Source organism: Paenibacillus sp. PastF-3 (assembly GCF_029893135.1).
Classification (GTDB): Bacteria; Bacillota; Bacilli; order Paenibacillales; family Paenibacillaceae; genus Paenibacillus_AQ; species Paenibacillus_AQ nitricinens.
This window is the reverse complement of the sequence record NZ_JARXWM010000015.1, coordinates 115,343-162,663: the sequence shown is the minus strand read 5'-3', so window position 1 is coordinate 162,663 and position 47,321 is coordinate 115,343. Positions and strand designations below refer to the sequence as shown.

Annotated in this window: 45 protein-coding genes and 2 other annotated features (1 of these 47 cut by a window edge); of the genes, 1 reads left to right on the top strand and 44 read right to left on the bottom strand. The window is 46.1% G+C overall.

Features of this window, described 5'->3' with window-relative positions:
- From M2444_RS25290 to M2444_RS25150, 29 genes are all read right to left on the bottom strand, one after another.
- Positions 1-1,181, bottom strand: a 1,181-nt coding sequence (locus M2444_RS25290; protein ID WP_280788317.1) for a LysM peptidoglycan-binding domain-containing protein, incomplete at its 3' end; no start/stop codon positions are given.
- Between the two features lie 324 nt (positions 1,182-1,505).
- A complete protein-coding gene (ilvE, locus tag M2444_RS25285; protein WP_280788316.1) occupies positions 1,506-2,387 on the bottom strand; it encodes a branched-chain-amino-acid transaminase in 882 nt (293 codons plus the stop codon).
- Between the two features lie 4 nt (positions 2,388-2,391).
- Positions 2,392-3,279, bottom strand: a complete 888-nt coding sequence (gene pheA / locus M2444_RS25280; protein ID WP_094873197.1) for a prephenate dehydratase — start codon at positions 3,277-3,279, stop codon at positions 2,392-2,394.
- A complete protein-coding gene (gene thrB / locus M2444_RS25275) occupies positions 3,276-4,256 on the bottom strand; it encodes a homoserine kinase (protein ID WP_094878820.1) in 981 nt (326 codons plus the stop codon). Before thrB ends, pheA begins: the two co-directional genes overlap by 4 nt.
- Before the next feature lie 59 nt (positions 4,257-4,315).
- Entirely contained in the window at positions 4,316-5,602 is a 1,287-nt protein-coding gene (locus M2444_RS25270) for a homoserine dehydrogenase (RefSeq protein ID WP_094873201.1), read from the bottom strand.
- Positions 5,603-5,638: 36 nt separating this feature from the next.
- Positions 5,639-6,076, bottom strand: a complete 438-nt coding sequence (locus M2444_RS25265; protein WP_060621882.1) for an ACT domain-containing protein — start codon at positions 6,074-6,076, stop codon at positions 5,639-5,641.
- 158 nt (positions 6,077-6,234) lie between these two features.
- Entirely contained in the window at positions 6,235-7,050 is an 816-nt protein-coding gene (locus M2444_RS25260; protein WP_280788315.1) for a hypothetical protein, read from the bottom strand.
- A 37-nt stretch (positions 7,051-7,087) separates the two neighbouring features.
- Complete coding sequence (locus M2444_RS25255) at positions 7,088-7,867, bottom strand: hypothetical protein (RefSeq protein ID WP_280788314.1); 780 nt, start codon at positions 7,865-7,867, stop codon at positions 7,088-7,090.
- Positions 7,868-7,921: 54 nt separating this feature from the next.
- Complete coding sequence (locus M2444_RS25250) at positions 7,922-8,692, bottom strand: hypothetical protein (protein WP_280788313.1); 771 nt, start codon at positions 8,690-8,692, stop codon at positions 7,922-7,924.
- A 14-nt stretch (positions 8,693-8,706) separates the two neighbouring features.
- Positions 8,707-9,453 (bottom strand): hypothetical protein, encoded by a 747-nt coding sequence (locus M2444_RS25245; protein ID WP_280788312.1) that lies wholly within the window; start codon positions 9,451-9,453, stop codon positions 8,707-8,709.
- An 11-nt stretch (positions 9,454-9,464) separates the two neighbouring features.
- On the bottom strand, positions 9,465-10,784 hold the full coding sequence (locus M2444_RS25240; protein ID WP_280788311.1) for an SPFH domain-containing protein: 1,320 nt from the start codon (positions 10,782-10,784) through the stop codon (positions 9,465-9,467).
- 310 nt (positions 10,785-11,094) lie between these two features.
- The gene (gene obgE, locus M2444_RS25235) at positions 11,095-12,405 is read right to left on the bottom strand and encodes a GTPase ObgE (protein ID WP_094878108.1); all 1,311 of its coding nucleotides are present in this window, start codon (positions 12,403-12,405) and stop codon (positions 11,095-11,097) included.
- Between the two features lie 15 nt (positions 12,406-12,420).
- Positions 12,421-13,161, bottom strand: a complete 741-nt coding sequence (locus M2444_RS25230; protein ID WP_094878109.1) for a Spo0B domain-containing protein — start codon at positions 13,159-13,161, stop codon at positions 12,421-12,423.
- Positions 13,162-13,443: 282 nt separating this feature from the next.
- The gene (gene rpmA / locus M2444_RS25225; RefSeq protein WP_042130564.1) at positions 13,444-13,755 is read right to left on the bottom strand and encodes a 50S ribosomal protein L27; all 312 of its coding nucleotides are present in this window, start codon (positions 13,753-13,755) and stop codon (positions 13,444-13,446) included.
- A 17-nt stretch (positions 13,756-13,772) separates the two neighbouring features.
- A complete protein-coding gene (locus tag M2444_RS25220) occupies positions 13,773-14,108 on the bottom strand; it encodes a ribosomal-processing cysteine protease Prp (protein ID WP_042130565.1) in 336 nt (111 codons plus the stop codon).
- A 13-nt stretch (positions 14,109-14,121) separates the two neighbouring features.
- Positions 14,122-14,433 (bottom strand): 50S ribosomal protein L21, encoded by a 312-nt coding sequence (rplU, locus tag M2444_RS25215; protein WP_042130566.1) that lies wholly within the window; start codon positions 14,431-14,433, stop codon positions 14,122-14,124.
- Positions 14,434-14,447: 14 nt separating this feature from the next.
- Positions 14,448-14,533 (bottom strand) — a sequence feature (ribosomal protein L21 leader region).
- Positions 14,466-14,615: a hypothetical protein gene (locus M2444_RS25210; protein WP_280788310.1), complete on the bottom strand. Its 150-nt coding sequence runs from the start codon at positions 14,613-14,615 to the stop codon at positions 14,466-14,468. (Overlaps the previous feature by 68 nt.)
- On the bottom strand, positions 14,596-15,837 hold the full coding sequence (locus tag M2444_RS25205) for an Rne/Rng family ribonuclease (protein WP_280788320.1): 1,242 nt from the start codon (positions 15,835-15,837) through the stop codon (positions 14,596-14,598). The genes M2444_RS25210 and M2444_RS25205 overlap by 20 nt, the downstream gene beginning before the upstream one ends.
- Positions 15,838-15,891: 54 nt before the next feature.
- Entirely contained in the window at positions 15,892-16,734 is an 843-nt protein-coding gene (locus M2444_RS25200; RefSeq protein ID WP_094878110.1) for a site-2 protease family protein, read from the bottom strand.
- Complete coding sequence (locus tag M2444_RS25195; RefSeq protein ID WP_280788309.1) at positions 16,727-17,590, bottom strand: M23 family metallopeptidase; 864 nt, start codon at positions 17,588-17,590, stop codon at positions 16,727-16,729. The genes M2444_RS25200 and M2444_RS25195 overlap by 8 nt, the downstream gene beginning before the upstream one ends.
- A 176-nt stretch (positions 17,591-17,766) precedes the next feature.
- On the bottom strand, positions 17,767-18,561 hold the full coding sequence (gene minD, locus M2444_RS25190; RefSeq protein WP_042130573.1) for a septum site-determining protein MinD: 795 nt from the start codon (positions 18,559-18,561) through the stop codon (positions 17,767-17,769).
- Positions 18,562-18,566: 5 nt separating this feature from the next.
- Positions 18,567-19,226: a septum site-determining protein MinC gene (gene minC, locus M2444_RS25185; RefSeq protein ID WP_280788308.1), complete on the bottom strand. Its 660-nt coding sequence runs from the start codon at positions 19,224-19,226 to the stop codon at positions 18,567-18,569.
- A gap of 80 nt (positions 19,227-19,306) precedes the next feature.
- A complete protein-coding gene (mreD, locus tag M2444_RS25180; RefSeq protein ID WP_280788307.1) occupies positions 19,307-19,837 on the bottom strand; it encodes a rod shape-determining protein MreD in 531 nt (176 codons plus the stop codon).
- The gene (gene mreC, locus M2444_RS25175; RefSeq protein ID WP_094878113.1) at positions 19,837-20,715 is read right to left on the bottom strand and encodes a rod shape-determining protein MreC; all 879 of its coding nucleotides are present in this window, start codon (positions 20,713-20,715) and stop codon (positions 19,837-19,839) included. Before mreC ends, mreD begins: the two co-directional genes overlap by 1 nt.
- Before the next feature lie 62 nt (positions 20,716-20,777).
- Positions 20,778-21,812, bottom strand: a complete 1,035-nt coding sequence (locus M2444_RS25170; RefSeq protein ID WP_042130579.1) for a rod shape-determining protein — start codon at positions 21,810-21,812, stop codon at positions 20,778-20,780.
- Positions 21,813-21,851: 39 nt separating this feature from the next.
- Positions 21,852-22,541, bottom strand: coding sequence for a RadC family protein (gene radC / locus M2444_RS25165; protein WP_042191176.1), 690 nt, complete (start codon positions 22,539-22,541; stop codon positions 21,852-21,854).
- Between the two features lie 24 nt (positions 22,542-22,565).
- Positions 22,566-23,162: a Maf family protein gene (locus M2444_RS25160; protein ID WP_094873218.1), complete on the bottom strand. Its 597-nt coding sequence runs from the start codon at positions 23,160-23,162 to the stop codon at positions 22,566-22,568.
- A gap of 34 nt (positions 23,163-23,196) precedes the next feature.
- Positions 23,197-23,442, bottom strand: a complete 246-nt coding sequence (locus M2444_RS25155; protein ID WP_042191180.1) for a DUF4321 domain-containing protein — start codon at positions 23,440-23,442, stop codon at positions 23,197-23,199.
- A 208-nt stretch (positions 23,443-23,650) separates the two neighbouring features.
- Positions 23,651-24,886 (bottom strand): SPOR domain-containing protein, encoded by a 1,236-nt coding sequence (locus M2444_RS25150; RefSeq protein ID WP_280788306.1) that lies wholly within the window; start codon positions 24,884-24,886, stop codon positions 23,651-23,653.
- Between the two features lie 216 nt (positions 24,887-25,102).
- Here M2444_RS25150 and M2444_RS25145 point away from each other — a divergent pair, with 216 nt between their 5' ends.
- Entirely contained in the window at positions 25,103-26,089 is a 987-nt protein-coding gene (locus M2444_RS25145; RefSeq protein WP_094878115.1) for a diaminopimelate dehydrogenase, read from the top strand.
- A 93-nt stretch (positions 26,090-26,182) separates the two neighbouring features.
- Here the strand turns inward: M2444_RS25145 and M2444_RS25140 are convergent, their stop codons facing one another.
- From M2444_RS25140 to hemA, 15 genes are all read right to left on the bottom strand, one after another.
- Positions 26,183-27,367, bottom strand: coding sequence for a glycosyltransferase (locus M2444_RS25140; RefSeq protein WP_094878116.1), 1,185 nt, complete (start codon positions 27,365-27,367; stop codon positions 26,183-26,185).
- A 339-nt stretch (positions 27,368-27,706) separates the two neighbouring features.
- Positions 27,707-28,864, bottom strand: coding sequence for a GGDEF domain-containing protein (locus tag M2444_RS25135; RefSeq protein ID WP_094878117.1), 1,158 nt, complete (start codon positions 28,862-28,864; stop codon positions 27,707-27,709).
- A gap of 36 nt (positions 28,865-28,900) precedes the next feature.
- Entirely contained in the window at positions 28,901-30,067 is a 1,167-nt protein-coding gene (locus tag M2444_RS25130; protein WP_280788305.1) for a GGDEF domain-containing protein, read from the bottom strand.
- Positions 30,068-30,299: 232 nt separating this feature from the next.
- Positions 30,300-31,679, bottom strand: a complete 1,380-nt coding sequence (gene murC / locus M2444_RS25125; RefSeq protein ID WP_094873226.1) for a UDP-N-acetylmuramate--L-alanine ligase — start codon at positions 31,677-31,679, stop codon at positions 30,300-30,302.
- 6 nt (positions 31,680-31,685) lie between these two features.
- Positions 31,686-33,062 carry a bifunctional folylpolyglutamate synthase/dihydrofolate synthase gene (locus tag M2444_RS25120; RefSeq protein WP_094873228.1) on the bottom strand — a complete coding sequence of 459 codons (1,377 nt, stop codon included), beginning with the start codon at positions 33,060-33,062 and terminating at the stop codon, positions 31,686-31,688.
- A 5-nt stretch (positions 33,063-33,067) separates the two neighbouring features.
- Positions 33,068-35,767: a valine--tRNA ligase gene (locus tag M2444_RS25115; protein WP_094873229.1), complete on the bottom strand. Its 2,700-nt coding sequence runs from the start codon at positions 35,765-35,767 to the stop codon at positions 33,068-33,070.
- Positions 35,768-35,829: 62 nt separating this feature from the next.
- Positions 35,830-36,113: a binding site (T-box leader), on the bottom strand.
- Positions 36,114-36,455: 342 nt separating this feature from the next.
- Complete coding sequence (locus M2444_RS25110) at positions 36,456-37,823, bottom strand: LysM peptidoglycan-binding domain-containing protein (protein ID WP_280788304.1); 1,368 nt, start codon at positions 37,821-37,823, stop codon at positions 36,456-36,458.
- 358 nt (positions 37,824-38,181) lie between these two features.
- Entirely contained in the window at positions 38,182-39,117 is a 936-nt protein-coding gene (locus M2444_RS25105; protein WP_280788303.1) for an RluA family pseudouridine synthase, read from the bottom strand.
- Entirely contained in the window at positions 39,114-40,415 is a 1,302-nt protein-coding gene (hemL, locus tag M2444_RS25100) for a glutamate-1-semialdehyde 2,1-aminomutase (protein ID WP_280788302.1), read from the bottom strand. The genes M2444_RS25105 and hemL overlap by 4 nt, the downstream gene beginning before the upstream one ends.
- A 78-nt stretch (positions 40,416-40,493) precedes the next feature.
- Positions 40,494-41,492, bottom strand: coding sequence for a porphobilinogen synthase (hemB, locus tag M2444_RS25095; RefSeq protein ID WP_280788301.1), 999 nt, complete (start codon positions 41,490-41,492; stop codon positions 40,494-40,496).
- Positions 41,493-42,072: 580 nt separating this feature from the next.
- On the bottom strand, positions 42,073-43,626 hold the full coding sequence (gene cobA / locus M2444_RS25090) for a uroporphyrinogen-III C-methyltransferase (RefSeq protein ID WP_094873237.1): 1,554 nt from the start codon (positions 43,624-43,626) through the stop codon (positions 42,073-42,075).
- A 5-nt stretch (positions 43,627-43,631) separates the two neighbouring features.
- Positions 43,632-44,585, bottom strand: coding sequence for a hydroxymethylbilane synthase (gene hemC / locus M2444_RS25085; RefSeq protein WP_280788300.1), 954 nt, complete (start codon positions 44,583-44,585; stop codon positions 43,632-43,634).
- 601 nt (positions 44,586-45,186) lie between these two features.
- Positions 45,187-45,834, bottom strand: a complete 648-nt coding sequence (locus M2444_RS25080; protein ID WP_280788299.1) for a precorrin-2 dehydrogenase/sirohydrochlorin ferrochelatase family protein — start codon at positions 45,832-45,834, stop codon at positions 45,187-45,189.
- Between the two features lie 5 nt (positions 45,835-45,839).
- On the bottom strand, positions 45,840-46,667 hold the full coding sequence (gene ccsA, locus M2444_RS25075) for a cytochrome c biogenesis protein CcsA (protein ID WP_076286483.1): 828 nt from the start codon (positions 46,665-46,667) through the stop codon (positions 45,840-45,842).
- Between the two features lie 5 nt (positions 46,668-46,672).
- On the bottom strand, positions 46,673-47,321 hold the final stretch of the coding sequence (hemA, locus tag M2444_RS25070; protein WP_280788298.1) for a glutamyl-tRNA reductase. It continues 749 nt past the right edge of the window; 649 of the gene's 1,398 nt are visible here — the last part of the coding sequence; its start codon lies off the right edge, out of view; the stop codon is at positions 46,673-46,675.

Below are 47,321 nucleotides of genomic sequence, written 5' to 3'. Positions count from 1 at the left end.
TCTGGACTCATCATATTAGGTGCAGCGTTCGGATTCCATTGTTCTGGACTCATCATATTAGGTGCAGCGTTCGGATTCCATTGTTCTGGACTCATCATATTAGGTGCAGCGTTCGGATTCCATTGTTCTGGACTCATCATATTAGGTGCAGCGTTCGGATTCCATTGTTCTGGACTCATGTTAGGTGAATACATATTTTCTGAATAGTTGTATGGAGACATGCACTCAGGTCCATATGACGCCGGTTGAACATAACTTGGTGCCCAATTCATATTCATATTAGGGCTATTTTGATAGGAATCATAGAGATAAGGATTTCCTCCTAGGCCTGGATATCCCATATTGTCACAAGAATCTGCCTTTTCCTCTTGGTAAGCCAATGGCTTCATCTCAGCTTTTGCTGCCTCATGATGAGCTACAGGCTCTTGATTTGGAACTGTAATCTGAACGAATAAGCTCTGCATTTCAATTTCTTGCACAGGAGCAACTTCCATCTGCATATTCGGCGCAGGATTTGGTGCAGCATTTTGAGTATTAATAGGGGCGATGTTCATTGATGGGTGTGGTGCAGAATTATACAAAGGTGAGACATTGGGCGATGATTTAGGTGCAGGTTTAGTTTCCGCTTTAGCTTCGGGTTTATTTTCTGCTTTTGCCTCAGGCTTATTTTCTGCTTTTGCTTCCGGTTTAGTTTCTGGTTTGACCTCTGGTTTAGTTTCCGGTTTTGGTGCAGGAACTACTTCAGCAACTGGCTGTTCTTTTGGACCCGTATATTCCTTCCCGCCAACTTGTGTTTTCTCAGAAGCATTAGAAGGCATGTAGCCTGGCTGTACGGGTGAAGCGTTTGATGTTTTTTTAGGAATGTTGACTACTTCTCCTAACATCAATACATTCGGATTCTTTAGCTGGGGGTTTGCTTCAACCATATCCTTTAAGGGGATTCCCCACGCCTTAGATAATTTCCATAAGGTATCTCCTTGTTTGACTGTATGCTTGTAGTAAACTTCACTGTTATCCGGTACGGATACAGGAGCCGTAGGTATTTTTACTTTTTCACCAAGTGCCAGCACATTCGGATTACTGATCTGTGGATTAGCTTCAATAATTTTTTGTAACGGCACTCCGTACTTTTGCGATAATGCATACAGACTATCGCCTTGTTTGACAATGTGTATTTTCACGTAGCATTAACCTCCTAAAAGTTTTGTGGAGTATTGCTTTCTTACAGCTACACAGCAAAACTGGCTTTGAAAGCAAACACCCTTTGGATGGAACATTGCTCTCTTACAAAGTTATATGCGGTACAGCCGCCTCCTTCGTTACTACATCTTATGCAGCCCATGGGCGAATGACATCCCTGAAATAAAAAAAATCCTTTCATGAGACATGAAAAGATTTACCAGAGACCTCCGGCCATCTTCTTCATATGCATGAAAGGATATCTAATGCCTATTCAATACTCATTACACGACTAGCACGTAAAGAGCACATTGTACGATTAACTGTTATTCCCAAACCTTGTAGCCATCTTTGTCAACAACGTTGCGGAACTCTTCAAGTAATTTCAAAGTGATTGGACCCGCTTGTCCTTCGCCAATGATTCGGCCGTCAATTTCACGCGCAGCAATAACTTCAGCAGCAGTACCTGTGAAGAATACCTCGTCCGCTATGTAAACATCATGCATAGTGAACGGTTCTTCTTTTAGCTTAATACCCAATTTCTCACATAACTCGATGATCGCCAGACGTGTGATTCCTTCAAGCGCTCCCAAATAGCAAGGAGGAGTGAAGACCACACCATGTTTGATAATGAAAATATTATCGCCAGATCCCTCAGTAACATATCCTTGGGCATTCATCATAATCGCTTCATCGGCTTCTGCCAGATTGGATTGAATTTTCACTAGAATATTATTGAGATAGTTAAGCGATTTAATCTTCGGATTCAGTGCATCCGGAATATTACGACGTTGGGATACAGAAACAGCACGAAGCCCGTTGATGTACGCTTCTTCTGGGTAAATAGCCAGTTGTTCAACGATAATGATTACGCTGGCTTTAGGACAACGACGTGGGTCAAGACCCAAGTTACCAGGACCACGGGATACGATCAGTCGAATATAGCCGTTACGCATGTCGTTAAGGCGAATCGTTTCAGCCATAGCTTCCAGCATCTCGTCATAAGTGAGCGGAATGTCCAGCATGATCGACTTCGCCGAATCATATAGTCTGTCCAAATGCTCTTTACATTTAAAAATATTACCGTTGTAGATACGAATACCTTCGAATATGCCGTCTCCATACAAAAAACCGTGATCAAAAACGGATACCTTTGCATTTTCCTTAGTTACGTGTTGTCCATCCAGATAGATCCATTGTTCAGCCATGAATTTACTGCACCTCCGCTTTCTCTTCCTCATAGGTGTATGTGGGATACGAGCCCAGAATCCGAACCTGACAGCCTAAAGCGCTAATCTCTTCAATCGCTCCTGGCAGCAGGACTGATTCTATCGGTTCCAGCACATCAATATAAAAATAATAAGTACCCAACTTCTTTTTCGTTGGTCGTGATTCAATACGCGATAAATTCAGCTTCCGCCAAGAAAAGGCAGCGAGGACCTGATGTAAAGCACCTGGAAAATCCTCCGGCAACGTTACAAGGACACTCGTCTTTACCCCATTGCTGCTCCGTGGAAGATCTGCCTTCTGCGGGCCAACAAGAACAAATCGTGTGTAGTTGTTATTGTGATCTGTAACTTTCCGATCTACAATCTCTAGCCCATGAGTAGCAGCGCCAAGAGCCGTACCTATTGCAGCCCAGCCCTTGCCAGGATTGTTCTTAACGATTTCGACAGCTTCCGAGGTACTTCCGACCGACTCCAGTTCAGCCCAAGGTGCATGCTTCCGAACAAATTGCATGCATTGTGCCATGGCAACCGGATGCGAAAGGATTTTTTTCATTCTAGTGAAATCCTTATTCCCGTCAGCATCTCTGAATTCCAGCGGGTGACCGATGAGATTCTGTATCGAAGGAAAGATCCATTCAGCCTGCATAGGCAGATCGACCTCATTAATGAGCCAATCAATATGTAGACTAACTGAGCCTTCAATCGTGTTCTCAATCGGGATAACGCTGTAGTCAGTGGCGCCACCAGCCGTTGAGAGAAAGACATCGGAAATTAACTTGTGATGCACAATATTCACAGGTTCACCTTTAAACAAATGCAGCAGCGCTTCGTGAGATACCGAGCCCTGCGGCAATACCGCTATTGATTTCATAACCGTACTTCTCCTTTTATCATATCCAAAAATGAAACGTTTTGCATCTCGTTTCTTTCAAGAAGCTTTGATGTAACACCTGAAGTACAAGGCATAAGCCAGCAAGTCTGAGCAGAGATGCCGTGTTCTTGCATCGTATTTATCAGGAAATCCTCAAGCTCTTGCTTACGAGTCTCATGGCGATCAACTAAACACAGCAGGGTAGGACCGGCACCGCTAAGTGCGATTCCTAAAGCACCGTGGTTAGGCGCTTCCGCGAGCAGCTTCTCCATGCCTGGAATAAGTGCTGCTCGATAGGGCTGATGCAGACGATCCTGCATCGCTCTGCTGATCAGGTCAAGCCGACCTGATGCAAAGGAGGCTGTCATTAAAGAGGTTCTGCTGATGTTGTACACAGCATCACTAACTGAGATTTCTGTTGGAAGCACTCCCCGTGCTTTTGTGGTTTCCAGCTCGAATTCAGGAATAACCACTAGAACCTCTAGATCTTGTGGAGGTTCTAGGCGAACGTAATCCGCATGATCACCGTCCCACACTGCGGTAATGATGCCACCAAACAAGGAAGCCCCCACATTGTCGGGATGCTTCTCAAGCTGGGTAGCCATATCAAACAGCTTGGCATCATCCAGTGGAGAACCGATCATCGTATTAGCAGCGACCATACCCCCAATGATGGCTGAAGCACTGCTGCCGAGCCCACGTGTAAGCGGAATCTCAGAGTACATCGATATAGATATTTCAGGCACCGTAACGCCTGCCTCTGCAAATACCATTTGAGCGACCTTATAGAGTAAATTACTCTTATCCTGAGCCACTCCCTTCATCTCATCACCATAAAGATGAAAAACAGTCTCCTCGGCTTCCTCCATCTCAATCCAGGCATACAGCGGCAAAGCCATGCCGAGAGTATCGAAGCCCGGACCAAGATTAGCTGTACTAGCAGGTACTTTAACCCTTGCTACTCCATAAGTACTCATAACAGGTGCAATCTCCTTACTCATTGTTTAAATATAAAAAGTATACCCTAGCTACAGTTCTAGCCTTCTACACGATAATGGCTCTTGATCCGGTGGATGACTTTCAGTTCCTTAAAGTGACGCAGCACTTTGTTCATACTCGCTTTACTCGCATTATGAGTAACAATAATAATTTCCGCGTCAGGATTATTTGGATTGGCTTGCTGAACTACCGAATCCAGACTCACATCGTACTCGGCAAACACTTGAGTAATCTTGGCCAATACGCCTGCTTTATCGTCAACGTGCAAAAGAAGGAAGTTCTTATAAAAAATATCCTCATCACTCTTAAGCTTTTTCTGCTTATAAGGTACGATCTGCTTCAATCCATTGACACCCAGCTTAAGGTTCTTGATAACAGCTACCAAATCAGCGACGACCGAGGTTGCAGTTGGCATAGCGCCCGCTCCCGCACCGTAGAACATAGTCTCTCCGACAGCTTCACCATAAACATACACTGCGTTGAACACACCATTAACGGAAGCCAATGGATGACTTGCCCGAATCAAGGTTGGCTGAACACTGATACTGAATGCTTCATCCTGACGTTCAGCGATGCCTACCAGCTTAATTTCGTAACCAAGACGCTTTGCAAAAGCGATATCGGCTTTACTCACTTCTGAAATCCCGCTCACACTGACATCATGAAGCTCTACGTTAGTGCGGAAACCTAAGGTTCCGAGAATCGCCATTTTGCGGGCAGCATCCAGCCCTTCAACATCGGAAGTTGGATCAGACTCTGCATAACCCAGATCCTGCGCTTCTTTTAACACATCACTATAGGATGCGCCTTCTTGACTCATTTTGGTTAGTATGTAATTAGTTGTTCCATTCACAATCCCTATAATCTTCATGATCTTATCGGAAGAAAAGCCTTCGATAAGCGTCCGAATAATCGGAATACCACCAGCAACACTAGCCTCATAAAAGACATCACATTGCTTTTCTTGTGCCTTAGCCAGAATCTCTGAACCATGCAGCGCCATCAAATCTTTGTTCGCAGTGACGATATGCTTACCGTGGTCCAAAGCTTCAAGAATATATTCCTTTGTTCCATCGATACCGCCCATCACTTCAACGATTACATCAATCTCAGGGTCACGAATAACCTCCCATGGATCCGTTGTTATTTTGGCAGGATCAACTTCAATATCACGTGGCTTATTGGAATTATTCACCGCTATACGCTCAATGAGTATTGGAGAGCCAACTTGACTGCTTAAATCCTCCTGATTTCCTTCCACGATACGAACTACACCTGTACCAACTGTTCCCAGACCCAGCAATCCTACTTTAACCGGCTTCATCTGTATCCTCCTAAAAGTTTTACGTATATAACTTCTCTATCCCTGTCCAACGATTAGGGCGCGCTTCACTCCCGGAATATCCTTCAGACTATCCAGCATCTCTCCGAGCTCCTCATTCAAATGTGAGATTTCCACGGAGATCACCACATTCGCTCGTCCTTGTAGCGGAATACTCTGATGAATCGTCAGCACGTTAGCCCCATGCCCCGCCACAGATCCCAGAACCTTGGAGAGCATCCCGGATTCATGTTCTAAATCCATAGAGATCGTAACAATTCGCTCACGTTCTAACTGATGGATCAGGTGAATGCCATCCTTGTATTTATAAAAAGCACTTCGGCTTAATCCTACCTGTTCTACACCTTCATGTACGGTCTTCGCATCCCCAGCTTCAAGTAATTGCTTCACCTGCATAGTCTTAAGTACGGCATCAGGTAATATGTCCTCCCGGACCAAATAATAGCGTTCTTTCACGAACGTCCTCACCTCAAAGACTTTTGTGTTTTCTTAGTGGACATTATATCGGAAAAGACTTATAAAATGCAATAACTTTATATGTATACTCTGAGGCCAGGCGGTTCGGTGCAGCAAAAGCCCCGGATTCCCCGGGGCAGCAGGCAATCGTATGTGCGCTAACTGTATGGAATCGTCGTCCCGCAATAATCACAGATCTTGTCCTGACCCGGCAGCACCCTATTCTTGGCACCACAGCTTGGGCAGCCTATGGACTTGGGCAGCTGTCGTGGGGATTTATCTTTGCTCCTAAGCGATGTTTGCTCCCAAGTTGTCTGCTGTTCAGAGGTACTTCTGCTCTGTGATTCTAGGGTGGACTGTGGCAGTGCTTGATCAGGATGCCCAAGATTCGACGGTTGATTATCTAGAAGCTTGACGCGTCCTTCATAATAAACAATATCCGGAGCAAGCATCCCCCAGTCTATTAAATATCGCAGGTCTCTACGTACATCCGCTTCACTTTCCTTAACTGTATCAGCTATATTTCCAATATGTCTTACATTATCCACGTTAATTAGCTTAAGGTAACTTTTACAGAGAAACTCAAATCGCCCATATACTAAGGTAGACTGCGAAGAGAAGTTACGGGCTGGAAGCACAAAGATCACATAAAGCATAACCAAGATAATCAATAATATGAACCACTTAAAATCACCTTTATACGTCATCAAAGCAAACAGGAGAGCAAGCTCCATAAAAGCTCCCATGAACACATGATACAGCAGCTTAAAATTAATTGATTTTCGCTCATTTTTGTAATGTGTAGTTGCAAATCGGATCATCGTCAATAGGAATCCAAGCGGTGCAAACAAATAAGCAATCCATATAATCAAACGATCAAATATCGTCCTATCGCGCTTGACTCGGTAGTGATGGTCATTCTCTGGTACTCGGACTAGCGGTGGACCCTCCGATTGTATTTTCAATTTGCTCATCTAAGTTGATCCCCCATTTCATGCAAGGCTGTCTGCATCAGCTGTACGCAATCGTTGTCCCGCAATATTCACATTCTTTGGACTGACCCGCAAGGACCTTGTTCTGCGCACCACACCCTTGGCAGAGAATATACTTTGTTGACTGTGGTTTAGGCTCTGATTGTGCCCTGTTCGGCTGCTGCTCTGTAATGTTCGAGCTGTTCACATCCCTTGAAGATCTTGTCTGTTCAGAATGAGTAAGCTTCGGCGGCAATTTCACAAACGGATTGGCTATTCGGCCTTCGTAATAAACGATATCTGGATCAAGCAGTCCCTGGTCTATTAAATATTCTAAATGCTTACGAACATCTGCTTCACTATAGCCACGAATATCAGACAGACTGCCGATATGCCTAATCCCATCCACAAGAATCAATGCGATGTAGTCATTGCAAAGATTGGTGAACCCTTCTTTCTTATTTTTGGCTTTAACTGAAAACTTGATGGCGGGAATCCTAAATAGTGCGTAGATCATTACTAATCTGATCAAGAGCGCAACATAGTCAATTTCGCCCATCATTTTAGCTACTACGAAATAAATACCCAGCGCTATAAAGGCGCCCATACAGGCATGATATAGCAGGTTATAATTACTTGCTTTGCGTTGAATCTTGGAATGTGTAGATAATGACCGAATGATCGCCAGGATCAACCCAAGTGGTGCAAGTACATAGGCGAGCACAATAATCGTATTGTCAAATGTTGTCCGCTCATATTCATGCTTATATATCGGTTTGCCTGTTGTTGGTGGCTGCCTTCGTATATCCAATTTACTCATCTTCTATCTCCCCTAGTTAAGTTATATCTACAATGCTCAGGGAGAACCTTGGCATTAACTGTACGATATCATTGTTCCACAATAATCACAGCTCTTTGACTGACTAGGCTGAACCGTGTTCTGTGCCCCGCAGCCCGGACAACGGATGGACTTAGGCAGCAGCGGTGAGGACTGCGGCTGAGAATGAATCTGCTGACCCGAAGCTTGGGCTCCGAAGCCTGATGCCCTTCCAGAATGTACAAGATTAGGTGCTGCCATGGACGGATCTGGCGTCTGGCGCCCCTCGGAAAGTACAATATCAATATCCAGTAATCCTTTATTCTTGAGATACTGGACATCTCTCCGTACATCGCTTTCGCTTTGACCTATCCGTTCAGATATACTGCCGACATATCGGATATTTTTATTCAGAATCAGCTCTATATAAGAAGTATTAAGCTTAGAAAGCGTATGTTTAGCTTTTGCTGTCACATTCGCAAGAATAAGTGCCGGAATCAAAAATATGACTGCAAGGAAAATCTGGATCGTTAACAATTCGGAAGTTCCAGTGTTTCCACTCATGGTATCCACAAACATTGCAATAGAGAGCTCAACAAATCCTCCGATAAATACATGCATGATCAGATTTAGATTGGTTGGTCTCCGATGATTTTTATAATGAGTTAGCATCAAACGTAACAATGCAAGAACGAGTCCAATGGGTGTGAATAGATAAGCTGCCGCAAGAATGAGATAATCAAACCCAGTCCGATCTAACTTAATTAGAGGAACCGCTGTACTCCCCGCTGGGCTCGGTGACGGCTCTTGTATGTTCAATCTGTTCATGTAGTTATTTCCTCCTATTTAAGGGCTGCTAATTCCCGATTCCGCCGTTCAAGTGTAGCCTTAATGCTGTCGGCCATTTCGTTGATTTCAGCTTGCCAGTTCTCATGTGGCTCATTTGTCATAAGCAGAAGCTTCACATGATCATGCAACAGGGCGATCTGCTGATTCATGATGTCCTCAGTAGCATACAAAGATGGATCTGATATAGGATCACTGAACTTGAATTGATCTCGTAAATTATTGAGCACTTTTATAAGCTGTTCAGTTTCGGGATTCTTCCAGCTGCTTGCCAGCGCACTGATCTCGTTTATTTCACTCTGATGCTGCCGAAAAGCTTGCATAGACCTCTGCCTTTGCTGTTCTTCACTTCCGGCATTCCATCCATAAATCCCGATCACAGCCAGCGTGATTCCACCCATTAAAAGAATCAGCAGTTGAACGGCAGCATACCACAGAGGAGACAGCTCCAGTAGCCAATCGAAGACAATAGCCGATGCGAATACTCCAGCCGCATAAATCCCCGTGATGAATGCACCGCTGAGAAGAACGGGTGAGGTCCGCTGCACACTACCTGCAGTACGGAGCCAAAAAATACAATAGCCATACACCACACTCTCCGCAAGCAGAACAGCAACTAGCGAAGTCAAGAATCGAAACAGTGATTCAGAGAAGCCTAACCCTATAAAGGAGAATACCGTTAGTATTATAGCAGCCACATAAATAATGGTGATGATACGAATATAGCTTTTGCCCTTGTTCATAACGTCCTCCTTCAGCCTGCTTTTGCTCCACACTCTGCACAAAATTTTTGTCCAGGATTCAGCTCATGCCCACAACCTCCGCATTTAATAACCAAGCTATCTCCACAGTGAGGGCAGAATTTCACCCCTGGCGATACCATTTCTCCACATTTACCACAGGCTTTAGGCATTTCTTTTCCACAAGAGACACAGGAAGATGCACCCTCAGGATTATCTGCTCCGCAGGTTGGACAAGCACGATAAGGATTGCCACAACCAGGACAGAACTTGGCTCCTGCTTTCAATTCATGTCCACATTCCAAACAATTGATCTTGTTTCCGGACGATGCGCTTTGCTGAATGCTCTCCAGAGCATGCCCACAGCCACTGCAGAACCTTCCTTCAACAGAATTCATAACCCCACACTTCGAACAGGAGCGCTCTTGGCGCACAACTGTATTCCCTGAATCAAAACTCATCCCTCGGGTCATACGATTCACCATATCCATAGCCGGTCCAGCGAACCCCATACCAAGTCCAAGCCCCATCCCGGTGTTCATCATGCCTACTCCAAGATTACCAGGATTACCTGCTGCTTTTTCCATCGTGTTAAAGCCACGCTCCTGCTGATAGTTGAAGCCGATAATATCCATTTCTGCTTTTTTAGCTAAAGCTTCCTTTAGTCGAATCGTTGCCGGATCATCATCAGGAATATTAATGGAATCAATATAGAAATTATTCAGCTCAAGTCCATTATCCAGAAAAGTTGATGCTAGCCGCCCCTGGATATGCTTTGAGATCTCTGCAACATAGGCATTAATCTCCAATATACTGATTTGCTTATGTACAAGGTAGGATGAGATCAGTTCATTTATATTCGACATAAGCAAGCCGCGGAAATAATTCACGAGCGTATCGTGATCAAACTGAGGAAGCGTTCCAACAAGCTGCAACAAAAATTTGCGCGGATTATCCACCTTTACACCAAACTGTCCGAAGGAACGAACAGAAATCATTATTTTGTATTTAGGATCCTGGAGTTGTAAAGGTGCGCTGGTTCCCCATTTAACATTCATCGAATTGGTCTTGTTCACATACCATACTTCTGCTGTGAACGGCGACTTCCCACCGAAAGGAAGGTTGACGATATTAGATAAAATAGGAATATTGGCGGTGCTCAGGGTGTGCCGCCCTGCCGTAAAGGAATCAAGCGCTTGTCCGCCCTTGAATAGGATCGCTTCCTGAGATTCATTAACGATTAGCTGAGTCCACGTCCCAAGCTCTTGGTTAGGATATTTCCATGCGAAAATCCCCGGAGGACCGTCGTACTTCACCACTTCTATAATTGCCATCTGCTATTCCCTCTTTCATCATCTATGATATATGAATAACGTATGCGTTCCCGGATGGGAAATTGTGTATTTCGATATTTATTGTATACGATATATATCGTGTTTTGGGTTCTTTTCATGAAAAAAATATACTCAATATGGAAACAAGTATAAGCGTCTTTGACGTCCTTATAAGGACGATAAGCGTTTAAGCGAGAAATATAAAACATATAGTATGGTGTGACTTATACTTTCTTATATTTAAAAAAAAGCGCGACTTGTGTCTTCCTTTACAGGAGAACACAAGTCGCGCTTTGTAATCAGCTAAATATTAATAGTAACTACTATTCTCTACGAACTCGAATTCGAACTCACCAATACGGACAATAGTCCCCTCTACAGCTCCACGTTTACGAAGCTCTGCATCTACACCCATATGTCGCAAAGTCCGGGCGAGCTTTAGAATCGCATCATGTGTGCTAAGCTGCATACGTTTCAACATTTTCTCGATACGAGGGCTGTTGACCACATATGTTTCATTATCACGTGTAATGGTGAATGTGTTATCATCTTCCGCTTCTAGCTTATAAACCTTACGTTCAGTTGTTCCTGATACTTCTTCAACGATCGGTGCCACTGGAATACTATCAAGAATATCCGTTGCACGATATAACAGTTCCTGAACACCCTGACGGGTAAGCGAGGAGATTGGCATAATCTCAAGATCCGGACGCAGCTCAGCTACGCGTTCTCGGAAAGAGATGAGATTCTCCTCTGACTCTGGCATATCCATTTTATTCGCAGCCACGATCTGAGGTCGATCAATTAGAGCCGCATTATATTGCTTCAGCTCGTCATTAATGAGAACCCAATCCTCGAAGGGATCACGCCCCTCTGAACCAGACATATCCACTACGTGAATAATGATCCGTGTACGTTCCACGTGACGTAGGAATTCATGACCAAGCCCTATGCCCTCACTAGCTCCCTCAATTAATCCTGGCAGATCTGCCATTACAAAGCTTCGTCCATCCCCAACATCCACTACACCTAAGTTCGGTGTAATCGTTGTGAAATGGTATGCACCAATCTTTGGTTGAGCTGCGGATACGACCGACAGTAGCGTAGATTTGCCCACACTCGGGAAGCCTACAAGTCCAACATCAGCCATAACCTTAAGTTCCATAACAATATACCGCTCTTGACCCTCTTCGCCGTTCTCTGCTAGCTCTGGAGCCTTATTAGCCGCTGTTGCAAAACGAGCATTCCCACGACCCCCACGACCCCCACGGGCAACAACAACTTGCTGACCATGACGAGTCAAATCGGCGATGATCTCTTGAGTATCATCGTCAATTAACATGGTTCCGGGTGGAATTCGCACGATCATATGATCAGCGTTCGCCCCGTGCTGACTTCTGTTACGTCCTTTAATTCCTTTGTCTGCTTTAAAATGGCGCTGATAACGGAAATCCATCAGCGTACGCAAGCCCTCATCTACGCGGAAGATAACGTCGCCACCACGGCCACCGTCACCACCTGCTGGGCCACCATCCGGTACATACTTTTCCCGACGAAACGCAACGATACCATCCCCGCCGTCTCCGCCCTTAACATAAATCTTAGCTTTATCTACGAACATTAATGTTCACCTTCCTCACATCTCAAGCGGCAAACGCAGCTCTACATAAGCCTTGCTGGGCTTAAACTGCTCCGCTTTCATGATTTTCCCTTGTACTATATTATAAATTTGCCCTTTGAGCTGCTCGGGATTGCCATGCTCTCCCTCACCTTCGAAGGAGATAAGAATGTCTCCTCCATCCTGAATAAAGCCAAGACGCAGCTTGCGCGTTTCACCCTGAGGAGCCAGTCCGTTATATTGATAAGCTCGTACGGTCTGCATGATCACTGAAGTCAGCTCATCTCCTGCTTCCCGGTTTAGCTTCTCCTCCAGTTGCAATCCTTCCTCCACTTGAACTTCCAGTTCCAGACTAGTCCGGTAAGTTCGGAAAGATTGGATATAGAAGACCAATGAAGGAATGCCCAGCTTAGCGATACGACTATCAAGCGCTATGCGTTCCTTTATTCTTTCCACACACTCCACGGATTTATCAGGCTTTCCAAGCTGAATATATCCGTAAAGAATCTGCAAATCATTCATCCAATCATGACGATGATGATTCAGTGTCCGAATCGCCGCCTGTTGCAGAGTGTTCTCTTGTATACGCAGTTCCCGTTCCCAATGACGCTGATTCCAAATCAAACTGAAAGCAACCGTTGCTGCTACCCAAATCCCAAGCAACAGGCACGTCAAAAGGGAGGTATGCCAATACACGAGTCCTAAAGGAAGCAATACGGATAACATGACTGCCCAGATTGCACTTTTCCAGGATTTCATTCTTTCTCCCCGTCCCTCAGTTCGCAAAATTCATGACTTCGTTTAGATTATTACCCTCATCAATTACCAGTTCCTAGTATAACACAGCAGTTCCCTGTAGTTCACCAGAGATAACCGTGAGATTTCACATATGTCTAAGGATGTTTATGTTTTCTTAAAACTCTGAAGGTATACATTTCTAAAGTGCTCAAAGAGGTATCCATAAACGCTTCTGAATATTCTACAAAAAAGCCTCCGGCACTCATGCCGGAGGCTTCTACATGCAAATATGGTTCCGTAAGCTTACGCTTCCAGTGCCGCTGCTACCGGAGCGACATCAACTGGGTATACGCTCACTTTTTTGCGATCGCGGCCCCAACGTTCGAACTTCACTACGCCATCCACCAATGCGAACAACGTATCATCTTTACCGATGCCTACGTTAGTGCCTGGGTGAATTTTTGTTCCGCGTTGACGAACCAAGATGTTACCGCCGGTTACTGCTTGACCGTCAGCACGTTTCACGCCAAGACGTTTGGAATGGGAATCCCGTCCGTTTTTTGTGGAACCTACACCTTTTTTCGATGCGAACAATTGAAGATTCAATTTCAACATGTTGTCAACCTCCTTCTTTAAATATTCACTTGCTCTATTTGAAGATACTTTCCGTATGATTCTGCGATATCATTTAGCATCACGACCATGGATTCAAGCAGCAATTGCACCTTCGCGGAAGTATCGAAATCATCAATGGAACTTAATGTTCCACTTAGGAATCCGTTCTTCATGGACGTATCCATGGAGATTCCGGTCAAAGTCTCAATCGAATTGACGGTTCCAACCGTTACGGCCGAAACTCCGGCACATACGATATCTTCGCCACGCTTGGCATAACCCGCGTGCCCTTTTACCTCAAAGCCAACGATAGTTCCTAGATCCGAAGATCGTGTAATCCGTACGTTAATCATTCCACGCACCTTCTTACGCTTGAATCTTCTCGATAGTTACTTTCGTGTACGGTTGACGATGGCCTTGTTTCTTGTGGTAGTTCTTCTTAGGTTTGTATTTGTAAACTACAACCTTAGCGCCTTTACCATGTTTCTCGACTTTAGCTGTTACAGACGCGCCGCTTACGAGCGGAGTTCCTGCAGTCAGACCACCTTCGTTAGAAACAGCCAATACACGGTCAAAAGTTACACTTGCGCCGTCTTCAGCTTCCAACTTCTCAATGAACAAAACATCGCCCTCTTGGACTTTGTATTGTTTACCGCCAGTTTCGATAATTGCATACATTTTACTTGCACCTCCTCATGTCTCAGACTCGCCTAGTCTAGGTGGCAGATTCCCGTGGGAACTGCACTTATGTACCCGATCGGAGCGGTTACAGCATGTGCAGGACCGAATGAATCAAACACATACTTGAAGATATTATCATACTTCTCGCCCATCGTCAACTCATTCCATCCATTCTCCAACTTTCCCAGTCCCTCCGCAGCACTGACAAAGGATAGGTGCGAAGCTGGCTGAATCATGTCTTGCCTTCTTCCGGGTCATCTCGAGGAGTCCAAGTCTTGTCCAACCGAGAATATGGGTTTTGGTTCGATCCTTGCAGATCACCTTCTCCAGCCGCTCGGTAACCATTTTACGGTGTATTTCTTCTTCCATATCAATAAAATCAACGATAATAATTCCACCCGTATCTCGTAAACGGATCAGACGACCTATTTCCTCTGCTGCAAGCAAATTCGTATTCGTCACCGTCTCTTCAAGCGATGCTCCTCCAATATATTGCGCGGTGTTTACGTCAATAACGGTGAGTGCCTCCGTCTCATCCCAGATCATTGTCGCTCCGCCCTCCAGCGTAATCTTGCGGCTGAAGCTCTTGTGCAGCTGTTCCTGCACCCCATAAGCTGTAAAAATGGACTCCGGTGCATTATATAAACTCACAGGCTTGTACCCATCAGGTGCCATGTCATCCAGAAATGCCTTGGCTTCCTTAACTGCAACTGGAGAATCTATAATCAACTGATCACGCTGTGGATTAAAAGCATCTCTTATAAAGCGCTGAACAATACTAAGATCACGATGCAATAGAGCTGGGGCTTCTGCAGTTTGTGCCCGACGTGTAATGTTATCCCATTGCGCACGTAAAAATGAAAGATCACCTTCCACTGCTTCATGCGGCTCATCCTGAGAGACGGTCCGCATAATAACCCCCTCTTCTTTCATTCTCAGACGTTCACCAATTCCTTTGAGCCGGCTACGTTCTGCATCGCGGCTTATTTTTTTGGATACCCCAACATAATCGGCAAAAGGCATGTACACCATCCAGCGACCGGGCAATGTATAATGGGTCGTTACACGCGCACCTTTGCCTCCACTAGGCTCTTTTCTTACTTGTACAACAATATCCTGACCCGGCTGCAAAAGCGTCTCTATAGAAGGCTTCACATCCGGCTGTCTATCCAAATGAGGGTGCAATACATCATCAACATATAAAAAAGCATTCTTCTTCTGTCCAATGTCAACAAAAGCAGCCTGCATACCTGGAAGTACGTTAATCACACGGCCTTTATAATAAGTTCCGACCAGCCCTTGCTGCTGATCGCGTTCAGCCGCGTACTCCACAAGCCTTCCGTTCTCCAGAAGAGCCATTCGGGTAATGTGCTGCGTGCAGTGAACGATCATCTGTTTCATGGCTTCACCTCTGGTTTCGTTCATTCATCCCTTCTCACGTTCTGCATAATTACACTACATTCCGAAGTAGGTAGATATTAAGCGCTGTTCCGGCACAACAGCAACAACATTTCCTTCGCCGTTTAATACATAGATAAAATGATATTGATTACGTTTAAATAGACGCAATATAGCATCTAAAGGTTTCGCAGATAAGGCAACAATTGGACGAGCCACACTTCCTGTCCGCAAATGATACTCATAAACTGCCTCCCTATTCATCAAAAATGCAACGAATCGGTACGGTAAATTCCGATGATCCGTGAGATTTGAATACAGTAAAAAAGCACCGATCATAACCATATTCAGCCTCAAGCCTCCGCCCGTTCCAAGAGGCAGTAGCGCATAAACAATCACAAAAATGCTTGCAGCAACGCTCACTCGCCCGCACCATAGCAAAGTATAATAATAAGGAAGAAATAAACTAACTGTAGCCTGAAGTACTTTGCCTCCGTCAAGTGGCAGAACAGGCAAAAGATTAAAGAGCGCAATAATGGCATTGGCATTTATGAAATAGATTAAAAATTCCTGATTACCATAACCTGCTTGCTGAAGCCCAAGAGCCATAACAATCATGATTCCATTTTGCAGCGGACCGGCAAGTGCAATGCCAATCTCACGACTAGCGGTGAGCCGCCCATGATCCTCAATCACCGCAACTCCGCCAAACGGAAGAAGCTGAACCGATTTAACTGTAACGCCAACTAAAAGGGCAGCCACCACATGTCCTATTTCATGAATGAGGACGATCGTAAATAAAGTAATGAGCTCCAGAAATTGTCCTGTGAGTACAGAAAACAACATAATGATTACGAATAATGGATGTAGTGACAGATCGATCCCTAAGATCCTAATCAAACGATACCACTTCTGTAGGATCAATATAAGTCTTGTCTTTCATCACTGCAAAAAATAGCGTTGGAGTTGAGGAGCCCTCTTTCTCCAGCATCCACCCAAGTTCATCTCCATTCTGAATCCAGTCATCAATCTCCAGTTTAGTGCCATTTAAATGTCCGTATTCTGCTGTTATTCCTCCAGAATGTTGAACCGCAATCCGTATGCCACCATTCAATTCTTTGGAGATAGAAAGAACACGTCCCATGTCTATACTCTTCACCGTCACATTTGAGGTTGAATCGAGTTGAGGCATAATTTCTACACCTTTTAGCGTGGAAGCAAATGGCTCCACAATGCTTCCAGCTACCGGAGCACTAAGCTCATGTTGGGCTGCTGCCTTTTGAGCAGGTTCGTCTTTGTCACCAAATATCGGTATGAACGCCGGTGCACCATTAAAATTGTCCTCATACCAGACCCGCACTGCTGTGAAATCCATATCATTACTCAAGTTATCACTAATAAAGGCTTGGACTTTATAGGACCATGGCTGGTGAACTGCAAAAACTCCCCACACCGCTCCAAACACAAGCACACTGGCTATAACCCTTCGAATAAAACCGGAAGAAAATTTAGAACCTCCTCCTCCTGGTTCCTCCCAGCCCCCACGTCTCTCTTTCCACATCACTTCTGGATCAGGCTCTATAGATGATTGCTCCTCATTCCGCTTAAATCCCGTACCCCACTCCTTGAAGCTCGTACTCTTTTCAGGCATAACGAGTAACGGAGGCACCTCCGCGGTTTCTATATCCGGGATTTCCTCCAGCAAACTACGAATACGCTCCTTGCGGCGATTCTTGATATCTGATTTGAGATCCATATTTATCCCTCCGGACGGGCTTGTTTTACTTCCATTTTATGAAGCACGGAAGTCTCTTTAGAACAAGCCCACCCAGGGTAGAGCACTTAATTGCCAATAAAAAATAAATCCCACCCATAGATTTCTCTAGTGGTGGGATCGTTAATGCTTCTATAGTAAGATTGCTTGGTGCAAAATTAAGCCATACCGAAAAATTTCTTAAATTTCTTAAATGCTCCCGGTTTCCGATCAAGCTGCATTAGCGGCACAGCATCACCTAAAATTCGACGTGCAATATTGCGGTAGGCAATAGCTGCTGACGAATCGGGATTCATAACTGTAGGCTCTCCACTATTTGCGGCTTTAATGACCAGTTCATCATCTGGAACAATTCCGATAAGATCAATATTCAGCACCTGTAAAATATCCTCAATATCAAGCATATCCCCAGACTTTACAAGACCTGGGCGAATACGATTTACCACCAGCTTTGGCGATTCCACATGCGACTGTTCAAGCAGTCCGATAATACGATCGGCATCCCGCACAGCAGCATGCTCTGGTGTGGTAACCACGATCGCTTTATCCGCACCGGCTATCGCATTGCGGAAGCCATGTTCAATCCCTGCTGGACAATCAATCAAAATATATTCATATTCCTTCTTCAGTTCCAGAATAATATCTTTTACTTGTTCAGGAGTGACGGACGTTTTATCCTTCGTTTGAGCTGCGGGCAACATATACAACTCATCAAAGCGTTTGTCTTTAACGAGTGCTTGATTTAGGCGACAACGCCCCTCCGCTACATCCACAAGATCATAAATAATACGATTCTCAAGCCCCATTACTACATCCAGATTACGCAGTCCAATGTCGGTATCGACGAGACATACTTTTTTACCCTGCAGTGCAAGTGCGGTTCCAATATTGGCTGTTGTGGTTGTTTTGCCAACTCCGCCTTTGCCCGAGGTTACGACTATCGCTTCTCCCATGGAGGCTACACCCCTTTAAACACATTTAAATCCTGACGTACTTTGACTAAATTATGAATTTTATCGATTTGCATAGCTCCGTTCGTTAAATATGCAAACTCCATACTGCTTTCTCGGGTTTCCCACTCATCGGGAGGACGACTGATAATATCAGCAATTCGCAGTTGTGTTGGAGACATTAATGAAGCAGCGATAATTGCCTCTTCATTTCCATCTACTCCAGCATGCGCCATACCTCTAAGTGATCCTAGAATATAGATATCGCCTGAACAGGTTATGGTTCCTCCTGGGTTCACATCCCCCAGATATAAAAGATTTCCATCATGGTGCAGCACCTGGCCGGAACGAAGAATCCCGCTCATTAGAAACAACGCGTCATTATCCTCACTGCCGGGCACTGGAAGCGCCTCTATGGAACGAATCAGTAGATTTCCCTGTCCCTTCAGAATCTCCAGCACAGCTTCCTTATCTTCCTCAGTTACGGCACGATTGCCCAGCTTAATATCTACATGGACAATCGGTCCAGTCAAAATATTTTGATGGCTGTGCTCCAGCTTATAGCGAAGCTCGCTCAGAAGATCTTCGAAGGGACACTTGTCGTCTAGCAGGAATATCAGGCCATCCTTGATGCCCTTAATCCTTACATGCTTGGGTTTTACTGTCATATGCCTGGCCCCCTATCCTCATTCATTCGTGCCGGGCCCCTTAAATTCCTGCTTTATAAAGAAAGAAAATAGAAGCTTCTTTATGCCGCTTCTTCCGTACTCTTCTCTTTCTTGATTAGCTCAAGCTGGCGTCGTAACGGTATGTAGAGGATCAGAGCAATAGCAAAATGAAAGAGCATCGTTGGCAGCATATGATTCAAAATCGCCCAGCTATAGGGCTCCTGATTTAGATTGAATACACTATAAATACCAAATAACACACTATCCTCTAGCAAGCTTCCGAGCAGAATCACAGTCATCATAAGAGGCAGTGGAGCACGCGGAATCTGAAACAGAAGGCCGATTAAATAAGCCGACAGACCCATCGCAAAAGAATGTGCTCCTAAAATTCTGCCATAGAAAACGACATCATGTAAAATTCCGAAAGTTAGACCCAATATAAGTGCTGTATGACGATGATGATATACAGCCACGAACAATAGAATAACGAACACGAGATTCGGTATAATTCGCATCTGCCAAACATCTGGAATCAGCCAAGGCAGAATGGTTCCCTCCAGAATAAACAAGAGGAACAGTAACAGAACAAGAACAGATCTGCGCATATTCACTATTCAGCACGCTCCTCCGTATACACAACAATCAGATGCTTCCAATCCATAAACTCTGCAGAAGGCGTAACAACAGCTGTAGAGGTCAGTCCATATTCTCCCACTTCAATACTGTCAACAGTACCGATAGTCAGACCACGTGGGTATAACCCACCGATACCGGAGGAAACAACAACGTCACCTTTTGCAATGGGGTCTCCTGGAGGGATCTTAGTCATCAGTAATTTACTTGTTTTCTGATCGTAGCTCTCAATCATACCAAAGCTCTTCCCCTCTTTACCCACAGCTGTTGCTGCTATCGGAGGTTGGGAGTTGGGATCATTCGTATCCATCATGGTCATCAGTTTCACAGTAGAAGTGAAATTGCTAACTTGACTGATAACACCTACCAGACCATCGGTTGAAATAACAGACATATTAGGTCTGACACCATCTTTGGAGCCTAAATCAATTACAATGGTGCTGTTGCTGGGTTCTGTAGTCTGGCTAATTACTTGCGCAATATGATATTCATATTTATACAAATTCTTCTGTTCTTGAGTGAATTCCCATTTTCGTTCCAAGTCTTCATTCTGTGCTTTAATGAAATTATACTGGGCTTTATCACGTGCATATTGGGCGGCTAGAATCTTCAGCTGCTCATTTTCCTTAGAAAGATCTTTCAGATTTCCGATATCTTCAAACAAGCCCGCTACATATCCAGCGGGCTTGTAGAACATTTTTTGCACGAAACCAGTCGTATCTCTAAGAAAATTCTCCGGCCAGGACAAAGAACTCCTTGTTGCCAAGCTGAAGCCCATCACCACAATGAACAGCACCAGTGTAATTAACAGAATAAACAGACGTTTATTGCTCATAAGTTTAAACAGTTTCAACACCCTCTAACAACAGTATTTCTCCCATAACAGGGGTTGACTTACACGAGTGACCATACATAGGCTTATCTCTTAGAGCGAAGACTGGAACTGCTGCGGCTCTTGAACAAATGGATATTCTCAAGCGCCTTTCCTGTTCCAATAGCTACACAATCCAGAGGATTCTCAGCGACAATAACTGGCATTCCAGTCTCGCGTGCGAGCAGTTTGTCCAAGTTACGAAGCAAGGCGCCGCCACCAGTCAAGACAATCCCGCGATCCATAATATCTGCCGCAAGCTCCGGTGGACATTTTTCCAAAGTGACTTTAACAGCTTCAATAATAGAATTCACGGTGTCAGACAATGCCTCACAGATCTCATCAGAAGTAATGGTAAGCGTCTTTGGAAGACCTGTTACGAGATCGCGCCCGCGAATTTCCATAGTCTCAGCTTTCTCAAGTGGCAATGCAGAACCTACATCCATTTTAAGCTGTTCCGAAGTACGTTCACCAATCATCAGATTGTACTGACGTTTGATGTACTGAATGATGGACTCATCCGCTTCATCACCCGCAACACGTACGGAACGACTAGTAACAATACCGCCGAGTGAAATTACAGCAACTTCAGTGGTACCTCCGCCGATATCAACAACCATACTTCCTGTTGGCTCCCATACCGGTAGATCTGCACCAATCGCTGCAGCAAAAGGTTCCTCGATAATGTAAGCTTCCCGAGCACCAGCTTGTCTAGTAGCATCTTCTACGGCACGTTGTTCTACAGCAGTAATGCCGGATGGTACGCAGACCATTACATTAGGGTGACGTTGGAACATAGAACGTTGTTTCTGTGCTTGACGAATAAAATATTTTATCATCGTAGCCGTTGTGTCAAAATCAGCGATAACGCCATCCTTCATCGGACGGATCGCACGGATGTTTCCCGGTGTACGACCAATCATCTTCTTAGCGGATTCACCCACGGCTTCAATCGTCTTAGTGTCAGTGTTAATGGCTACAACGGAAGGCTCTCTTACAACGATCCCCTTACCGCGTACATAGACAAGCGTATTCGCTGTCCCCAAGTCAATTCCTAAATCTTTCGTAAAACTACCCAACATGCTAATTCTCCTTTTCCTAAGTAAATCTTCACATTTATATTACATATGTCCTTTTTCTTTCAAGCTCACAAAGCTGCTATCACCGATAATTAGATGATCTAACACGTCAATCCCGACAATCTCGCCTGCCTGAAGCAGTCTTGAGGTCAAGGAGATATCCTCCGGACTTGGCGTTGGATCACCACTAGGATGATTATGTGCGCATATGATAGAGGCACTACTACATTTTATTGCTGCTCGGAACACCTCACGAGGATGAACAATCGAAGCATTAAGACTGCCCATAGACAACGTTTCTTGTCCAATTACGTGATTCTTCGTATTCAGAAATAAGCAGACAAAATGCTCCTTCTGCAAATAACGCAATTGCTCGGTCAGAATCTCCGCAGCGTCCTCAGGACAACGGATAATGACCGGCATGTTAAACCTGGAGTTCGCGAGGCGCCTTCCAAGTTCGATGCCTGCTTTTAGTTGCACGGCCTTGGCAGGGCCGATACCTTTGATTTCGGTCAGTTCTTCGATGCTAAGGTCAACTAGCCCACGCAGGCCACCGATTTTCCCCAGCATCTGCTGTGCAATATGAATAGCCGATTCACGGCGTGTTCCCGTACGCAGCAGAATGGCTAACAACTCCGCTTGACTTAATGATTCCGCCCCATAATGCATCATGCGCTCTCTTGGTCGTTCTTCATGGGGGAGGTCCCGCAGCATTACTGATTGCGACTCCATCCCTATCCCTCTTTCCCAAGCTTCCTACCGGTTCAATACAGTTATACCGAACTCGGACAGCATTTCGCCAAGAAGCGACAGCGGCAATCCGACAACATTAAAATAACAGCCTTCAATTCGTTCCACCAAGGTGGAGCCAAGCCCTTGTATCGCATAAGAGCCAGCCTTATCAGCGGGCTCTCCCGTAGCTATATAAGCAATAATTTCATCCTCAGTCATTGCTCTCATCGTTACGGAAGTAACACGGTGCTCCACTATAGTCTTTCCATGCGGAAGTCCAATGCAGGCTACGCCCGTGTATACCTTATGATTCCGGCCCTGAAGTCTGGTAAGCATCGATTTACTATCCAGCTCGTCCACCGGTTTGCCTAGTACAGTGTCATCTAGTACAACAATCGTATCACTACCAACGATTACTGTGTTACGCGCTCCTGCTGCAGCCACTACGGCCTCTGCTTTTCGCAGAGCCAAACTGCGCACAATTTGCTCCGGCGTAAAGTCCGGTGGTGTGCTTTCGTCAGCTTCGCTGGTAATGACCTCAAAAGGCAAGCCCAGTAATGACAAAAGCTCTCGTCGACGCGGTGAACCTGAGGCTAAAATAATGTGTTGTGAGTTGTCCACGTTGTAAACGTCCCTTCTTGATCAGTAACGAGAGTTACAGTCTTCGGTACAGCCATACAGCTGTAATAATACCAACGAGACTTAGCATGCACAATTTCAAATGAATAGTGATGTCATAGGTTATGATGTCCAAATCGGCTCGCGGAGACCACTTAAGCACAGTCGATGTTGTTAGAAAAGAAAGAGCCTTTACCGGCTGCAGCAGCTTGGCGATCCAGGCTCCAGCCAGCCAGCCTAGAATTAGAAATAACAGCAGTGTTCCTACATTTTTCTTCTTCATCTCAGTCTTCCCTCGCCATTTTTTGACACCCTAATTATTATACGGTGAAATTGTGATCAATACAAACGTAAAATCCCTTACGGTAATGTTTACCACCATTTGCACTAAAAGTTGCGGAGCGATACCATCCTCCGTATCCATTGGCGCACCAAAACAGCAAGCCCCCACATCTGGAGGCTTGCTGTCTTGAAAGTCAACAATCTATCAATTAATTCATTGAAGTTAACAGCTGTTTTTGGCTAGTCAAAAAGCTCAGCATTGATTCTTGCACTTCCCAAAGCAGGCCCTGAGCCTTGTTCTTGTTATATTCACTCCATGCAGATATCCCTTGGCTCATTGATTTCTCTAACGCTGCGCAAATAATTTTGGCTTCAGGAGATACGCCTTGTTCCAGCACTTTTACTGCTTCACTCCATTGCAGGTGGAGATCACTCATAGCGGGGGTAATTGCTGTCGTACTTGTTTGGCCAGCGCTTAGTAAAGAAGCAGATTGACTGCTTAGTTCACTGAGCAGCTGCCCGCTCACGGAGAAATAGTTCTTCACTTCCTCTGCATTACCGGTATAGACAAGCTGTTCTGCCCCGGGAAGTGCCACCTCTCTCACATACAGCTCAATCCCCTGATTCTTTAGTCCGCTGCTTAGTAGCTTGGCCTGTTCACGGTCGGATGACATTCCAGCGTACACACGATTGCCGTCGGCAGGATCCATACCCGCTGCCAATCCGGCGGTTAGCAGCTCCTGGCGAGCCTCTTCAGCGCCTGCAGGTGTACTGAATACTCCGTACTGCAACAGATAATAGCTTTGCGCGGCTACTTGAACTGGGATGGTGTTCTTCCCGGCATTTTCAGTACCCGCCACTGGTAAACCAGATGTACCTACACCTGCAGGATCTTTAGCTCCACTAGACTGAACCGAAGTAGCCGCCATATCTGCTGTCCCATTTCCAGCGTTGCTGTCCATATTCCCTCCGTAAAAAAAAGAAAGTGCAGCATAACCAAGCAGAACCCCTGTACCGATCGCTCCTGTAACAGAAAGAGCTAACTTCCACCAATACGAAGGACGCCGAGTATGATAGGAGCCTCCATAATTGCCCGCGGATACATTTTCTAATTCATCTCTGCTATCCGAAACCATATCTGACAGAAGATACGATTGCTGTGTATATTTAAAATCCTTATCCTGTTCGTCCCATTCTTCCTGCCGCGGATCTACAGTACCCGAGTAATAGTCATAGGAATCTTCCGGTGGTGCCTCATGCGTAGAACGAAAATCAGGCTCATAAAGCCACGTTTGCTGTGCTGGACCCACCTCTTTACGCAGTCCTTCAGCGTACTCTTCAGCTGTGCCCAACCCGCCATTTGACCAGCGCTCCACCACTTTAGGCTTTGGTTTAGGCTCGTCCTTGTTCACGTCAAATCGGAATGTCATTCTTCCGTTATTCAACAGTTACACCTCACCTCATCTAATCTATAAGTAAATATATGATAGACAATAGAGAGATATGCTATTTTTATGCCATAGGAATTATGAAAGATTATGCAGATTCAGTTTACATTACATGTACCTTTTATATACTATATAAAAAGAGCTAAAAGTGTACACTATACTAGGTAAACTAGAAATGATGCTTTAGTTCACTACTGATTAGGAGGGCTTCTTCTGAAACAAAAAATTCAAGCAGCTATTGTAGGCTACGGAAACTTAGGCAAAGGTGTACGTAAGGCTATCAACCAAAGTGAAGATATTGAGCTAGTTGCGATCTTTACGCGCAGAGAACCTGGGCAACTGGAAGCCGGAGAAGCCGGTGTGAAGTTCGAGCACATCTCTGCCGTCGAACAATATAAGGGTAAAGTGGATGTTATGATTCTATGCGGAGGATCGGCTACCGATCTGCCAGAACAAACACCGGCCATTGCCCGGATGTTTAATACCGTGGACAGCTTTGATACACATGCCAAAATCCCCGAGTTCTACGAGACCGTTGACGCCGCAGCTAAACAAGGCGGAACACTCAGCGTAATTTCTACTGGTTGGGATCCAGGCTTATTCTCAATGAATCGTCTGCTCGCAGAAGCCATTCTTCCACAAGGTAAAGAATACACCTTCTGGGGCAAAGGCGTTAGCCAAGGCCACTCCGATGCGATCCGCAGAGTAGATGGAGTTAAAGCCGGTGTACAATATACCGTTCCAGTACAAGAGGTTATTGAGGCCATTCGCGCTGGCGAAACACCAGAGCTTACCACTCGCCAAAAACACCTTAGAGAGTGTTTTGTAGTGGCTGAGGCAGGGGCAGATCAAGAACGCATTCGCGAAGAAATCGTGAATATGCCGAACTATTTTGCTGATTATGACACTACGGTTTCTTTCATCACTGAAGAAGAACTAGCTGCTGAACATAGCGGTATTCCGCATGGTGGATTTGTTATTCGTAGTGGTGTAACAGGGGAAGGCACGAAGCAGATTGTTGAATTCGGCCTGAAGCTGGAGAGCAATCCAGAATTTACAGCCAGTGTTCTCGTGGCCTATGCCAGAGCCGCTCAGCGTATGAGTCAACAAGGACAGAGCGGAGCACGTACAGTATTCGATATTCCACTTGGAATGTTATCTCCGAAATCTCCAGAAGAATTACGCCGCAACCTGCTGTAAAATCATACAAGAACGAAATAACCCGCGCAGGACTCTAAAACGTCCTCGCGGGTTATTTATATACTGCAGGCAGAGCCTTCTCTGGCGCACCTTTTACACAAGACTAAGAATCTTATTCTTCACATAATTCACTTCGTAATCCTTCAACAATGTGCGATGCGCCCGATCAGCAATAATCGTTGCTATCTCAGGATTCTTTAACAATGTTATTACGCTAGCAACCACATCAACTGAGGTATTAGCAAGCAAAATATTACGGTTATGCTCACAGTTCAATCGCTCGCATACTGTAGAACTAGTAACCACCGGCGTTTTGAGTGCCCATGATTCCAGAATGTTTCTGGAGACTTCACAACCTTCAAGGATAGGCACAAGAACCGCTTTAGCACGACGTATATAATCAGCAGACGGTTTCAAAGGTCCAGTGATAATGACCGATACATCATCCTTTATAAGCGTCAACACATCCGTATGAACCTCAGGGCTGGTAATGTAACACTTGATATCAGGCACTTGTTCTTTAATCAAAGGGTAGCTTTTCTTAAAGAAGCTTTGAGCAGCCTTAATCCCCTGTCTGGTGTTCATATTCCAGTGCAGAACCATTGAATTTTCTTTTGCAACAGGCTCAGTAAAAGTGTCATATTCATTCATTTTTATGAAATGAGGAACAACATGCACTTTACGGGCATCCGCAAAGGATAGAGATTTGAATGAAAGGGCATCCCATTCCGAGGTTGCCAAGAGAACACCCGTTTTATTCATTAGTCTTCGCTTATTCCGCCGAACCAAAGCCTCGTTTAGTTTATAATAAGGATTACTGCTGCTCGGCTTCCCAATTTCTTTTCCAACAGCAAGCCCGCTCTCAAAACGATACGTATCTGTAATAACACTGGCCTCAGGAAGCAGATTACGAACCAGATCAATGCAATTTCCCAGCAAGCTATGCGATATAAATACGTGTCTGTAATTATTCGATCTACAAAGTTCCATGATTGTACTCTTCATGTCTTTTTCCGCATGACTCCGATTAGTGAAATTCTGTAATATATGTAAGGGACGTAGCATAGATCTCCACGAGGTAATGCACCCGTTAATGTAATGAACCTTTAGTGCAGTTCCATCATTTGTAGATATATCCTTGAGCGTACTGGCATAGGTCAGCAAATCAATATCAAATTTCCCTTGCAAAATCTCGAGAATACTCCCTGTTCTCATTTCTCCTTCTAGATCCTCTGCGCTTTGATTCTGAGCTGAAAGGAACAGCATTCTTTCTCGCATGACTCTGGCTCCTTGAATTTTTTATATAAATCCTCTCTACTTATCACTGCAACTTTAGATGCAGTTCAATAGTAACTCATTTCACATAAAATTTTTGTCGATTTATAGGGAAACCTTTAATTTTTTTATATATTTTCATACTTTATTCGGAAATCATTGCGATAAACCTATATAAATCGCCATTTTTTTGAAGATTAAAGCAAAAAAAACTATTTTTCCAGTAATACACGAACATGAATTTTCTATTCTGAAAATTTTAAACTCGTTAGGTATTCTGAACTATTCCCTATGCAAACAAAAAAAGCGTCTTCCTCATCTAATGACGAAAGAAAGACACTTTTATATTTCGTAGCTTCTAACAACGCAGTTCCGGCCCTTTCTCTTAGCTTTATACAATGCATTATCACAAAGTTTGTAGAGACTATTTAGAGACAAACGTTCGCCCGATTCTATCGTGATGACTCCAATACTTATCGTGTAGTGCAGCGGTATGCCATGAATCATTGAACCTATAACAGCTGTGCGCATTCCTTCAGCAATAACATCACTACTCTTCTCATCGGCTCTGTGCAGGAGCACTGCGAACTCTTCTCCCCCAAATCTTCCGACTAGATCACCATGTCCAAGCTGTTGCTCTATTTTAGACGCCAAATCAGTCAGTACTTGGTCCCCTGTATTATGGCCGTAATTATCATTTATGCTCTTAAAGTGATCGACATCCAGCAGTAAAAAAGAATAGGGCAGCTTCTTCATCGCTGAAGCAGCTATTAAAGGCTGAGCACGCAAAACGAACGACCTGCGATTCAAAATTCCGGTCAAATCATCATAAGTTGCTACCCGCTCCATTTCTGCAAAGGAATCCTCTCTATAAAGCAGCATCATTCCCGCGGTTCCTAGAAACATATACAAATAAATCCCGAGATAAAAGAACAAATCAAGAAATTGTGCAACTTGTGTATGGATTCCTAATACAGAATACAGCGGTTCCAAAGCTCTACCCGCCAACGATAAGATGACAAGACCATATAGCAGTCCCATTATTATTTGCAGCGAAGTCTCCATGACCTTCAGACATAGTATATAAGCAGGATAGGCTATAATCAGAACTCCGGCCAGACAAGCGACTGGAATAACGAGCGGATCCTCTGGCATCAACAAATACATAAGCACCACAACGAGAATGGATACTCCGAATAGTATAGAATAATATCGCTCCACCTTGCTCCCGAATACTCTGAGAAGCATTAGAAGCGCCAAGCTTTCGAGCGTGCCCCCAGCCAGAGCAAGAAGTGCTATGATCGGTAGACTAAGTGGTGTATCTATAACATCCTTCAGTAATATGAGGATCAAGGCTGCTAGTTGCAAATATTTTGCTGTGATAAACAATGAAGAAGTCTGTTCCTGCGCATACCGCAAACGATACACCACGATAAGCAGCACCGTGAACGATTGCCACAAAAAGAGACACACCCGCAGTGTCTGGAGATCCAGATGCATATAAGTGAAGTTCACCTCCCCTAGTATTCCTGACTCTCAGTATACATATCGGTATCTGATGACTCTATTTCTTCCCTCTTGTTTGGCCTGATATAATGCCTTGTCGCTTAGCTTGTACAACTTATTTATCGAGATCTCCTGATCAGGCATGATCGTAATTACACCTATACTAACTGTGTACCCCTGTTGAACCTTATTAGTGGAAGTATTCATTATCGCCTCACGAAGCGCTTCAGCTTTCTGATCGCAGCTTTGCTCATCTGCCCCACAGAGTATGACTGCGAATTCCTCGCCCCCTAGTCTGCCAAACAAATCTCCATGTCCGAGATTATCTTTAATCGTCGATGCGAAGTCTTCCAGCACAATGTCACCGGTATCATGACCATAAGTATCGTTGACCTTTTTAAAATAATCCAAATCCAATAGTAAAAACGAGAAGTACTCCTGTGCTCGAAATGCCTTTTCAAGCTTTATCTCCGCTTCCTGAAGAAATGCTCCACGGTTTAGGATCCCTGTTAAATCATCATAACTGGCTATTCTTTTTAGTTTGACGAAGGAATGCTCATTGGAGAGAAGAATAAAACCGGCAGCCCCTACGATAAATAATAAATACATCCCCAAATAATACAAATATTGCGTAAGATTTATTGAGAACACATTCATTTCAGGCTCCCAAATCAATGCAACAAGCGCCCGCATCAGCATAATCGCTGCAAATACATAAAATAATACGCCTAATATTTTTTGAAGAGGGGTAGCCTTTTTATTCACAGTTAGATGATAAGCTGGATAAACTATAAATAGGATAGACCAAAGTGAAGTACAAGCAATGCGCAAGTTGGAATGATTAAAAAATAATGCGATGATACTAAAACTAATGGTGCTCAATACCGAAAGGATGATGTAATATCGCTTTATTCTTGGCCCCAATACTCCCATCATCAGCAGTAACGCTGTAATTTCTAGACAGCACCCTCCAAGGATCAGAGCATTGCTAAGCGGAATGGACAACGCATGAGGGAGATAATCCCATAATAAAATCGAACACCAAAAGAGTAGCTGCACTTCCTTTGATCGGATGAACAAGGTGGAGGCTGTATCTTTAACAGCAGTACTCCGATAATTGGTGATAAGCAGCAATATAAATAAATTTCCGAAAATAAACAAATAAATCAGTGTTCTAATTTCAAACAGGGAGCTCATACGTCACCACCTATGCGAAAATATCTCCACAAATATATGTTAAAAATTCAATCCTCTTCAACCAGCACTATAGCACTTTATAACTATATCAGTAAATACGTTAACAATACCAAAAAAACACTTCCCTCTAAGTTCCGTTCAGATAAACACAAGGATTATCTGAAAGGAATTTTGGGGAAGTGCTATTGAATAGAGAATATAAATATCCTCGAATTTTCCTCAATTTGTAAACTTAATGCTTCTTCTTCAAACCGTCCGCCAGTGCGTATCCGACCTTCCAGATATCGCCTGCGCCCATCGTAATCACCAGATCACCTGGAGCAATACGAGGGGTCAGATCAGCAAGCACATCTTCTTTAGTTGGCAGATGTCTCGCGCCCGCATTACTGTTCTTAACGATTAGCTCAACCAGCTTCGCAGAAGTAACACCTTCGATTTGTTTCTCTCCAGCCGGAGAGTAAATATCAGTGATGATGACTTCGTCGGCTTCGCTAAAGGCACGGCTGAAAGCATCTAACAGGAAGAAAGTACGTGTATAGCGCTGAGGCTGGAATACCGCAATAATCCGTTTCCCTGTTGCCTTGGCAGCACTGATCGTTGCCTGAATCTCTGTAGGGTGATGCGCATAATCATCAATGACCAGAATGTCATTGACTTCTCCGAGCACTTGAAAACGGCGCTTCGCACCATGGAATTTCACAATCGCTTCAGCAATTTTCTCAAAAGAAACCCCTGATTTCAAACAGGCGATTACCGCTGCCATTGAATTATAAAGATTGTACTGTCCGGGAACAGAGAGTTCAATCCGTCCAAGCACTTCTCCATTATGATTCATCGTGTACGATACTTGACGATCGCCTAGAATAATATCAGTGGCAATATAATCTGCAGTGTTCGACTTGATGCCATAAGTAATTACCTTACCTGTTACTTCAGGTAAAAGAGAAATCACATTCTCGTCGTCAGCGCATACTATAGCAGTTCCATCTTCGCGTGTTTGGTTCATGAACTGTACGTATGCAGCCTTAAGACGGTTAAAGTCCCCATCGTAATTTTCTAAGTGATCCGCTTCAACATTCGTAACGATCCCAAGCCAAGGGTGATAGTGCAGGAAAGAGCCATCGCTCTCATCTGCTTCCGCTACTACAAACTCACCTTGTCCCGCCTTTGCATTCGTACCCACGTTCATAATTTCTCCGCCGATAATATACGTTGGATCAACATCGCACTCTTCCATCACAAGTGCAATCATGGAGGAGGTAGTAGTTTTTCCGTGTGCACCAGCAACGGCTACCCCTTTACGTTCATTCAATAAACGGGCTAACATTTGCGAACGATGCAGAATGGGAATCTTAAGACGCTCAGCTTCCACCCATTCCACGTTATCACTAGACAATGCCGTAGAGTATACGACTAGATCCGCGCCTTTTACTTGTTCTGCTGTATGCCCGATATAAATCTTGGCACCTTTAGCAATCAATTTTTCCGTTAATTCCTGGGCAGCCACATCGGAGCCCGTAACTGTATATCCCATTTCTAGCATTACCCGGGCAATCGCGCTCATTCCGTAGCCGCCGATCCCTATAAAATGCACACGTTCAGTAGTATCCAACAGTCGTCACCAGCCTTTTTCAGTATCGGGTTGCTGCAAAAGTGTACCGCGTACGTCAGAGATTAAATACAGCGTACCAGATACGACGGCAAGGTCATCCTCCGCTGTAATCGACTTCAGTAGCTGCAGCGCTTTTCCCCAATTATGTTCTACTATGATTGCCAAGTTTTCCTTGGCATATTTCTCCCGCAGACTTTCTGCGATAACTTGCAGATTCTCCGCGTCCATTTTGTTCTGGAAATCCGGTTCGGTCAGGATGAGCGTATCCACTATAGGCAGTATATGCTTAAAGTAGGATTCATGATGCTTATTTGACAGCATTCCCATAAGTAAATTTAATTTACCGTATTGGTAGAGCTGAGGCAGACTTTTTGCAAGACTCTCCGCACCTTCCGGATTATGTGCTCCATCCAGTACGATCCTTGGAGACTTGCTTACCTCTTCCAGTCTTCCAGCCCAAAATGCGTGGCGCAAACCTTCAAGCACATCTTCATCCTCAAGCATAAAGGCCATATACTGACGCAGAACCTCAAGTACCATCATGGCAGCTGCCGCATTACTAATCTGGTGCTCGCCTTTCATTACGATCCCAAGTTCAAGCGAACGAAAGGGACCCTTAAAATGAAAAGTCTGCACATCCTCACGGATTTCATTAGCCTTATAGCTAAAATCTTCTCCGGCAAGATAAAGCGTAGAGCGGCAAGCCGCTGCTTTCTCTTTCAGAACTGCCACGACTTCCGGCTGAGTTACGCAGCTTACAACAGGTACGCCCGTCTTGATAATTCCGGCTTTCTCCATGGCAATCTTCTCTAGCGTATCTCCCAAAATATCCATGTGATCATGACCAACATTAGTAATCACAGAAACAATCGGAGTCACGATGTTCGTTACATCCAGCCTTCCCCCAAGCCCGGTCTCCCATACGACAACATCAGGACAAGAGACGCCCGCAAAAAATAGAATGGCCACAGCTGTAGTTACCTCGAACATCGTAGGTGAGCCAAACTCCGTTTCCGAAATTTCTTGGACTAGTGGACGTAATTGGTTAACCAGCTCGACAAGCGTTTCTTCAGAGATGTCCGTATTATTATATTGGAACCTGTTCGTGAACTTTGTAATATACGGAGATGTAAAGGTGCCTACTGAATAGCCGCTTTGTATAAGTGCACTAGTCAAAAAAGCACAAGTTGAACCTTTGCCATTCGTACCCGCCACATGAATAAACTTCAGACGACGGTGCGGATTCCCAAGCTTGTCCATCAACATCTCGATTCTATCTAAACCTGGCCTTATCCCAAAAGGGATTAGGCTCTTGATCCAAGCAACCGCTTCGGTGTATGTCGCAAGAGGGGCGGTACTTCCGCCCCGATTTAGGTCATCCATGTCTCTTATCCTCTCAGCTCTACGATGCGGGCAAGTACTTTCTCACGCTTAGCAGAATAATCTGCCTGTTTCGCCCGTTCCTCTTCGATAACTTTAGCAGGAGCTTTGGCCACGAAGCCTTGATTGCTCAGTTTTTTCTCTACGCGTTCTACTTCGCTGTTCAGCGCCTGTACTTCTTTTTCCAGACGAGCGATTTCTTGTTCAATATCAATGAGTCCCGACAATGGCAGAAGCAGTTCCGCTCCTGTTACTACAGCGGACATTACCTTATCCGGCGTTTCTGGATTCAGGCCAGCTTCGAAGGAAGACGTATTACAGAAGCGTCCAATATAGTTGTCGTTACGGGTGATAATACTCAGCGTCTCTTCATTACCCGCTTTGATGATCAATTCAACCTTTTTGCTCATCGGCACATTCACTTCAGCCCGGATATTACGAACGGCCCGGATTACATCCATCAGCAGGTTCATTTCCGCTACGGCTTGCGGATTCTCCAGAGCCGCATCATACTCCGGCCATGCAGCCAGCGTAATCGTCTCCCCTTCATGCGGAAGATGCTGCCATATTTCTTCCGAAATAAACGGCATAAACGGATGGATCAAGCGCATTGTGCGGTCTAGTACATAAGCAAGTACAGACTGTGTTTTCGCTTTGGCCGCGGCATCTGATCCGTAAAGTGACAGCTTCGCGAACTCAATATACCAGTCACATAGATCGTCCCAAATGAAGTTGTACAGCTGGCGACCGGTCTCACCGAACTCGTACGAGTCAATTAGACGCGTAATCTCACGAGAAGTTTCGTTCAGACGGTGCAAAATCCAGCGATCAGCAGTACTTAGCTCACCCGAAATGTCAATATTCTCAAAGCTTACGCCTTCCAAATTCATCAGCGCGAAGCGTGATGCATTCCAGATCTTATTGGCGAAATTACGCGCCTGCTCAACCTTTTCCCAGCGGAAGCGCAGATCCTGTCCAGCGGTACTGCCGGTAGAAATCATGTAGCGCATTGCATCTGCGCCATACTTCTCGATGACTTCAAGCGGGTCTACGCCATTTCCGAGTGATTTGGACATTTTTTGACCTTCGGAATCCCGAACCAAACCATGCATCAATACATCTGAGAATGGTTTTTCTCCGGTGAATTCGAGGGCAGAGAAGATCATCCGTGCTACCCAGAAATAAATAATATCGTAGCCCGTTACGAGCACATCGTTCGGGTAGTAGCGTTTGAAATCCGCACTGTCCTCATCCGGCCATCCTAGTGTGGCAAAAGGCCACAGATTAGAGCTGAACCAGGTATCCAGTACATCTTCGTCCTGTTTCAAGTCGGTTAAGCCACTGATCCGGCGCGCTTCTTCCTCATCATTCGCTACAACCAATTCACCAGTAGACTCGGAATACCATGCCGGAATACGATGTCCCCACCACAGCTGACGGGAAATACACCAATCACGTACGTTCTCGATCCAGTTCAGGTAAGTTCTCTCGAAACGGTCCGGTACGAAGTTAACCCCGTTCCCATCTTTCTGTGCATTGATGGCAGCTTCAGCCAGCGGCTGCATCTTTACGAACCATTGTGTAGACAAGTACGGCTCAACAACCGCTCCAGAGCGCTCACTGTGTCCTACTTGATGCACATGATCTTCGATATTGATCAGGACGCCTTGCTCCTTCAGGTCAGCAGTAATGGCCTTACGACATACACTCCGGTCTTGACCTTGGTAAGGTCCTGCTTCTTCATTCATCGTACCGCTCTCATCCATTACGTTAATCTGCGGTAAGTTGTGACGTTGACCCATTTCGAAGTCATTCGGATCATGAGCGGGTGTAATCTTAACCGCACCACTACCAAACTCTTTGTCTACATAATCATCAGCGATAATCGGAATCTCACGGCCAATAATCGGCAGGATCAACGTTTTGCCGATTAGATCTTTGTAACGATCGTCTTCCGGATGAACAGCAACCGCTGTATCACCCAGCATTGTCTCCGGACGTGTAGTCGCCACTGTGATAAATCCGCTACCGTCTTTGAGCGGGTAACGCAGGTGATACAAGTGACCATTAACTTCTTTATATTCAACCTCGATATCCGACAATGCTGTACGAGCCGCCGGATCCCAGTTGATAATACGTTTGCCGCGGTAGATCAGGCCTTTATTATAGAGCTTAACGAATACCTCGCGTACAGCTTTCGATAACCCTTCATCCAGGGTAAAACGTTCGCGGGAATAGTCAAGGGAAAGCCCCATTTTAGCCCACTGCTCATGAATGGTGTTCGCATATTTATCTTTCCACTCCCACACCTGCTCCAGGAACTTCTCGCGGCCGAGATCATGTCTAGAAATTCCCTGCTCACGCAGCTTTTGCTCTACCTTTGTCTGCGTTGCGATACCGGCATGGTCCGTACCTGGTAGCCACAACGTGTCGAAGCCCTGCATCCGTTTCGTACGAATCAGGATATCCTGAAGCGTAAAATCAAGCGCATGACCAATGTGCAGCATTCCCGTTACGTTTGGCGGCGGGATTACAATGCTGTATGCTTTTGCATCTGGACGCCCGCCTGCACGGAAATATCCACCCTCTGTCCAGTAGGAATACCACTTGGTTTCTGCCGATTTCGGATCATACGTGGTTGGCATTTCATTCTTAGAATCATTTGCAGCGGCAGCCTCTGCCGCTGTTAGATTGTTTGGGTCAGCCATTCTCTGATACCTCCACTTGGTTACTTGTAGTTGGTTTCTAAAAAACAAAAAGACCCCTCGTCTCAAAGGACGAAAGGCCATTCTTTCGCGGTACCACCTTTGTTTCGCGCCAATGAAAAATAAACCTGCACTTCTCTCACCTTACGGTTCAGAAGCTTAGCGCGACACTCGTACAGATAACGGCTGCTACCGGCCACATCCTAACTTATCTTTCATATCCATGAAGACAAGCTCAGAAGGGCGACTCCGGGGCGACTTCGGTGGCTGTATCCTACGGAATGTCACAGCACTTGCATTCCGCTCTCTGAAGGGCTGACCGCCTACTCTTCCCGTTCCCAGTCTTTACTTAGATATTGCTTACTCCATAATACATTTTGAGTCATCCCTAGTCAACCTGAATAGGCTTCTACAGCGGGACTTTGAGCGGAATTTCGACTTATAGCGGGCATATGTCGAATTTTCATTCGATTCCTCACACTGCATTGATTAGATACCCCGTATTCTAACGTTCTCCGGTCACACAAGAATAAACGCCTTCGACGTCCTTTTACGGACGGTAAGCGTTTATTCGAGAAATATAAGGATAATGTATAACGTGAAACTTATATATTCTTATATTTTGACAAAAATCCCGATCTACTAACAGACCGGGATTCATCTATTCATGTGAATATGCATTGTAATTCATTTATGGAATGTACAACACTTGCCCTTCTTCTACACTCTGCCCGGACAATCGATTATACATTCCCAGCTCCCGCGCACTTAGCTGATACTTCTCTGCGATTGTATCCAACGTTTCTTCACGCTGTACGATGCAAAGGCGAACCTTACGGAATAGGTTAGCGCCATCTGCTCCGGTAATGAATCTGCTCTTCCACTCCGTATTATTTCCGGCCTCTGGAATGATCGCTGCAGCCGATGCATTTCCTTCAGATAGGAGAGCCTCTTGTTCTTTACGAGAACGACTAGAGCTGAGTAATGAAGAGAAGGTGAGATGTTCTTTGGCTGGAGCCTCCGCTTCTTGCTTGCTTCCTAGCGCAATCTTAAGATCTTGTTTCTCCTCGGTATGTGGCACAGTCTCCTGAGAAACTAAGCCTTCGTTCGTATTCTCACTGATCGGCTGCGCATTCTCTTCTTGTGTGTGAAGCTCATGGTTTGCTACGTTTTCAGAAGCAAATACAGCGATATCTTTGTCTGCGTCGGTAATCGCTGCTGGAACAGCGGTTTCTCTTGAAGCAAAAGTATATTCCGCTTCTTGCTCCTGATCCGCTTGACTCGCCTGGCTAACATGATCCAGCGGAGTGGCCTCAGCTTCATTCTGTGACTCCGCTTTAAACCAGTAATCCGCTATTCCGGCTTTGGAATCCTCTGTTTCCAAATCCAGACTATGCGTCCTAGCTTTCGCGCCCTTGTCCTTCTCATGAGCGGATGAGAAATTCACTATAGGGGACGATTGACCAGTTCCACTTGAGACCAATGATTCTTCTGTTTCCTGTTCATTCGCTTCAGCGTGCTCATGTTCTTCTACAGCAACCTCCGATGCATCCTCACCAAAGGTCCACTGAGAATTTTCATAAAGTGCGTCATTGTCATGTTCTTGATGCTCCGCTGTTGCTTCTACCCTGTCATCACTGAGAGGGGAATAAGCCACTGTGTACTCTTCCTGCTGCCAGGCCGGCTGTGGTTGAGGTTCCGCACCACCGATTCCCCGCAGGGATAATACGCCTGTTATATTCACAGTACGCATCGTGAGCAGATCAATATCAAAATTCTCGATCTCCACCCCAATATCTTCAATCGAGCTGACGCGTGTAAGCGGAACAGTGATTTCAACGGGAATGGCGTGCTCCAGACGTTGTGTCCGGTCATCTTCACTCCGGTAGAGTCCGGTAAGCAACAGCTGACCATATAACTCGGCACGATCCTCCCGCTGAATCACCTGGATTTCCGGAAGTAGTTCAACCTCCTCCAGCTCAGCTATTCCCGGAAGCTCTTCCGATAGGTGAATGCGTTCATAAATATCAAACCGCAAGCCGTGGGACTGATCAAACACGGGATATGTCCTCCTTCTTGGCATAATCTAACCCTGAGACAGGCCCAGAGCATAAGCCCAAAATGTTACTCCCCACATGTATATGCTTCAAAAAGAAAGGCATGACAACTTTGGTAGCCCTAACCGGACAGGATGCTATTAATTTCCTGAATTCAGGGGCTATTTGAACCTATCTGACGACCAATAGATGCACTACTCCGCATGAACAAAGTATTATATGCTGCTTTTGCTATTAGGACATGGATAGATGCTTCTTTCTGAAAAAACAGAAAATTATATACTCTACGAAAAATAGATAAAAAAAACCGTGAAACCAGCATTTGCTGATTCCACGGTTCTCAGGTTTATAACGTTACCGTCAAGGCGCTTCAGACAGCAGCTCCCGCAGCTGCAGCATATCCTCCGGCCACGGATCGCTCACTTCGAGCATTTCACCGCTCCAAGGGTGGCGGAAAGACAGCAGCTCGCCATGGAGCGCATGTCGGCCACTAGCGCTGGAAGCCCAGACCGGGCTGCCGTATAGCGCATCCCCATACAAGGGATGACCCATATGGCTGAGATGGACGCGAATCTGATGCGTCCTTCCGGTCTCAAGCTGCACATGCACCAGGCTCCCGCCATGCAGTGCTTCGCGTCCGAGGATTCGAGTCACGGCGGATTGCCCGCCCGGTGAGACTCTTCTCCGCGCCGCATGATGACGATCGCGCCCAATCGGCGCATCGATCACTTTAAGCGCAGATGGCACTATGCCTTCTACGATCGCGGCGTAGAGCCGCGAGATGCTTTTTTCACGCATATTCTCGTCTAGGACAAGCTGAGCGAATTCATTCTTGGCGTACATCACCGGGCCGGTTGTATCCTTGTCGAGGCGGTGAATATGCCTTACAGCTACACTGTCACCGGAAGCAACATAATGCGCTGCTACAAGGTGATCCAGCGTTACACCTAAGCCACTGCCATCCGGATGAACCGCCATGCCTGCCGGCTTGTGGGCAACCAGGCAAAAATCATCCTCATACAGCACTTCAAGCGCTTCCCATACGGGTTCAATGCCCGCTTCACGATCCGGAAAAAGTGCCAGTCGAAGTCGATCTCCCTTCCACTGAATCCCCCCCTCGCGGCGCAGACGCAGATGAAGCTTCTCAGGCATACCTACAGTTTCCAGCAGCCACTTATCAATCGCAGCTTCAGCATCCTCGGCTCCAGTAATGATTTTGCCGGGTGTTACTTCCAGCCACTCTCCACGTCTTGTCCAAGCTCCGCCACCGGTTCGTTCTCCGGCTCCAGTACTCAAAGGGCCTTCAGGGCATTATAGTGGCCCTCAATGGTATCATCAATATCCTGCTCACTATGCGCAGCCGACACGAACATGCCTTCAAACTGTGAAGGTGGCACGCTGATGCCTTGGCTCAGCATATGACCAAAACAACGACGGAAAAGATCCGTGTTGCTTGTCTTGGCCGTCTCAAAATCCGTTACAGGCCCTTCCGTGAAGAACGGACAGACCATCGAACCCACGCGGTTAATCGTCAGCGGAACACCAGTTTCGATTGCATTCTTTTTCAATCCCGCTTCCAGACGCGCACCTAATTGCTCCAGACGATCATAAACTTCCGGTGTCAGCAGCTTCAGCGTAGTGAGTCCTGCCGCCATTGCCAATGGATTACCACTAAGTGTGCCAGCCTGATAGATCGGTCCCGTAGGAGCGATTTGCTCCATGATCTCTCTTTTGCCGCCATAAGCGCCTACTGGAAGTCCTCCACCGATGACTTTACCGAAGCAGGTAATATCCGGAGTAATGTTAAACAAGCCTTGCGCACAGCCACGATTGACACGGAAGCCTGTCATTACCTCATCAAAAATAAGCAAAGATCCGTGGTCTGAAGTTAATTTGCGAAGTCCTTCTAGAAATCCCGGAAGTGGTGGTACAACACCCATATTGCCGGCAATCGGCTCTACGATCACTGCGGCAATCTCACTGCCGAAACGTTCGAAAGCAATCTGAGTGGATTCCAAGTCATTGTATGGAACAGTAATCGTATTGACTGCCACACCTTCGGGAACACCTGGGCTATCCGGCAAACCTAATGTGGCTACCCCGGAACCCGCCTTGATAAGCAGACTATCTGCGTGACCGTGATACGAGCCTTCGAACTTCAAGATTTTGCTGCGTCCCGTGTAACCACGTGCCAAACGAATCGCACTCATCGTCGCTTCCGTTCCGGAGTTAACCATACGTACGATATCTACTGAGGCTACACGTTCAACAACCGTTTTTGCCATTTCAGTTTCAAGTAAAGTTGGTGCACCAAAGCTTGTCCCTTTTACCGCCGTCTCCTGCAAGGCCTTTACAACCTCAGGATGCGCATGGCCCATAATTAGCGGTCCCCACGAGCATACATAGTCGATAAAGCTGTTGCCGTCGATATCATAAATACGCGATCCGATCCCATGATCCACATAAACCGGAGTCAATCCTACGGATTTGAATGCCCGTACAGGGCTGTTTACCCCACCGGGAATATATTGTTTTGCTTCATCAAAAGCCTTGCGGGACGCTTCTTCTTTACGCGCCATTGGCTCATTACTCATCTATCTTCACTCCTGTTCTGTTCTTGATCACACAAGTATAAGGCAACTGCCTATACAGCGATATCGTTGTGAAAGAGATTAACCACGCAGCCAGCGCGCAGCATCTTTTGCGAAATAAGTAATAATAATATCTGCTCCGGCGCGTTTCATGCCAGTCAGCATTTCCAACACAACGGCTTGCTCGTCAATCCAGCCTTGCAGTGCCGCTGCTTTTACCATGGAATATTCGCCACTCACATTATAAGCCACGAGAGGTAAATCGAACTGGTCACGGATCGTACGAATCACGTCCAAGTAAGCCAGGGCCGGCTTCACCATCAACATATCTGCGCCTTCCAGCACATCGGATTCTGCTTCACGGAGCGCTTCGCGCAGATTGGCAGGGTCCATTTGATACGTTTTGCGATTCCCGAACTGTGGTGCTGAATCCGCAGCTTCGCGGAAAGGGCCATAAAATGCCGAAGCATATTTGACCGAATACGACATAATCGGCACATGCTCAAAGCCATTCTCATCCAGTCCCGCACGAATCGCGTGTACGAATCCATCCATCATATTCGAAGGGGCGATAATATCTGCTCCAGCTTTAGCTTGGGATACCGCCGTACGAGTCAGCAGGTCCAGTGAAGCGTCGTTAATGACATCACCATGCACGACGCCGTTCACCGTATGCGTGTGCACCATTCCGCAATGTCCGTGATCCGTAAATTCACAAAGGCAGGTATCTGCAACGACCAATAGCTCAGGGTACCATTGCTTAATCAAGCGCGTAGCCTCTTGCACAATTCCATCCTCTGCAAAACCGGAAGAACCGATAGCATCCTTCGTTTCAGGAATCCCGAATAACAACACAGCCGGAATGCCTAGGGCGGCAATCTCGTCCACTTCTGCTTTTAAAGTATCCAGCGAAAAATGATACACGCCCGGCATCGAGCTAATCTCATTCTTCACACCTGTTCCATAAGTCACAAATATCGGCTGCACAAAATCCAGCACATTCAGTACCGTCTCCCGCACCATACCACGAATTCCTGCTGAACCGCGTAAACGGCGGTGACGTGTAATTGGAAAGCTCATTGGTTCATCCTCCTGAAAAATAAAATATATAACTAAACCCTCGATCGTTGACTAACTGCGGCATAGTTGTAGTTTGTGCAGTTATTTTGAAGTTTTATCGTAACTGTAAGTTTTAGTTGCACTCTCTACAGTTATTTATTACAAAAGAGCGAAAACCCTTGTTTTAGCGCATATTTAATTGCACATATTACAACTAAAATGGATTTTCGCTAATATTCAGGGAATTTAAGTGTATAAAGTGCAACTAAACCTCAATCTGACCTCATGCTAACAGACCTCATAACCAGTCTCGTAACCAGATTAAAAAGCTATATTTCCACTAGGTTGCATATTAATCCAAGTACCCAATATCTAACATATCAGTTAGAGCTACGTGAACTTTATACGTACATAGACTTACTCACCCATACACACCAGTTAGTTTACAACTCAGCCGTCCATCATACTCTGAGTTTCAACAGTAACTACGTTCGGAGGCCAAGCTCATGCTACTTAAGTTACTTACAATAGCAGTGTGAGACTTCCTAGATAGATACAACTTCAGACGATGTTATAAAGCCGATGTTCGATTCGCGTCCATTCAAGCTTTTTGAAGTTGAGTCTCCGCATTCCAGCGGCAGAGCTCCTGAACCAGACTATTAATCGTTGCTTCTTCAGGTAGCAGACCCGGAGTAAGTCCCGCTTCCACAGCAGTCTGCTCGGTTAATGGCCCGATGCAGGCTATCTTAACATTAGCTAGCAGAGGAAGTGGATCTTCGAGCCCCATTCGTTTCAGAATGTGGATGAAATTGCGCACCGTTGAAGAGCTGGTAAAGGTTACTGCGTGAACACGCCCTTCCTCCAATAGCTTCAACAGCTCGTCGTCATCCTCACCCGTCACAACCGTCTCATAGGTATCGACGTCTGTGACTTGAAGGCCAAGCTCTCTCAGCTTGTCCGGCAGCCAGTCGCGCCCCAGATCGCCGCGCGGCAACAGCACGTTCTGCCCCGGCAGCAGCCGGGGACCGAACGTCTCAATCAGACCTTCCGCCTGAAACTTCGCCGGAAGTTCTTCAGCAATCACCCCGCGCTGCGCCAGCGCGGCTGCTGTGCCTGGCCCCACCGCTGCAATCCTTGCGCGGTGAAGCCCCCGAATGTCCGCCCCCTGCTCCGCCAAGTGGCGCCAAAAAAACTCCACGCCGTTCGGGCTAGTGAAGAATACCCAGTCGTACGATTCCAGCGCGCCAAATGCCGCTGCAATCTTCTCCTTCTTCTCTGCGCCATCCGGCATGATCGTCTCGATCACCGGGAACTCGTAGGGTTCCCCGCCGAGTTCCTCAATCCTATCCACCAGCTCGCTCGCTTGGCTGCGAGCCCGTGTCACCACGATGCGTTTGCCGAATAACGGCATCGCCTCGGCCCACTTTAGCTGCTCACGCTGCAGCACTACGTCGCCGACGACAATCACGGCCGGCGGCTGAAAATCCGCCGCCTTCACCTTTGCTTCAATATCGGCGAGGGTTCCCGTCAACGTCTCCTGATCTGCGCGGGTACCCCAGCGCACCAGTGCCACCGGTGTTTCTGGCGGACGCCCATGCTTGATCAGCTGAGCGCTGATATATCCTATTTTAGCTACGCCCATCAGGAACACTAACGTCCCTGTGGCATTCGTTACTTTATCCCAATGGATGGAATGGTCCAGTTTATCCGGACTCTCATGTCCGGTGATAATCGACAGGGAAGAAGCATGATCGCGGTGCGTGACAGGTATACCCGCATACGCAGGTACGCTGATCGCCGACGTGATGCCCGGTACGATTTCGTAATAGATCCCATTTTTGCGAAGCAGCTCCGCTTCTTCACCTACGCGTCCAAAAATCGTAGGGTCCCCACCCTTCAGCCGCACCACTGTTTTCCCCTGTAAAGCCAGATCAACTAACAATTGATTAATCTCTTCCTGCTTCATCGTGTGGCGATCCGGCAGCTTGCCAACATAAATCTTCTCGCCGCCGGGCTTCATGCTTTTCAGCAATCTAGGACTTGCCAGCCGATCGTACACCAGCACGTCGCTTTTTCGAATACACTCGAGGCCTTTTACAGTAATCAGCTTTGCGTCCCCGGGACCTGCACCTACCAAATAAACCTTCCCCGTCAATCCCCTCATCCCCTAACGTCTGACAGTATCTTCTCCGCTCCTCTTGCTATCAGCTTCTTAGCGACTTCTTCGCCGAGCTGTACCGGGTCTATCCCAGTGCAAGTTTCTTTCAAAATCGTTGAACCGTCAGGTGTTCCCACCATCCCGGTTAAGGAGATTATTTGGCGCTTAGCGGTAGTAGCTTCCGCGGCTGCATCAAGCACCGCATGAGCACCAATCGGCACTTGGCAGCCGCCATTCAGCACGCCAAGGAACGTGCGCTCCGCCGCCACCGTCAACGCTGTATCGGCATCGTTGTATAACGCCAGCAGCTTCCGCAGGTCTGCGTCATTTGCGCGGCACTCGATGCCGAGTGCGCCCTGCCCTACAGCGGGCAGGCAAACTTCCGGCGGCAGGTAGGCGCTCACGCGATCCTGCCAGCCCATGCGCGACAGCCCCGCTGCAGCAAGCAGGATCGCGTCGTATTCCCCGCTATCCAGCTTGCCCAGCCGCGAGTCAATGTTGCCGCGCACGGGCTCAATGACCAGATCAGGCCGCAGCGCAGCTAGCTGGCTGGAACGGCGTAGGCTGCTTGTGCCTACGCGTGCGCCTGGAGGCAGCTCGTCCAGCGAGACGCCTCCGTTAGAGATCAGTGCATCGCGCGGATCAACGCGCTTCGGCACAGCGCCGTTGATCAGCCCCTCCGGCAGCTCGGAGGGCATGTCCTTCATGCTGTGCACCGCCATGTCGATTTCTTTTTCCAGCATAGCCTGTTCTATTTCCTTCACGAACAACCCTTTACCGCCTACCTTGGACAAGGTGACATCTAGGATACGGTCCCCTTTGGTAACAATCTTTTTCACCTCAAAAGTGAATCCAAAACCATGCTCCTCGCTCAATCGCTCCAGATCGGCAATCACATGCCCCGTTTGCGTCAACGCAAGCGCGCTCTGTCTACTCCCCACAATAATCTTACGCATTGTCCATTCCTCCTGATTACGTCTGCCTCTTACTCTTCACCGTAGACCTTATATAGTAATCCAAACTAACCAAAAGCTACTTCGCACTATTAAATGGCATATCTTCCATTTATTTGGCTCCTTCGGCGGTTATTACTCAATTCCGAGGCATTAATGCCTCTCTTTTCGCTGGTATGGCCGTTTTTGAGCAATTCCGAGGCATTATTCCCTCTTTTTTCGCTGATATGAGCGTTTTTAGGTAATTCCAAGGCATTTTTGCCTCTCTTTTCGCTGATATAGCCGTTTTTGGGCGATTCCGAGGCATTTTTGCCTCTCTTTTCGCTGGTATGACCGTTTTACGGCAATTCCGAGGCATTAATGCCTCTTTTTTCGCTGATATGGCCGTTTTTGGGCGATTCCGAGGCATTTTTGCCCTACTTTCGAACATTCCAGCTACTCCAGCCCAACGGGTACTTATACCGCTCATTCAAACATTCCAGCCACTTCAGCCCAATACAACGGTACTGATGCCACTATTCGAACTATCTCAACCAGTAGCCTATTTTACTCATATCATTAATCTAACCCAATTTTCTAATCTTCACAGTGTCCACGCGCACTTTTACTCCGCCCGATGACTAGCAATCCAAACATCCATATCCTCCGGGCTCCACGCAATAAAGCTACCGTTTCTCATCTCATTCAACACATCGAGCGCCCCAAGCTTCCGCAAAAGCCTTCCACGAACTTCAGCAGAAGATTCTTTTTCCTTAATCCGGGTTCGCATGGTATGTACAAAATCCAAATATGGCTCATACGCCGCATCCAGCGCCTCTTCAAGCACACTTTTAATCTTCGCAGCCGCAAGCGGACCAGCACCCGAAGTAGATACAGCTACCGTCAAACGCCCCCTACGTACAACTCCGGGCGTAATAAAATCCCCCGCTTCCGCATGGCTAGCCACATTCACAGGAATGCCAAGTCGCCTAGACTCCTGAGCAACCTCTTCATTAACCGTTCTATCGTTAGTGGCTGCATATACGAGAAAGGCCCCACGGAGATCTCCGGGAGCATAAGGGCGGTCATGCCAGGTCATGAGACCCTTTTTCACTAGAGAGGCAAGCGTATCTGTCAAAGAGGGACTAATCATCTTAACCACCGCTCCAGCTTCCAGCAGCCCACTCACCTTCCGTTCAGCCACGGCACCACCGCCAATAACCACAACCTGTTGCTTTTCACAATCCAGCATTATGGGCAAATACCGAGTCATGCTCTTCACTCCCCGCTCCAACCGTGAAAACCAGACAAAGAATTCAACAAAAAATTCAAGATAGTAAAAGCATATCCTAAAATCGCCCAGCGAGCCATACTTACTCCACTTTTCCGCCCGGATTTCTTAAAGATAATATAAAATATGTAAATTCCAAGGCCAATCAGTGTCGTTAGGACTTTTAAATCCTTCAATAATAGTGTCCGTCCCTCAGAAACAATAGATAAACTAGCCACCACCAGAGAGATTGCCAGCAAAGGAGTCCCCACCAGAATAGCGGTGTAAGAATATTTATCTGTAGTCTCTAAGTTTGGTAAACGACGAATTCGGTCACTCCATTGCTTACTTTTGAGTCTGGTGTGCAGAAATAAGTACAATATGGCAAATACCGTTCCAAGTGTCAGTGCAGCAAAACTCAAATTGGCCAAAATCACATGCATTGTCAACCAGCCATACACCGAGCTCCAAGTCTCAAGCGTATGCCCCCCCGCCGTCAGCCACACCCGATTTAGCAGAAAAACACAGAATCCAGCCACACTAAGCAGCAGAATCGTAAACTCGCCTCCACGTGTAAAAGCCACCGCAAGCGAAGTCAGAACAATACTAAATGCAAACCAGAACAAGAAATCATAAGGTGTAAAAATGGGCAGCCCCTTCTCCTGAGAGAAACGAATCCCGAGTCCTGCAGCTTGCAAAAGACCCACAACAACAAGAAGCCCCGTGCCTAACCGCTTCCCACTCGGGTTGCGATAAAGGCAATCCGAGAAAACAAACAGCAGGCTCAGGGCATATAGCAGCAGAGCGGCATCATATATTCCGTTCAGCAGTTGCATATCACTCACCTACCCAACAGGCCTGCCGGAGCAAGCACCGTCTTAGGCACAGAAAAATCGCCGCTACCGGCAGTACGTTCTGTGGAGCTAGACTGCTTAACCGGGGCGGAATCTCCGCCATCTGAATTGGATTCGAGCTGTTCCTGTAGCGCAAAGATTTTGGAGAAATAATCAAGCGCTTCATTCCCCTGCTTGCCACCGGACATCTCTTTAATTACATTGATTGGATCATGCATCATTTGGTTCACAATGCTTTTGGTCAAGCGACGGATCACCTTGCGCTGATGCTCGTCCAGCTCAGGCAGCTTATTGAACAGACTCTCCATCGTTTCCTCATGAATCGCATTCGACTTATCCTGAAGCGCCCGGATTACCGGTCTCACGCCAAGCGTCTTAAGCCACAGCTGGAACTCATCCATTTCCTCACCGATCATCACTTCAATCTTCGCAGCTTCACTCCGGCGCATTTCCAGGTTACTCTCCACAATGCCCTCCAGATCGTCAATATCATACAAAAAAACATCTGGCACACTAGCCGCTGCAGGATCAATATCACGGGGTACAGCGATATCAATCATAAAAAGCGGCCGCGAAGGGCGACGCTTCATAGCATTCGCTACCTGATCTGCCGAAAGTACATAGCCGTCAGCTCCC

Coding starts and splice junctions, on each gene's coding strand:
- ilvE (WP_280788316.1), bottom strand. CDS start 2,387: ATGGCTGAACAATGGATCTATCTGGATGGACAACACGTAACTAAGGAA.
- pheA (WP_094873197.1), bottom strand. CDS start 3,279: ATGAAATCAATAGCGGTATTGCCGCAGGGCTCGGTATCTCACGAAGCG.
- thrB (WP_094878820.1), bottom strand. CDS start 4,256: ATGAGTACTTATGGAGTAGCAAGGGTTAAAGTACCTGCTAGTACAGCT.
- M2444_RS25270 (WP_094873201.1), bottom strand. CDS start 5,602: ATGAAGCCGGTTAAAGTAGGATTGCTGGGTCTGGGAACAGTTGGTACA.
- M2444_RS25260 (WP_280788315.1), bottom strand. CDS start 7,050: ATGAGCAAATTGAAAATACAATCGGAGGGTCCACCGCTAGTCCGAGTA.
- M2444_RS25255 (WP_280788314.1), bottom strand. CDS start 7,867: ATGAGTAAATTGGATATACGAAGGCAGCCACCAACAACAGGCAAACCG.
- M2444_RS25250 (WP_280788313.1), bottom strand. CDS start 8,692: ATGAACAGATTGAACATACAAGAGCCGTCACCGAGCCCAGCGGGGAGT.
- M2444_RS25245 (WP_280788312.1), bottom strand. CDS start 9,453: ATGAACAAGGGCAAAAGCTATATTCGTATCATCACCATTATTTATGTG.
- M2444_RS25240 (WP_280788311.1), bottom strand. CDS start 10,784: ATGGCAATTATAGAAGTGGTGAAGTACGACGGTCCTCCGGGGATTTTC.
- obgE (WP_094878108.1), bottom strand. CDS start 12,405: ATGTTCGTAGATAAAGCTAAGATTTATGTTAAGGGCGGAGACGGCGGG.
- M2444_RS25230 (WP_094878109.1), bottom strand. CDS start 13,161: ATGAAATCCTGGAAAAGTGCAATCTGGGCAGTCATGTTATCCGTATTG.
- rpmA (WP_042130564.1), bottom strand. CDS start 13,755: ATGTTGAAATTGAATCTTCAATTGTTCGCATCGAAAAAAGGTGTAGGT.
- M2444_RS25220 (WP_042130565.1), bottom strand. CDS start 14,108: ATGATTAACGTACGGATTACACGATCTTCGGATCTAGGAACTATCGTT.
- rplU (WP_042130566.1), bottom strand. CDS start 14,433: ATGTATGCAATTATCGAAACTGGCGGTAAACAATACAAAGTCCAAGAG.
- M2444_RS25205 (WP_280788320.1), bottom strand. CDS start 15,837: ATGAAACAGATGATCGTTCACTGCACGCAGCACATTACCCGAATGGCT.
- M2444_RS25195 (WP_280788309.1), bottom strand. CDS start 17,590: ATGGATCTCAAATCAGATATCAAGAATCGCCGCAAGGAGCGTATTCGT.
- minD (WP_042130573.1), bottom strand. CDS start 18,561: ATGGGAGAAGCGATAGTCGTAACCTCGGGCAAAGGCGGAGTTGGCAAA.
- minC (WP_280788308.1), bottom strand. CDS start 19,226: ATGACAGTAAAACCCAAGCATGTAAGGATTAAGGGCATCAAGGATGGC.
- M2444_RS25170 (WP_042130579.1), bottom strand. CDS start 21,812: ATGTTGGGTAGTTTTACGAAAGATTTAGGAATTGACTTGGGGACAGCG.
- radC (WP_042191176.1), bottom strand. CDS start 22,541: ATGGAGTCGCAATCAGTAATGCTGCGGGACCTCCCCCATGAAGAACGA.
- M2444_RS25155 (WP_042191180.1), bottom strand. CDS start 23,442: ATGAAGAAGAAAAATGTAGGAACACTGCTGTTATTTCTAATTCTAGGC.
- M2444_RS25140 (WP_094878116.1), bottom strand. CDS start 27,367: ATGCGAGAAAGAATGCTGTTCCTTTCAGCTCAGAATCAAAGCGCAGAG.
- M2444_RS25135 (WP_094878117.1), bottom strand. CDS start 28,864: ATGCATCTGGATCTCCAGACACTGCGGGTGTGTCTCTTTTTGTGGCAA.
- M2444_RS25130 (WP_280788305.1), bottom strand. CDS start 30,067: ATGAGCTCCCTGTTTGAAATTAGAACACTGATTTATTTGTTTATTTTC.
- M2444_RS25120 (WP_094873228.1), bottom strand. CDS start 33,062: ATGGATGACCTAAATCGGGGCGGAAGTACCGCCCCTCTTGCGACATAC.
- M2444_RS25115 (WP_094873229.1), bottom strand. CDS start 35,767: ATGGCTGACCCAAACAATCTAACAGCGGCAGAGGCTGCCGCTGCAAAT.
- hemL (WP_280788302.1), bottom strand. CDS start 40,415: ATGAGTAATGAGCCAATGGCGCGTAAAGAAGAAGCGTCCCGCAAGGCT.
- hemB (WP_280788301.1), bottom strand. CDS start 41,492: ATGAGCTTTCCAATTACACGTCACCGCCGTTTACGCGGTTCAGCAGGA.
- hemC (WP_280788300.1), bottom strand. CDS start 44,585: ATGCGTAAGATTATTGTGGGGAGTAGACAGAGCGCGCTTGCGTTGACG.
- M2444_RS25080 (WP_280788299.1), bottom strand. CDS start 45,834: ATGACTCGGTATTTGCCCATAATGCTGGATTGTGAAAAGCAACAGGTT.
- ccsA (WP_076286483.1), bottom strand. CDS start 46,667: ATGCAACTGCTGAACGGAATATATGATGCCGCTCTGCTGCTATATGCC.